We start from the raw sequence: 57671 nt of genomic DNA on the forward strand, positions 1-57671 counted from the left end.
TTCTTCCGCTTACCTGCCACAATCCCGTACAGCCCGGCGTGACGGATAGCCGTCTTTTGTCGCGCTCCGTGTATTCCTCCACTTCCCTGGGTAGAGGGGGCCGGGGGCCGACGAGCGACATTTCGCCTTTGATCACGTTGAACAATTGCGGCAGCTCATCGATGCTCGTCTTGCGAATGAACCTGCCGATCTTTGTCACACGCGGATCTTCCTTCATTTTGAACATCGCGCCGTTGATCTCGTTGCGGTCGAGCAGCTCCTTCAGCTTGTCTTCCGCATCGGTATACATCGAGCGAAGCTTGTACATGCAAAAGGGTTTCCCGTCCTTGCCGATTCTCGTTTGGCGAAAAATAACCGGACCTTGCGGGTCCTCCCACTTGATCAACGCAGCGGCGACGGCCAGCATCGGACTTATCAGCACCAGCCCCGTCAGCGATCCGATCAGGTCGACGGTCCGCTTCATCGCGGAATAGAGGGAGAATGTCCTCCGCGTTTCCCGTTTGCGCACGACAGTCGGGCGGTAATTCGAAGATGCTCCTCCTATCGCTTCGTCCCGGTAATGCGGACCGGTATTCATCAAGTATCGCCCCTTCCCGAAATTAATTGCTTCACCAGTTCGCGGTCCATGATCTCCTCCAGTTCTGTCATCAATACGTGCCTTAATTCGCGATTGCGCAGCGCGAAATTGATCGTCGTCATTATGAAGCCGATCTTCTCGCCCACGTCGTACCGGACGCCTTGGAAATCGTACGCGTAAACGCCCTGATCCTCGTTCAATTTCTGAATCGCGTCGGTTAGTTGGATTTCTCCGCCCGCGCCCAGCTCGTGCCGGCCCAAATATTCGAAAATTTCGGGCGTCAGCACGTACCGGCCCATAATGGCCAGATTGGAGGGAGCTTGTCCTTGAGGCGGCTTCTCCACGAAGCGGTTGACCCGGTACAGCTGCCCCGTCCTTTCGCCCGGATCGACGATGCCATAGCGGTGCGTTTGATCTACGCCTACCGTCTGCACGCCGATGATCGAACGACCCGTATGCTCGAACTGTTCGATCAACTGCCGGGTGCAAGGCACCTCGGCCTCTACGATATCGTCCCCGAGCAATACCGCGAACGGCTCGTCGCCGATGAAGTTGCGCGCGCACCATACGGCGTGTCCCAGCCCTTTGGGCTCCTTTTGCCGGATATAGTGCAGATTGACCTGGGAGGATTTGCGGACCTTCTCCAAAATGTCCAGCTTCCCTTTCTCCTCCAGCGTGTGCTCCAGCTCGAACGCGATGTCGAAATGGTCTTCGATCGCCCGTTTGCCTTTGCCTGTGACGACGATAATGTCCTCGACGCCGGACTCGATCGCTTCCTCGACGATATATTGGATGGTCGGCTTATCAACAATGGGAAGCATCTCTTTGGGCATCGCTTTCGTGGCCGGCAAAAAACGGGTGCCGAGACCTGCGGCGGGAATAATCGCTTTTTTCACTCTCACCATTTTGATCTCACCTATCCTTTTGATTTATGTCTGATTCAATGCCGAATCCGCTTCTCTGAACCTCTTCGTGATTAAAATTGGACTTTTGGACTTCCTTGCAAATCAGGGTTAAAAAGTTCGATTTTCAGCACCGAGAAGGTTGGATGAAGACCGGTGATGAGGAACGGAGTGTAGGCAAACCTACATGAGTACCGGAAGATCCGGCTGAATTCAAGATTCGACGCCGAATCTGCTTCCTCGAACCTCTTCGTGATCAAAATTGGACTTTTTGACTTCCTAACATGGGCATTTAACCCTTCCTCACGTCACACCCTCGACGATATACGTCTAAGGTCGGCTGACCCACAGCATGACCGAGTGCCTCCGGTGATAGAGGTGCAGGAGACATTACCTTACGTGCAAGCGTTCCTCGCCTAAAGCCTTCGCTCAGGCATCGTTTCGATCGCCGTAATAGTAGTAATAGCTATCCGAGTGTTTACGCGGAACGTTGTTGAGCACGACGCCGATCAATCTGGCCTTCACATGGTCCAGTGACGCTTTCGCTCTAAGCGCGACGTCTTTCTTCACTTTGCCTGCTTCGACGACGAGAATGACTCCGTCGCTCTGGGCGGCCGCAATCTGCGCGTCCGTTACGTACATCAGCGGAGGCGTGTCGATGATCACGACGTCGTATCGTTCCCTCGCGGTCTCCAGCAACGCGGCCATCCGCTTGGAAGCTAGCAATTCCGACGGATTCGGCGGCGTCGGTCCGGCAGAGATGATCGCCAGATCGTCGGTATTTGTTTGCTGGATCACGTCCTGCAGTTCCTTTTGCCGGAATAGGGCGGTCGTTAGGCCGAGCCGGTTCGATTTTCCGAACAGATGATGCTGCGACGGCTTACGCATATCCGCATCGATCAGCAGCACCTTCTTGCTTGTCTGGGCGTAAGCGACGGCCAGATTGGCGCACGTCGTACTTTTGCCTTCTCCCGGCTTGGAAGAGGTGACCACGATCACTTGCAGCGTCTGGTCGATCGCCGAATACTCGACGTTGGTCCTCAGCATTCGATACCCTTCGGAAATCGGGGATTTGGGATTCGCGTCCGTAATGACGCTCCACTTATAACGAGACATGGTTTTCCCTCCTGTTCGTTTGCAACTGCACTTTGCCGTTTCCTCGATCGGAAGAGTCCTTCTCTTTGAACCTCGGAATCGCGGTCAGCACCGGAACTTGGAACAGCGTTTCGATGTCCTCCTCCGTTTTGATCGTGTCGTCCAAATATTCCAGCAGGAAAGCGAGACCCACGCCGAGCATGAGCGACAGAAGGAGCGCGGCTGCGATGTTCATGTTCGGATTTGGAGCGACCGGACCGCGAGCTTCTTGGGGATCGGCAAAATCCAGAATGGACACGTTGTCGACCTTCATCAGCTCGGGGACCGATTTCTGGAAAACGACCGCCACCGCGTTGGCCGCCTTGGCCGCCCGCTCGTAGGAATGGTCGCGGACGGAGATCGACATGACCTGCGTTTCATTCACCGAACTTACGCTCACCTTGCTGATCAGTTCGCCATACGACAGGTTCAGCTCTGGATAATCCTTGCTGACGCTTTTCATAATGCGAGGCGTCTTAATAATCTCTTTGTAAGTTTTGATGAGGCCGATCGTGGAGTTGATGGAACCGACGTCGATGCTCGGAAGCAAAGAGCTGCTTTCCTTGTACTGGTTGACGATCAGCTTGGCCGATGCCTGATACTGCGGCGCGATGAAGTAGTAGGAAGAGATGCCGACGCTCAAGCAGACGACGGTTGCGATCAGGGCGATCAGGAGCAGTCTTTTTTTGACGATGAGCCAGTATTGTTTCAGTTCCATCTTTTTTCCTCCGTCGCTTGTAAGTTTTCTTGCTCTTCAGAATTCGAAAATCAGTTCGATTAGAATAATAAAATTTAAAAATTATTCAAAACGAGAACTTTTGGACCAATTAAAAACGACTGCATCGTCCTTTGATCGGAGCATGTCGTTTTTATCGGAGATCGTGCTGAAGGGAATAGAACGCAATTTCCCCGGCCCTGCATGATCGAAATGATCCGGACGAAGCGCCGCTCCATCCGACAAATCCATTCGTTTCACGAACAAACAAAATCGCCTATCCATCGTCGCAAGCTTGGCCGGAGTCGTTCATATCGGCCGCTTCCGGTCTATGCCACGCGACGTTTATAAAGTCTCTGATCGTTCCGCCGTTCAAAATATACTCCACCATCGTCTTTGCGTCGGCCTCTATTCCAAGCTTCCCTAACGTCAGGGAAACAAGCTCGGCCACGTCGACCGTTCCATCCCGGGGATCGTATCCGGTGTAGGCCAGAAGCTCTTCCCACGACCACGCGCTTGCGGAGTCGTGTCGGCGGCTCAGAGAAGCGTCCTGCGAGAGTCTTTCCAAAAAAAGCTTAAGCCTCTCCTGCTTCTGCTTCAGCGCCGGATTCGAAACGTTCATCTCCAATCACCTTCGCTTGCGGTAGAAGTTTTGAACTTTTCTCCTCTAACCGATTCGTCATCAAGTCGTCGTCAACCGGGTTCGCCGCGATTTGAACTAAGTATGACATAGAAAATCGAAATTCAAGAGGGATTAAAGACATGATGCCTATTAGCCATTCCTGCTCATTTTTAGAAGTCGACCGCAACCGGAAAACCGACTATTCAGAGTGCCAAGGCGTCGTTTCGTTCAATGGAAGCGCTCTACTTCCGCGAGGTCCTATTCAGACTATAGACCCGCCGTTCAGAAACGAACCCGCTTTCGCTCGCCCTTACCCGGTCAAGGATTTCGAATATTCGTGCCGATGGTTCGGACTCTAAGCCGAGAAAAAAGGCGATTTCAAACATGGGAAAAGAGGGACTTAGGACAGTCATTCGAAAATCTCTAGGAGGATTCAACCATTTTACGGAGGGATGCAACGTTTTACCCACTAAAAACATCGTCAATTTGGAATCGCTTACAATTGGATTGAAATCTAAAAAAATTCGGCAATTTGCCCGAATCTTCCCCTTCGCTTATTCCTTTTTTCATAATTTTCCTCCTATTCGGTCGTCATCTGTCGCCCGTTCGTCTTTTCGAGTCCCGATTGCTTCACCGGTTACTTGCTTCTCCAGCATTAATTTCGTTCCGATTATCACGATGACCCGGTAAAAAAGGAGAGCAAGCGTCTCAATAAAGTATCCGACGCCGTGGCCGACGGAGGACTATCGAAGGGCATGTCGTCGGCAACGCATCGGGCATTGCGCTTGTAATACGCCTCCCATGGTTCGCCCATGCGCTGGCGAATCGCCTCATAGGCCTCCCGCATTCGAAATCCCCTACGCTCGGGATGGTGGGCGTCCGACGACACAACGTGAATGAGCCCGCTCTCGCACAGCGTCCATGCGGCTTGCCGGACCTGCCTCCCGAAGTCGCCCAACAGCGAATGCGTCGTCATTTGCGCGCAGGCGCCGAGCTCGACCAGTTCGGCAAGCAGACGAGGATGCTTGACGATTTCCGCATTGCGCTCGGGATGCGCGATAATCGGCCGCAGGCGCAGCACGCCAAGCTCATGGATCAGCTCTTTCATATCCTTGGGGACGTGCGAGAAAGGCATTTCGATCAACACGTAAGCGGAATCGGCCAGCGTCAGCAGTTCCCCCCTATGCCATGCCTCCAGAAGGTCTCCATGCACGCGAATTTCCTGCCCCGGCGCGACCGTAACGGGAACGCCTGCATCCGCCAAACGCTCATTCGTTCGGTTAACGTGTGCCCGAACTTCCACAGCCGGGTTATCGTAACGACCGTTCGCATGATGAGGCGTAGAGATCAGCTTAGTTATGCCTTCGGCCGCGGCCGCTTTGGCCATGTTCAATGTATCGTTCCAATCCGCTGCCCCGTCGTCAAGGCCCGGCAAAATATGCGTATGAATATCGATCATGCGAATCGTCGCCCCCTTAATCGAATGAATAGGGTCGGCTTGCCCCAGACAAACTCGACCCTATTCTAGCATATTGGCTCGCCCGAAGGAATGCGCGCGAAGTCGGAACCTCCGGACGCCCTGACCATAAAAAAGGAGCGCCCGGGAGCGCCCCTATACGAACTATTCAGAGATTACAGACGAGCTTCCAAAGCCTTCTTCTGCTCTTCAAAGCCCGGCTTGCCGAGAAGCGCGAACATGTTCTTCTTGTACGCTTCGACGCCCGGCTGGTCGAACGGATTGACGCCAAGCAGGTAGCCGCTCACGCCGCACGCGATCTCGAAGAAGTACACCATGTAGCCGAATGTGTGCGGACTCATGTCCGGCAAGTTGACGATCAGGTTAGGCACGTTGCCGTCCGTATGGGCGAGCAGCGTTCCCAGGAACGCCTTCTTATTGACGAAATCAAGCGTTTGACCGGCCAGGAAGTTCAAGCCGTCCAGGTCGTCCGCGCTTTTCTCGATCGTGATCTGATCGGACACTTCGCCCACCTGAAGCACCGTCTCGAAAATGATCCGGTTGCCTTCCTGAATAAATTGCCCCATCGAGTGCAGGTCGGTAGAGAAGTCGACGGATGCCGGGTAAATGCCCTTGTAGTCCTTTCCTTCGCTCTCGCCGTACAGCTGTTTCCACCATTCGGAGACGAAGTGCAGACCCGGCTCGTAGTTGACGAGAATTTCGATCGCTTTGCCTTTGCGATAGAGCGCGTTGCGGACAGCCGCGTATTGGTACGCTTGGTTTTCGCTCAGGTTAGGGTTGTTGTATGTTGTAGCCGCGTCTTGCGCGCCCTTCATCATCGCTTCAATGTCGATGCCCGCCGTCGCGATCGGCAGCAAGCCGACTGCCGTCAGTACGGAGTAGCGGCCGCCAACGTCGTCCGGAATGACGAACGACTCGTAGCCTTCCTCGGTCGCCAGCACCTTCAATGCGCCGCGCGCCTTGTCCGTCGTTGCATAGATGCGCTTGCGCGCTTCTTCCTTGCCGTATTTGCTCTCCAGCGCTTCGCGGAAAATACGAAAGGCGATGGCCGGCTCGGTTGTCGTTCCGGATTTGGAGATGACGTTGATCGACCAGTCCTTGCCCTCCAACGCTTGCAGCAGGTGAGTAACATAAGTCGAGCTGATATTGTTGCCGGCGTAGAAAATTTGCGGAGTTTTGCGCTGCTCCTTGGACAGCGTATTGTAAAAGGAATGCTGCAGCATTTCGATTGCCGCGCGCGCGCCCAAGTAGGAGCCGCCGATGCCGATAACGATCAGCGCGTCCGAATCGGACTGGATTTTCTTCGCGGAGCTCTGAATGCGGGCGAATTCCTCTTTGTCGTAGTCGAACGGCAGGTTGATCCAGCCCAGATAGTCGGAACCCGCTCCGGTTCCGTTATGTAATTGCTCGTGAGCGAGCTTGACGGCCGGCGCCAGATTGTCGATCTCATGTTGACCGACGAATTGCAGCGCTTTGGAATAATCGAATTGAATCGTTTTGCTCATTGCTCTCTCCCTTTCTCTCTCGACCTCGAAGGGTCTGGGTCATGCATATTAGCTATAGGATACTGAATTATTGAACTTCATACAAGCAGGCTACGATGAAGGTTTGATGAAGATATGCCGATCTCGCCCCACATAAGAAAAAATGACTCTCCATAAGTCGCTTATGGAAAGTCATTTTACTTCAGCGCAATTTGTCGCAGCTTGCCGTCCAGCTCCCTCATCCGGTCATCGGGATGGGGAACGGGGAGCGCTTCGTTAACGATACTAAGAGAATAAGACGAAGCTCTGGCCGCCAGCTTCTTATCGCTCAACTGTGGAAAAAGCTCCAGAATCGCCTCGCGGCACTCATGTCGCGCCAGCATTCCGCCGATGGCCACATCAATGCCGTAGCGGCCCGCGTCTCGCGCCTGCGGCACGGAATTGTCTTCATCGGACGAAAAATCTCCCAGCACCTCGCGCAGCCAGGAGACGCTGAGCGCAAACCATTCGGCGAACCGCGGGTTGACGTTCGAACGGTAGCCTCCCGACGTATGCGTCTTCGCCAACGACAGACCGTGGCCGCCGCTTTGGAAAATATGCGCCTCGAACGGAATGCCCTTCTCGTCCAGCGCCCGCATGAAGCTTATCGTATTTTCGACCGGAGCCGCAGTATCGTCGCAAGCCGCAAACAGAAATGCAGGCGGCGTTCGTTCGTCGATCTCACGATCCACGGACGGAATAGGAACGGCCAGCACCTCGCTCATCGAGGACAGAATGCACGGATAGCCCAGTAGAAGCGCATTCGGCCGAACGCGCCCCATCGTGCCGAGCGCGGCGGCCAGATGGCCGCCCGCCGAAAAGCCTATGGCCGCGATTCGTTCCGGATCCACGCCCCACCCGGCGCTCCTCATGCGGATGACGTCAAGCGCCTCTTCCGCGTCCAACAGCGGTTCGGGGAACTCGGTTCGCACGGAATAACGCAGCACGAACGCTTGAAAGCCTTCCGCCAAATACGCCATTGCGACCGGCTCGGCTTCGCGGTCCGAGAGGCCGCGATAGCCGCCGCCCGGAAATACGAGCACCGCCGGCCGAAGGGCCGCATTGCTCAGTTCGGGCGAAGCGTCGAGCAAGTAAGCCGTCAGCTTCACTTCCGCGCGTCCGCGCAACGCAATCGTTTCCGTCCTCATTTGCGCGGCGGCATCAACCAGGCATGGGCGGGATCGTTGTGGAATTTCCACGTGCGAACCGGCCCGGCCATGACGTTCAAATAATAAACCTCGTAGCCTGGGGGCGCCGACACCGGATGATAGCCCTTGGGCACCAGAACCGTTTCGCCGTCGCGTACGGCCAGCGTCTCGTTCAACGTCAAGTCGTCGGTGTAGACGCGCTGCACGGCAAAGCCTTGCTCGGGCTGAACGTGGTAGTAGTACGTTTCCTCCAGCAGCGATTCGTCCGGCAACGCGTCCCGGTCGTGCTTGTGCGGCGGATAGCTGGACCAGTGACCGTCCGGCGTAAACACCTCCACGACAAGCAGGCTGTCGGCCGCTTCCGACTCAGGCAAAATATTATGAATCAGTCGCTCGGTAGAGCCGCTGCCGCGAAGCTCGACTCCGACGGCGTCCGGCTCGATCAGCCGCGCCGGAAGACGCGTCGTGCCCGGAGCGAGACATACGGCCAATTCCAGCTCTGTCAAAGCCGTAACCTCGTACGTATCGTCTGCAGGAACGAATACGGAATACGGCGGTATTTTCTCAAAAACGTTCATCCGTTGCCCGATGCCTACCCATATCTCGCGGTTGGTCCGAACGTCCGCTCTGCCGCTCAGAAGCACGAGACATGCTTCGTTGTCGCCCGTGCTCCGGCTCAGCGTCTGACCCGGAAGCAGGCGGAACACCTCGAAGCCGACGTATTTCCAGCCCGCCGAAGCCGGAGTTACCGCCAGCACGCGTCCATCCGCGCCAGGCGTAGATTCCGGCGTTACGATCAGCTTGCTCATTCGACATTCCCTCCCCGATCCTGTGCGACGGCTCCCGAGCTTACCATCGAGCAGTCACCATTTTTTTGCGCGTGTAAAATTCCACTCCGTCCGGCCCGTTGGCGTGCAGGTCGCCGTAGAACGACTTTTTCCAGCCCGAGAACGGGAAAAACGCCATAGGAGCGGGTACGCCAACGTTAATGCCGAGCATGCCGGCGTCGATCGTCTCTCGGAATTGCCTTACGGAGCTTCCGTTTACGGTGAACAGACAAGCGCCGTTAGCGAAGTCCGAGCGGTTGGCGATCTCGATAGCCTCATCCAACGATTCCGCCCGCATAATCGACAGCACCGGAGCAAAAATTTCGTCGCGCCAAATGCTCATCTCGCAATTCACATCGTCGAAAATCGTCGGGCCGACAAAATAGCCCTCTCCGCCAACAGCCGCATCCTCGCGTCCGTCCCGCAGCAGCTTCGCTCCTTCTTGCTCGCCCGCAGCGATATAGCCAAGCGTTCTCTCCTTATGGGAGTCCCGAATGACCGGCCCGAGAAACACGCCCTGCTCCAAGCCGTTGCCGATCGTAATCGCGTCCGCCGCCTGCTTCAGCTTGTCGATGAGACGGTCGGCAATGTCGCCGACGGCCACGACGACCGCACAGGCCATGCAGCGCTCTCCCGCAGAGCCGAACGCTGCGCTCACGATCTGCGTCACGGCGGCGTCGAGGTCGGCGTCCGGCATAACGATCGAATGGTTTTTGGCGCCGGCCAGCGCCTGAACCCGTTTGCCGTTCGCGCTTGCCGTCTTGTGGACATACTCCGCCACCGGCTGCGAGCCGACGAACGAGACGGCCGCAATGCCCGGATGCTCAAGAATGCCGTTAACGACGTCGCGTGCGCCGTGAACGAGATTGAATACACCGTCCGGCAAGCCCGCTTCCGCGAACAGCTCGGCCAGCCGCTGGGCCAGCAGCGGAGTCCGCTCCGACGGCTTCAACACGAACGTATTGCCGCAAGCGATCGCGAGCGGGAACATCCAGCACGGCACCATCATCGGAAAATTAAACGGCGTAATGCCGCCGATCACGCCGATCGGATAACGGTACATGCCGGATTCCATGTTCGAGGCGATGTCGGGAAGCTGCTTGCCCATCATCAGCGTAGGCGCGCCAGCCGCGAACTCGACGCATTCGATGCCGCGCTGCACTTCGCCGTAGGCTTCCGCGTAGCTCTTGCCGTTCTCCTGCGTAATGATGCGCGCCAGTTCCTCCCAACGCTCCACGAGCAGCTGTTGGTACTTGAACAACACCCGCGCGCGCCGCGGAACCGGCGTGCGGCTCCACGTCCGGAACGCCTCTTGCGCTGCGCGAACTGCAGCATCGACCTCTTCCTTGCTGGAGATCGGCACGTTCGCAATGACTTCGCCCGTCGCCGGATTGTACACCGGCTCCGTTACTCCAGATTCGGACGGCTCCCATTTGCCGCCGATATAGTTGCTAAGCGCCGCGGAACCGGCGGATTCGTTGTAGTTGGTCATCGGTTTCATTCCTCTCTTCTTCTATACGTGCATTTAAGTAGCGGTAATCTCTCCACGTTCGCATCTGGCGATATAATCGTGAACCTGCTCGGCCTTAGGCATCGCGTCGGAGCAGCTATGGCTGGAGATGACGATACAAGCGGCCGCGCTTCCGAACGACATGCAGCGCGCGATCTCCCAGCCCTGCATCAATCCGTACAGGAATCCGGCCGCATACGAATCGCCGGCGCCGAACGTTTTGACGACCTTCGCCGGATAGCTGACGGCGCGATGGGACACGCCATCCTTCGTATAGGCGATGGAGCCTTCCTTGCCGTGCTTGATGATGACGATTTTCGCCGCGTAGTTGAACCACTTGGCCGCCGTAATCTCGTCCAGACGCTCCGGATTGCGCTCGAACCGCTCCATCATGTCGAACTCTTCTCTCGTGCCGACGATGATGTCGCATTTTTCCGCAACCAGATTGTAATAGACGGCCGTCTCGGCATCCGACGACCACGTATAAGGACGATAATCGATATCGAAAGCAATCGCGACGCCATGCTTGCGCGCATAGTCGATCGCCAGGAACACCGCTTCCCGCGAAGGGCTTGCGGCCAGCGCCGTGCCGGATACGAGCAGCATTTTTGCGCCGGCAATCAATTCCTCCGGCACTTCCTCCGGTTGAAGCTTCAGGTCGGCGACATTGTCGCGATACATCAGAATGCTGCAATCGCTCGGACTCTTGATCTCCGTGAACGCAAGCCCGGTCACCGCTCCGGTCCGATCCGTCGTCACCCCGGAGGTCGAGATGCCGTTGCGCTCCAGATAATCGGTAATAAAACGTCCCATCTGATCGTTGGCCACCTTGCCGACAAAGCCGGTTTTCATCCCGAGACGGGCCATGCCAATGGCAATGTTGGCCGGCGATCCGCCGACGTATTTGGTGAACGTGGACGTCATTTCCATCGGGCGATTAATCTCATTGGCGTTCAGGTCGATGCACAGTCGGCCAATGGCTACGAAATCCGTCTGCTTGGAACTGTCGAATGTAATATAGCTCATAATGGCTCCTCCCCCGGCTCAGTAAGGTCCCGCTTCCCGGATTTTTGCTTTCATCGCTCCGTGCGCTTCCGCCACTTTATCCGATACCGATACCTCGGGAACGTCGACGCGCCACCACGATTCGTAACCGGACGTATTCGTTCCCGGTACGACGGGAATTTCGATCAGCGTCGAGATCGTCTCGGCTTTCGCCAGCCGCAGCGCCTCACACAGCTCCTCGGCATTTCCGACCTTATAGGCTTTAGCGCCAAGGCTGCGGGCATGTGCGGCAAAATCGATCGGCATATAATCGCCGGTCAGACGTCCTGTCTGCTGCGAGCGATAGCGGAACTCGTTGCCGAAGCCGTCGCTGCCGTGACCGCGCTGCAAATTGTGAATGCACTGGAAGCCGTGATTATCGAACAGCAGAACGGTTATTTTCCGGTTCTCCTGCAAGCTCGTTACCAGCTCCGAATGCAGCATGAGATAGCCGCCGTCGCCGACAAGCGCATAGACCTCCCGCTCCGGTTCGGCAAGCGCCGCGCCGAATGCGCCGCTGACCTCGTACCCCATACAGGAGAAGCCGTATTCCATGTGATAAGTTTTCGGCTCGGACGAGCGCCATACGCGGTGCAAATCTCCGGGCAGGCTGCCCGCCGCGCAGACGACAACCGAAGACGGTTCGATCGTCTCGTTAATGACTCCCAGCGCCCGCGTTTGGGATAGCCCGTCAGGATGCTCTTCCGCATACAGCCTGTCGACTTCGGCGTCCCACTCCCGCTTGCGCGATTCTAATACGCCCGCATCATATGCAGTACGGTATCCTTGCGCCGTCAGCGTCTCACGCAACGCCGTCAACCCTTCGCGTGCGTCGGCGGTCAAGGCCGTTCCGCCAAGTTTGGCGGCATCGGAGCCGTTCGCGTTAATGCTCAACACCTTCGTTTCACCGAAGCGGAAAGCCGACTTCGACGACGTTGTGAAGTCGGAATAGCGCGTCCCGACGCCGATGATCAGATCCGCTTCCTTCGCTAGAAGGTTGGCGGACAGCGAGCCGGTCACGCCGATCGCTCCCAGGTTCAGCGGATGATTCCACGGCAGCGCGCTTTTGCCGGCCTGCGTCTCCGCGACCGGAATGCCCAGCGCCTCCGCGAATTCGCGCAGCTCCTGTGTCGCGCCCGAATAATGCACGCCGCCGCCCGCGATGATCAGCGGACGCTTGGCTTCCGCTACCAGGGAAGCTGCCAATTGCAGCGCCTCTTTCGAAGGAGGACGACGGTCGATGCGATGAACCCGCTTGACGAAAAATTCAGCCGGGTAGTCGTACGCTTCCGCCTGCACGTCTTGCGGCAAAGCCAGCGTCACCGCTCCAGTATCAGCTGGATCGGTCAGCACTCTCATCGCCTGTTGTGCAGCCGTCATCAGCTGCTCCGGACGAACGATCCGGTCCCAGTACCGGCTGACCGGCTTAAATGCATCTGCCGCGGACACCGTGTAATCGGAGGCGACTTCGAGCTGCTGCAGCACCGGATCAGGTTGCCGCGAAGCGAAGTTGTCGCCGGGCAGCAGCAGCACCGGAATTCGGTTCACCGTTGCCGTTGCCGCTGCCGTCACCATGTTAAGCGCGCCGGGGCCGATGGACGACGTGCACGCATAGATCTGCAAGCGATTGCTCTGTTTGGCGAACGCCGTCGCCGCATGAACCATACCCTGCTCGTTCTTGCCCTGAACGTACTGCAGCTCCCCCGGAGCGCGCTCCAGCGCCTCGCCGATCCCCGTCACATTGCCGTGCCCGAAGATGCCCATGACGCCGCGAACGAACTTGCTCTCTCGCCCGTCTACCGACACATACTGATTGTCTAAAAAAGCAAGCAGCGCTTGCGCCATCGTTAATCGTACCGTTTTCATGTCCGTCTCCTTTCTTATTTCCGCTTCATTTATCGTTGATGCGTGCCGGATGCCACCGAGGATGAACTCCACAAGATAACGCCGGACTAGTTACGGTTTCCCCGAGCGTTAGACAGTCCGCCGACCTCTCATCCACGCTTCTTACGGTCTCCCAGACCGTCCGCCAGCCTCTCATCCACGCTTCTTACGGTCTCCCAGACCGTTAGACCGTCCGCAGACCTTTCATCCGCGACTCTTACGGTCTCCCAGACCGTTAGACAGTCCGCCAACCTCTTATCTGCGACTCTTACGGTCTCCCAGACCGTTAGACGGTCCGCCGACCTCTTATCTGCGACTCTTACGGTCTCCCAGACCGTTAGACGGTCCGCCGACCTCTCATCCGCGACTCTTACGGTCTCCCAGACCGTTAGACCGTCCGCAGACCTCTCATCCGCGACTCTTACGGTCTCCCAGACCGTTAGACCGTCCGCAGACCTCTCATCCGCGACTCTTACGGTCTCCCAGACCGTTAGACAGTCCGCCACCAGCTCAGCACGCTGCCTACTTCATCCTCGAGACATATTCGGCCAGCATCCGCGCTCCGAAGCCGGTTGCGCCGACGGCGTGTTGTCCTTTGGCCGACGAAGCTTCCTTCGTGCCGCTCATATCGATATGCGCCCATCTGAGGGAGGGATGAACAAACTTGCGCAAAAACAGCGCCGCCGTAATCGCGCCCGCCTCGCCTACCCGGCTGATGTTGCTCGTATCGGCGTAATCGCTGGCTAGATAAGCCTCGTATTCGTCAATGAGCGGAAGCTGCCAGACTCGCTCTCCGAATGGCTCGCCCGCTGCCCGTACATCCCGCGCAAGCTCATCGTCGCCGAGAATACCGGCCACTTTAGAGCCGAGGGCTCCTACAACGGAATAGGTTAACGTTGCCACGTCGATCGCCTGCTCTGCGCCAATGCGATGAGCGTAGATCAAGGCATCAGCCAGAACGAGTCGCCCTTCCGAGTCGGTGTTGCCGACCTGAACCGACAAGCCGTTCGCATAAGTAATGATCTCTCCGGGCAGCAGCGCGCGACCCGAAGGGCTGTTCTCCGCCGCCGGCACCAGAACCGCCGCATTCACGGATGCACCGCTGCGGACAAGAATGTCGAGCGCGGCCAACGTCGCCCCTGCTCCCGCCATATCCATCCGCATATCGCTGATATCATGATCGCGCTTCAAACTGATGCCTCCGGTATCGAAGGTAATGCCCTTGCCGACCAACGCAACTAAAGGCTTCGACGAGTCGGAGCAGTAGCGAACTTCGATAAAAACCGGTGGATGCTCGCTCCCCTTGCCTACGGCTGTCACTCCTGCGAAGCCCATTTGTTCCAATTGCTCGCCTTCGTACAGAGTCACTTGCGCCTCAGTATCGGTAAAACGCTCCTTCACCCTTGCCGCCAGGTCGAGTGGACGAAGACGGTTCGGCGGCTCGTTGATCAGATCGCGCGCCCAAATCGTGCTCTCCGCCCGTATGCTCCCGATACGAATCGCTTCCCTAAGCGCTGCGTCGTCGCCGACAGCAAGCCGGATCGTCGCAGCCGCGCGGGCCTTGGCGTCCTTCTTATACTTGTCGAACGAATAAACGCCGAGCAGCGTTCCTTCTACCCACGCCTCTACCTCATCCGTTCCTCCATCGCAAGAAGGTCGCCCTGCAGTCAGCCCCGCAAACGTCAAGACGGCCGTTAGCCGATTCTCGCGAACCAGCGCGCGGCCCGCCTCTCCTGCGGCATCCCGCAGCACATGCAGACCGTACTTGACCGCTTCGCCTAAGCCGACGAGCAGAACGTCGGGCCGACCTTCCGCACCATAGAGCCAGGTCGTCGCATGTCTGTCCGCCATACGAGGCAGCAGCTTGGAAGAAGCCAGCCCCTCTGGCATCCGCTGAAGACTTTCCGCAAACACGGGAACGATCAGCGTGTCGACTCCCACAGTATCGCCGTTCCCACCGGTTCCGCTCCCGACACCCGCAGCGCTTGCAGCGATCAGCTCGAAGTTCATCGCACGATCCCTCCGTCCGCTTCGACGATCCAGGTCTCGAAATCGCGGCGCCCTTCCGTCAGTTGAATCACGCGAGCGCCGCGCTGCAGCTTGCCGTAGCAGTTGTAGCCCGTTACGCGACCGTAACAGAGGCGAATTCCGTGAAGCGTGCCGCAATAATCGTTGTCGTGATCGTGGCCGACGAAGGTCCCCATCACATCGCCCATCTGCACCATGGCGCCAAACAAGCCGGTGTTGATTTTCGGACATTCGACCCGCTCTTCCTTCGTGCCCGTTGCCAGTCCGGCCTCCCACACCTCATCGTACTCCGGCACGGGAATGTGGAAAAAAGCGAGCGCCGGCAGCGGTGCCGCTGAGACAGCCTTTGAAACTGCCCCTGAGACAATCCCTGAAACTCCCACTGAAACTGCCCCTACGTCTACAGCTGTCCCCGACCCTGTCGTTGCCTCCGGCCCTTCCACTATCTCCAATCCTGCCACTGCCGCCGATCCTGTCGCAGCCCTCGCCTCGGGCCCGATTCCCGTTCCGGCCCGTTCCGCCAATTGTCGAGCCTGCTGCGTATACCAATTCACCTGGTCGGTGTGAATCCAGGCGTATCCGCCGATCGGCTCAGGAGCGTTAATGCCGGAATCGAAGAAGTAAAGAGCCGCAGCCACAGCCGCTTCGCCTTCGCTTCCTTGCACCGTTAATACATAATTGCCGGTCCCATGGATGTCAGCAGGGCCGGCAACGGAAAGGCATTTGTCATTTTCCTGCTGAATGGCCAGCAACTCTTCGTGAGTCACGCGCGCTTCGGCGTCATGATTGCCGAATACGGCCGCCCAAGGAAGCCCGGAGGCGACAACCGGCGCGAGCGCCCGGCGAAAGCTCGCCTTAGGATCGGGAACGCCGTGGCTCCAGATCATATCGCCGGTCAGCACGATCAAATCCGGCTTCTCCGAAGCGATGATCCGTTGGACGAGATCAGCCGTCTTGCCGTCGCTGATCCGGTCCTCCTCCTTGTCGTCCCCGAAATGCATATCCGTAAATTGGACAATTTTGAATTTGCCGTCCCCATTAAATTTCAAGCTCATTTTTCTCCTCCTCGGCGCTCGTGCTTCCCCTGTCGACGCTCATCCCTCTTGACCGCCTGCACTTCACTTTCGCGTCTGCAAACCGTCCCGTTAACTCACAGCTTCCCAGCTGTCCGTCGTATGCCCGATTTTCTCCGCAATGAACTTTTCCAGCGAAGCCCCGTCCGACGTTCCCGTATTGCCTCCGTACTGGCTGACCGACATCGCCCCGCAGCCGTTGGCGTACAGCAGACTTTGCGCTGCGCTGCGTCCGGACAGAAAGCCGTAAATGTAGCCGGCGTTGAACGAATCCCCCGCTCCCGTCGTATCCCTTACAGTTACCGGAAAGCTGGAGCGGTACGTCGTCGATCCGGCGACTGCCGCAACGGCGCCCTTGGAGCCGAGCTTAAGCACAATATGGCGGCTGTGCCGAGTCAGCACCTGCAGACAATCCTCTATAGTGGAACAGCCCGTGTAGTTCATAGCCTCCACTTCATTCATGAAAAAGACGTCCACCTCGCCCATCAGCTCGAAAATGCCGTTATACCACTCCCCGGTGTCATCCCAGCCTACGTCGATTGAGGTCGTCACGCCCAGCGCCTTGAGTTTCCGGGTCATCTCCATGTAATCCCGATGGTTTTGGCTTCCACGATATCCGGTCAGATGAACGTGGCGACCGGCGGCAACGCTGTCCATATCCAGCTCCATCAGGCTCATCTCCGCGTTGGTGCCGGCATAAGAAATAAAAGAGCGATCCTTCTCTGGATTGATCGCGATGGAGATGCCGGTATTGTTCTTTTTGCTGGTACGAATATATCTGGTATCGATTCCATAACGAGAAAATTGACTCCGGACATATTGCCCGAAACCATCTTCTCCAAGAATCCCGTTAAATGCGATTTTTAATCCGAGCTTGGCCAGCGCCAAGCTGAACAAAGCCGCTCCCCCGCCGACATGCAACGTCATGTTGGGAACGAATACTTCCTGGCCGGGGCCGGGAATTTCCTCGCACCCCGCAACGACCAGATCGATGTTCGCATCGCCGATAACGATTGCGTCATATGATTTCACAGTTGTCACTTCCCCATTGGCTTGCTTATTCCTGTTCCAATCCTGTTATTTCGTCCGCTTGCCGTTCCTGGCTGCGCGAGCTCTCCCGAACGACCAGGCGATGCTCGAGCACAACGTCTCCGTCCGGAGGCGTATCGCCGGCAATCAACTTGAGCAGCACGTCCATCGTCACCCTGCCCATCTGGTGAATCGGTTGCTCCATCGAAGTCAGCGTTGGACGGACAAGCTCGGTCAATTGGCTTCCGTCGAAACCAATGATCGCAATATCTTCCGGCACTCGCAGATTATGATCCCGAATGCAGTTGATGGCGCCGACCGCCATGTCGTCGCTGACCGCGAATACCGCCGAAGGCGGACTGCCCGCGCTCAACATTTCCTTCATCTGGTCGTAGCCGCTCTGAACCTTGTAATCGCCAAAACGGATATGCTCGAACACCAGCTTCTTGCCGAAGTCCGACATCGCATTGCGATAGCCGCTGTACCGATTCTGGCCGGAGGTCACGTCCCGCATGTCTCCGCCGATAAATCCAATCGTCTCGTGCCCCTGCTCGATCAAATAACGCGTTGCATCATAAGAGGCGGCATAGTCGTCGACGATGACCGAAATAAACTTCTGATCCATCGGTTTAACGCTGGAGAAAATGACTGGCGTCTTGATTTTATGAATGAACGCGCGGATTTGCTCGTTTATTTTCTCATGCATAATGATGATGCCTTCGACGCGCATTTCCTGGAACACGTTTAAATACTTGTACTCTTTGTCGATGTCCTCGCTGATGTTGCAGACAAGCAGATGGTATTCATTGGCGCTCGCACGTTCCTCGATGCTGCTCAAAATCGTCGAATAAAAGCTGGATGTCAAGTCGGGCACGATGACTCCGATGAGGTTCGTCTTTTTGCGCACCAAGCTGCGGGCGATTTGACTCGGAGCGTATCCCAATTCTTCGATGACTCGGTTCACTTTCGCTTTGAGATCGTCTTTAACGTATTTCTCTCCGTTCAACACTCTGGACACGGTCGTCACAGATACGCCTGCCATCTTGGCCACATCTTTGATCTTAACCTGCATCTCATTCACCTCGTCGCAAACTAAAAAAGCATCCAACTGACATAATTCGCCGAAGTAGCCGCCAACTCCTTCCAACTTCCTACTAAATCATTCCTTTTCCACGAATAGCGGTTGAGAAAATGCGGAATATCCGCCTTCCAAATACACCGCCACGCGTACGTATCCTTCATCGCCTTGGCATTCGTACTGCGCCTGCGAAATCCGGCCGGTCGACTCCTTGAGCACTTTGCCGTCTTTGCCGAAGAACGTCACATATTTGTACATTTTGTCGAGCAGCTCGTTCGAGCGCAGATCCGCTACGATCGTATTGCCTTCGACCCGGATGCCTTCAAAGCCGTATCCCGTCGAGACGTAAAAGTTGCCGGCATTGATCGCGCGAATGATCGCTTCTGTCGTGTTTTCTTCCGCCATGACGACATTCCAGGCGCGTTTCTCTTGTCCGTATACGTGGGAATCGTCGTTGCCGAAGCCCCATACCCGGTAGCCCGTGGAAAGAATTGCATCCCACTTGTCAAAAGCGATATCGTATTCCGGATTGCCGTCTCCGTTATATACTTCCACGCCGAGATAACGATCCATCGCCAGCATATCTTCCAAATTCCAATAGTTGGAGAAGAAACGATTCGGATGCACAAGCACCGCAAACCCGCCCGCTCGCTTAACGGTCTGCCAGACCGTTAGAGGCGGTCATCCGATCGATTTCGAAATCGATCGGATGACCGCCTCTAACGGTCTGGCAGACCGTTATGCGAGTGAAATCGATCGGATGACCGCCACTAACGGTCTGGCAGACCGTTATGCGAGCGAAATCGAGCAGATGGGCGCCTCTAACGGTCTGGCAGACCGTTAAGCGAGCGAAATCGATCGGATGACCGCCTCTAACGGTCTGGCAGACCGTTATGCGAGTGAAATCGATCGGATGACCGCCTCTAACGGTCTAACAGACCGTTAAGCGAGTAGCAAAATCGTACCTGTCTGAAGCCGGCAAAGCCGTCCCTTTTCGGGGATGTAATGGACTTTTTTTTCAAATCACTTTAATAAAAGAGAGGCGGACAAATTAGATGAACAAGATTCACACGATTCAGCGTATTGTCGATCACGGAGTCGTCGCCGTGCTGCGCGGCAAGGACGCCAACGAAGTGGCCGAAATGGCGGAACAAGCGATTGCAGGCGGAATCAAGGCAATCGAGATTACGATGACGGTGCCCTCGGCGCTCAAAGCGATCGAGAAGCTGGCCGCAAAATATTCCAGCACGGCGAACGATCCGGACAAGTTCGCGATCATCGGCGTCGGCACGGTGCTCGACCCGGAGACGGCGCGAGCCGCCATTCTAAGCGGGTCCGAATTCGTCGTAGGGCCTTCGCTTAATCCGGCGACCGTCGCGCTGTGCAATCGCTATCGGATTCCGGTAATGCCCGGCGTCATGACGATCAAGGAAATTCAGGAGGCGCTGGAGCTTGGAGTCGATATCGTCAAGCTGTTCCCAAGCACGACTCCGTCGGCGATCAAGGCGATCAAAGGACCGCTGCCGCAGGCAAACATTATGCCGACGGGGGGAGTTACGCTCGACAATATCGGCGAATGGATCGCGGCGGGCGCCATTGCCGTCGGCATCGGATCGGACCTGACGAACGAGGCCGCGAAGAAAGGCGACTTAAGCCTGATCGCCGCGCGCGCCGCTCAGTATGTGCAAGCCTTCAAGGCCGCCAGGGGCCAATAGTTCGCGTCTTGACAGACCTGCCAGCCGTTCATTTACGGCTAGGCAGGTTTTTACGTTGTCGTCAATCGTCGGTCGCGAGGCGGAGGTTTATAATCATATAACGATGTGTTTATGGAAAATGGCGTCAATTTCTTTGATTTTTTCGCCCGATTTCGCTATTATAAAAAAGTGACGATAAATACGACTCTAATGAAGCGGAGGTGTCCATAGGATGGATATCGTAGAGCAAATCGACAAAATCAATCGGCAATTGACCGTGAACGGATATAAACTGACGCCGCAGCGCGAAATTACTTTGAAGGTGCTGCTGGAGAACGAGAGAGATCATTTGAGCGCCGAAGATGTGTTTATGCTCGTGCGACAGAAGTTTCCGGAGATCGGGTTGGCAACGGTATACCGGACTTTGGAACTGCTCGCGGAATTGAACATTGTGCAGAAGATGAACTTCGGAGACGGGGTCGCCCGTTTCGACCTTCGTCAGGAGGGGCACGATCATATGCATCACCATCTCGTATGCAGGGTATGCGGGGCGCTGGAGGAAATTCAGGACGATTGGCTGCTCGAGCTGGAGCAACGTGTCGCTAACGAATACGGCTTTAAGGTGACCGATCACCGCCTCGATTTTATGGGTGTATACCAAACTTGCAAAAACGACAGCAAGACCTGCAAGAGAACGGGCAAAGCCGTTTCTTGAGCAGGGAAAGCCAGACCTGCCGACCGCTTTATTGCGGTCGGTAGGTTTTTTTGCGTCTGCCGAGGGGATGAAGGGACTTGTGGCGATACTATTGGCGAGCAAGCGATGGTAGTATGCGGGCAATAGACCGTCGCGCTGCACGCAGCACTATGAGCGGGCAAGCGGGGGGATGCACCATTTTGGCCTCGGTCGCGAGTGCGACTGGGCGTTCCCCAGGCGGGAAAGAGTGCGTTTTTACAAACAAAAGTGCCGGATTGTTACGTTGTGAGCTTCTTGAAAGCGCTTTACAATGAACATGTAAATCAAACAAGGGAGGACATCGGGATGAGAAAAAAATGGGCGGGCGCAATGGCGCTGCTGCTGGCGGGAAGCGTGATCACGGCAGGCTGCGGCTCCGATAGCAAGGGCAAGGAAGGCGGAAAATCCGATTCGCTGACGCTGTACTATTCCCACGCGGCGGACTGGTCCGATCCGATCGTGAAGGAGTTTCAGGAGAAGACCGGGATCACGGTTAACCTCGTGGGTGCCGGCACGGGCGAGCTGATCGCAAGAATCCGCGCCGAGAAAGACAATCCGTTGGGCGACGTGTTATGGGGAGGCTTCGTAGACGGCTATGCGGTCGTCGACGATCTGCTCGAGCCGTACAAGAGCACCGAGCTCGACAAACTGATCCCCGAGGCGAAGAGCCCGAACAACACCTGGTACGGCTTTAACCTAGAGCCGATGGTTATCATCTACAATCCGAAGCTGGTGAAGGAAGAGGAAGCTCCGAAGAGCTGGGAGGATTTGACCGATCCGAAATGGAAAGGCAAAATCGCCCATGCCGATCCGGTCAAGTCGGGCTCGTCGTTTACGGCCGTGGTGAACATGATCCTGTCCAAGCCGGATCGCGAGCAGGGAATGGATCTGATCAAGCGATTCGTCGACAACCTGGACGGCAAGCTGATCAGCAGCTCCTCCGGCACGTTCAAGGGCGTCGCGGACGGCGAATACAGCGTTGGCGTGACGTATGAGCAAGGCGCGCTCAAGTATATGGAATCCGGAGCGGATCTGGAAATTGTCTATCCGTCCGACGGCAATACGCTGCTGACGTCCGGTCTCGGCATCGTTAAGAACGCCAAGAACATGGAGAACGCCCAGAAGTTCGTCGATTTCGTGCTGGGCAAGGAAGTGCAGTCCCATATCGGCGATATTTACCGTCGTACGGTGAGGACGGATTTGCAGGAGCCTAAGGGCATGGTTCCGCTCAGCCAGCTCGTAAAAATCGATTACGACATGGAATGGGCCATCGCCAACAAAGAAATGATTACGAAGAAATGGAAGGAATTCGTGGTCGGCCAATAAGCCCAAGAAACTGGCTGAACGCAGAGGCACCAAGCGGCGGGAACCAGGGAAACTCTCTCGCGGTTCCCGCCTCAACGAGACAGGAGTGATCAGATGAGCCACAGCGTAACCTTCCGCAATCTGACGAAGAAATACGGGGACAACACGGCGGTAGACGGCATCGATTTTTCTATTAAGGAAGGCGAATTTTTCACTATTCTCGGTCCGTCGGGCTGCGGCAAAACGACGCTGCTTCGCATGATTGCGGGCTTCAATTCGATTGAGGACGGACAGATTTTGTTCGACGACCGGGTCATGAACGAGATTCCCGCTTACCAGCGAAATATCGGGATGGTATTCCAGAACTACGCCATCTTTCCACATATGACGATTCAGAAAAACGTCGCATACGGGCTGAAGGCGCGCAAGCTGCCGAAAGCGGAAATCGCGGACAGAGTGGGCGATATGCTGAAGCTGATGCACATCGAGAAGTACCGCGACCGCGATCCCTCTCAGCTCAGCGGCGGACAGCAGCAGCGGGTCGCGCTGGCGCGGGCGCTTGTCATCCATCCGACGATTCTGCTCATGGACGAACCGCTCAGCAATCTGGACGCCAAGCTGAGAATCGATATGCGCATCGCCATCAAAAAAATTCAGAAAGATCTGAACATTACGACGATATATGTGACGCACGATCAAGAGGAAGCGCTGGCGATGTCCGACCGGATCGCGGTCATGAACGCAGGTATTGTCGAGCAGATCGGCACGCCGCAGGAAATTTACTCGAAACCCGCGACGGCGTTCGTGGCCGGCTTTATCGGCACGACTAATTTCCTGGACGGCACCCTGACCGCTGTAGACGGCTTTGCAACAACCGGCACAGCAGAGCCGGGCAAGCCGGTCGCAGTCGACATCAAGGGCGTCGGGACGATCCCCGTCGGCGCCAGGAAGACGACGACCGGCGATGTCCGTCTCGCCGTTCGTCCGGAGGATATTCATCTGACCGAGCCGGGAGAAGGCGAGCCGCAAGGACGCGTTGCGCTTGTCACATTCCTCGGCGACTTCATCAGCTACGAGATCGAGCTGGGCGGCGGACAAACCGTCGAGGTGAACGAATACGCCAAGGACACCGCCGTACTGCGGGCCGTCGGCGACCGGGTCGGCGTTCGCTTCAACCTCGGCAAGCTTCATCTGTATCGCCACGGCGAGGGGGAGGCGATCGTATGAGCATCCCTGCGACGGGACCGGGAATCGGACAGGGCGGGGCGCGTAGAAGATGGCGGAAGCCGTCGTTCTGGATCATCGTCAGCGCGTCGCTGTTGGCGCTGATGATCGTGTTTCTCGTCTATCCGTTCTCCTCGCTGTTCCTGAAGAGCTTCTATCACCCGGAGACGCACCGGCCGAGCTTCGTGAACTTCATCGACTTTTTCACGACGCCCTACTACTTCAACACACTTAAACACAGCTTGACGGTATCGGCGCTGACGACGGTGCTGGCGACGCTGATCGGCGTGCCGCTCGCTTACATCATGACGAGATTTAATGTATGGGGCAAATCGATTATCAATATTATGATCGTGCTGAGCCTGTTGTCCCCGCCGTTCATCGGCGCGTATTCATGGATTTTGCTGCTTGGGCGCAGCGGCTTCGTGACGAAGCTGTTCGAGAAAATCGGCATCGTGCTTCCGACGATCTACGGCTTTCAAGGGATGATTCTCGTGTTCACGCTGAAGCTGTTCCCGTTCGTCTACATGTACGTTTCCGGCGCGCTCTCCAACATGGACAGCTCGCTGGAGGAAGCGGCCGAGAACCTCGGCATGTCCCGCATCCGCAAGCTGCTGACGCTAACGTTCCCGGTCATCGTACCGTCTATAAGCGCGGGCGCTATCGTCGTGTTCATGACCTCGCTCGCCGATTTCGGCACTCCGCTGCTCATTGCCGAAGGCTACAAGGTGCTGCCCGTCGTCGTCTACGAGGAGTTCATGAGCGACATCGGGGGCGATGTCTATCTGGCCAGCACGCTGAGCACCGTTATCGTCCTGTGCGCGCTGCTCGTGCTGTTCGTCCAGAAGTATATCGTCTCGCGCAAAAACTACCGAATGAGCGCCCTGCGCCCGCCCGCCGTTCAGAAGCTGAAGCTGGGCAAGCGCTCGCTGCTCACGGCGATCGCCTTCGCGGTGTCGCTGCTTGCGGTCACGCCGCAGATCGTCGTGTTTATCACGTCCTTCATCAAGACGCGCGGTCCGCTGTTCGTAAGCGGCTTCAGTCTGGACAGCTACAAGGCGATCGGCTTTAAGCTGTCGAAGAATATCGCCAATACGTTCTACTTTGCCAGCATCGCCATCGTCATTATGGTCGTCGTCGGCCTGCTGCTGAGCTACGTCGTCGTCCGCAGAAGGTCGCTGCTGTCGTCGCTGCTCGACTCGCTGGCGATGTTCCCTTACGTCATTCCCGGCTCCGTGCTCGGGATCGGGCTAATCACCGCCTTCAACAAGGCGCCGCTTATTCTGACCGGAACGGCAACGATCATTATCGTGTCTTACGTCATCCGCAAGCTGCCGTTTATTTTGAGATCAAGCACGGCGATTTTGTACCAGATCGATCCAAGCATCGAGGAAGCCTCGATCAGCCTTGGCGTGCCGCCGATGCGCACGTTTTTCAAGACAACCGCGGTGCTGATGCTTCCCGGGCTGTTCTCCGGAGCCATTCTCAGCTGGGTGCAGACAATCAACGAACTCAGCTCCACGCTGATCTTGTTCTCCGGCAAGACGGGCACGATCTCGGTGGCGATCTTCACGGAAATTTTCAAGGACAGCTTCGGCACGGCGGCAGCGCTGGCTTCGATTCTGTCGGTGGCGACGGTCGTCTCGCTGCTCATTTTCAATAAATTTTCCGGCGGCAGAAGCGTTATGATGTAGAAGCAGGATGGGACACCGAAGGGAGACGAAACGATGGAAGAGTTAATGGAGAAGACGATTGCCTGCGTGCGTGAGGTCGGCGAAATCGTTCGCGGCGGAAGCAAGGAGCTTAGCGTCGAGGAAAAAGGGTTCGCCAACTATGTCACGAATATCGACTTGGCCGTTCAGCGGGAGCTTAACGGGGCGTTAAACGAGCTGGATGCGGAAGCCGAGTTCATCTCCGAGGAGAACGAGACGAACGATTATGCGACACGGAAGGCGAAGTGGATTCTCGATCCGATCGACGGCACGACCAATCTGATCCACGGGTACCCGCACGTCGCGATTTCCGTCGCGTACGTGGGGCAGGAGAGACGCTTCGGCATCGTCTACAATCCGTTTAACGGAGAGTTGTTCACCGCGCTGTCCGGCGCGGGAGCTTGGCTGAACGGAGAGCGGTTGTCCGTATCGCGCAACGCCGCGCTCGGGGATTGCATTTTCGGGTTCGGGTTTCCGTACGAGAGGCGGGTGTCCGCCCCCAGAATGTTCCGCGCCGCCGAAAAAGTATTCGCCGAATGCCAGGACCTCAAGCGCAAAGGACCGGCTTCTCTCGATTTGGCCTACGTAGCGGCCGGAAGAATCGACGGCTACTTCGAGGTCGATCTGAACGTGTGGGACGTGGCGGCTGGCCTGATTCTGCTCGAGGAGGCCGGGGGACGGGCAACGGACTGGGAGGGCAAGCCGCTGCCCGAAGCGCTGGACAAGACGGCTCTGATCGCAACGAACGGACATGTTCACGACGAGCTGACAAGGCTGGTTCGAGCAGCCGGGTAATCGCTCCGGCGAATCGCTGCCAGACGTTAACGGTTGCGTCCCTTCTTGCGGATGCGTTATCCTCTTCCTATGGAAGAAGAAGCGGACGACCGTTGCGTTAAGCAGCCTAGAATCGCCTAAGGAGATCATCCGCATGCGCAGAAAGTTAAGCTTTTACAACAAGCTGCTGATTTTTTTCGTCCTGGTCGGCGTCATCCCGCTGCTCATCATCGGATCGATGACGTACGGCTTCTCGAAGCGCTTTTTTCTCGAACAGTACCGCCAGCAGCTGCACGACAAAGTGGCGGGGGCGGCGGAAAGGTTCGACGCGCTAGCGGAGGAATACGACGGCATTATGAATACGATCGGCGAGCTGCCGGAGGTGCGGCAGGCGCTGCTGGGCGGGAACGCCGAGCTGAAGAAAAACGTCGAGCAGCGCATGCACCTGCTGCTGGCGGGCAAGAAAAACAAAGCGGCTATTTACCTGATCAACTCCGACGGCAGCGCCCGCTATTCGACCCGCGAGCTGCCGTCGATCTACAATCCGGTCAAATACCGCGGGTGGGGCATCTTCCGCACCGCCCACGAGGCGGAGGGGGAGATACGGGCATATCCGCATGCTTACGAAAGCCTTCAGGGCGACAAAGTCGTGCTCAGCCTCGTGCAAACGGTTCATTCGGCCTCCGGCGAACTGCTCGGCTACCTGATCGTAGATTTTCCCCGATCTTTGATCGCCGATAGCGTAAGCGCTTACGACGCTCCGTTCGCCATGGATTTCGTCGTGCTGGACGGGCATGCCTACACGGTGATCCATACGAAGCAGCCCGAGCGGGAAGGAACGCTGGAACGGGATCCCGCGGAGATCGGGAGCGGAGACCTGCTTCAGGTCGTAGCCTCGAAGAAGCTCGGATTGTCCGTCTACGGCTATTCTCCCGGCGCCATCGTGGAGCAGAGCATGGGGTTCATTCAGACGCTGTTCGCCGTCGCAGCCGCAGTCAGCTTCGTTATCTGTTTATGGTGTGCCTACAAGCTGTCGAAATACGTATCCAAGCCGATCTTCGAGCTCGCGCATTCGATGAAACGCATCTCGATGGGCGATCTCGCGGTTCGGATCGAGTCGCGGCGCGTCGACGAATTCGGCATCGTGGCCAGCGGCTTTAACGCCATGGCGACGCAGATCAAGGATTTGATCGCCAGCGCCAAGGATGAGCAGAGGCGGCTTCGCATCGCCGAGATCAAGGCGCTGCAGGCGCAGCTGAATCCCCATTTTATCTATAACACGCTCGATCTGATTAAATGGAATGCGAAGATGAACCAGACGAAGGAGATCGGAGGCATCGTCGTGCAGCTTGCCAGACTGCTGCGGGGGATGATTCATGTGGACGACGAGGAGACGACGCTGGGCGCGGAAATGGAGCTGATCGAGCATTATCTGTACATCCAGCGCATCCGGTTCGCAGACCGCCTGAGCATGGAGATCCGCATCGACCAAGAGGCGCTGGACGCCACGATTCCCCGTCTCCTGCTTCATCCGCTCGTCGAGAACGCCATCGTGCACGGCTTCGAGAATAAGGTCGGCAACGTGGATTTGAGTATCGTCTGCCGAAGAAGCGGGGACGAGCTTGAAGTCGAGATCAAGGATAACGGTATCGGCATGAGCGAGGAGACGTTAGCCGCCATTCGCGGAGGAACGCATCAAGGCGGCATCGGAATCAATAACGTGCATAACCGGATTCGGCTCTATTATGGGGAAGCCTACGGGCTTGATATCGACAGCGAATCCGGGATTGGCACTCGCGTATCGCTGCGAATTCCGTATCGCCGGAAGGAGGAGACCGCATGATCAAAATCATGGTCGTCGAGGACGAACAGCTGCTGCGCAAAGGCCTGGTCATGACGACGCCGTGGCACGACTACGGCTGCGAGGTGATCGGAGAGGTGGGCGACGGATTGGAGGGCGCCAGATTGATCGGCAAGCTGCGTCCGGACATCGTCATCACCGACATCCGGATGCCGGGCATGGACGGCATCGAGATGATGCGCAAAGTTCGGGAGACGAGCGACACGGAATTTATTCTAATTACCGGCTTCAGCGACTTCAAATATGCCAAGGCGGCCGTCGATCTCGGGGCGCAGGGCTTTATTCTGAAGCCGATCGACGACGCGGAGCTGGACGCCGTGCTGGCGAAGACGGTGGAAGCGATCGGCCGGAAGCGGAAATACGACCTGGCGCTGCGAGAGCGCTCGGCGGAAAGCGTCGGCTTGCCCGGCAAGCTGGCTCCCGTCGGAGGCGCGAAGCCGAACGATCGATATTTGGCCGAGGCGATCGCGTACATCGAGGCGAACCTGGAGCGCAATTTCTCGCTCCGAAGCATCGCCGACCATCTGCATATCAGCGAAAGCTACTTGAGCAAGCTGTTTAAGAGCAAAACCTCCTATACGTTCCTCGAATTTTGCACGACCTACAGGATCAAGAAGGCGGCGGAGCTGCTCATGGACGAGAGGAACAAGGTGTACGAGATCGCAAACAAGGTCGGTTACCCCGACTCCCGCTACTTCAGCACTCTGTTCAAAAAGCAGATCGGTCTGACGCCCACCGAATTTCGCCAATATCACGTTCCCGAAACGGCGGGAACGGCCCGAGAGCCGTAAGCGGATTCCGCTTGCGGCGCTTTTGTTTGCAGAGGACATTTCCGCAAGAACTATTTTTCAGATGCATCCGTTCGTGTTAGTATACAAGATAAACCGCGAACAGGCAGGGGAGTTAACTACATTGCACAATGCTTATTGGCTGCTTAACGTACGTCTGGAGACGGGGCACGAGGTTGAGAGCGGGGCTGTAACGGGGACGAAAACCGGGTTGTTCCGACTTCGCATCGAGGACGGCAAAATTACGGCTATCGCAAGCATGTCGGATGCGGGAGATGCCGACGGACTGCCGCAGCTCGACGCTCGCGGCTTGCTGGCGCTGCCGCCTTTTATCGAGAAGCATTGCCATCTGGACAAAACGCTGCTGGGCGATCGCTGGCGTCCGGTTCGTCCTGCGGCCAGTTTGTTCGAACGATTCGAGATCGAGGCTCGCACGCTGCCAACGCTGAGGACAACGATGAAGGAGCGGGCGGAGAAGCTGCTCGAATTGCTTCTTCGAGCCGGATCGACGCACGTTCGAACGCATGTCGATTTGTACCCGGAGGCGGGGCTGCGTCATCTGGAGGCGGTGCAGGAGGCGCTGGCCTCGTTCGAAGGCAAGCTGACGAGCGAGATTGTCGCTTTCCCGCAGCACGGACTTCTGCGTACGCAAAGCGCGGGAATAGTCAGAGAGGCGCTGCGCGGCGGCTGCGGGCTCGTCGGCGGGGTCGATCCGCATACAGTGGACGGCGATATGGAAAAGTCGCTGCAGACGATGATGGAGCTTGCCGTCGAAGCGAACGCGGACGTCGACCTGCATCTGCATGACGGGGGACGCATCGGTCTGGACACGATTCGGAGATTGGCCCAGCTTGCGGACGAAACGGGCTGGCAGGGCCGGGTTTCAATCAGCCATGCCTTCGCGCTGGCCGATATGCAAGGCGAGGAAGCGGAAGAAACGGCGCAACTGCTGGCGAACAGCGGCATTGCCATTATTACGAGCGTGCCGCTTGGCCGTGCGATTCCGCCGGTTCCGTTCCTTCACGACCGCGGTGTACATGTAGCGGTCGGCTGCGACAATATTTTCGATTCATGGTCGCCGTTCGGCAACGGAGACGTGCTGGAGCGGGCGGGGCGATTGGCCGAGCGCTTCGGCCGCAAAACGGAACAAGAGCTGGCCGAAGCTTTGGGCTTTATTACGGGGGGAGTCACGCCGCTGGATAAGGACGGCCAACCAGTTTGGCCGAAGCTCGGGGACGAGGCGAGCTTCGTGTTCGCGGAGGCGAGCTGTTCGGCCGAGACGGTGGCCCGCAGGGCCAAGCGGCCTGCCGTCATGCATCGGGGAACGATAGTAGCGGGAGCGCTGGAAAGGACGTCTTTATGAACAAATCCTCCTATTGGCTTGTGAACGTTTTGCTGGAAACCGGTTACCGCTACGAGGACGGCGATATCGTGGGCACGGATGCGCAGCTGCACCATATCCGCATCGAGGACGGGCGAATAGCTTCCGTCGCCTTCGGCGAGCTTCCCGAGGACGGGCTGCCGCGGCGCGATGCGGCGGGACTGCTGCTGCTGCCCGCTTTTAGAGAAATGCACATCCACATCGACAAGACCTATTACGGCGGGCCTTGGAAGGCGGTCAGGCCTGCGAACGGCGTATTCGGAAGAATCGAAGAGGAGCGGGAGCTGCTGCCGAAGCTGCTGCCGACCGCACAGCAGCGGGCGGAGAAAATGCTGGAGATGCTGCTCGGCTTCGGCTCGACGCATGTTCGGACGCACTGCAACATCGATCCGGTCGTCGGGCTGCGGAACATGGAGGCCGCCATGCGGGCGCTGGATACGTATTCCGGCAAGCTGTCGCATGAGGTCGTCGCCTTTCCCCAGCACGGTCTGCTTCGCTCCGATGCGGTAGAGCTTGTTCGCGAAGCGATGCGTCAAGGCGCGACGCATGTCGGCGCAGTAGATCCGGCGACCGTCGACGGCGACATCGATCGCTCGCTGCAGACGGTGATGGACATCGCGATCGAAGCGGACTCGGGCGTGGATATTCATGTCCACGACGGGGGCGACGCCGGACTCGCGACGATGAGACGAGTTGCCGAGCTGACCGAGCAGGCCGGCTGGCAGGGCCGAGTGACGGTCAGCCACGCGTTCGCCTTCGCCGGGGATGCTGCGGCCGCCGCCGAACTGGCGGGACGTTTCGCCGAGCTCGGCATCTCGATTACGTCTACCGTGCCGTTCGGGGGCTTGATTATGCCGCTGCCGATGATGCATGCCAAGGGCGTCGCCATCGGGCTTGGCAACGATAGCATTACCGACCACTGGTCGCCGTTCGGCATCGGGGACTGCTTGGAGAAAGCGGGTCGTCTGGCCGAGCTGTACCGGTTTGTGGACGAGCGTTCGCTGGCGCAATCGCTCGGCTATATTACCGGGGGCGTAACGCCGCTCGACGCCGAAGGACGCCGCGTCTGGCCCGCACCCGGCGATGCGGCCGACGTTGTGCTTGTACAGGCGAGCTGCTCCGCGGAAGCGGTGGCGCGGAGAGCGGAGCGCAAAGCGGTGCTGTTCGGAGGAGAGCTAGTGGCCGGGGCGTTGGAGAAGAGATGACTCCATGATAGGGAGAAATGGAAGGGCTTTGCCGGGGCCGGCGGCAAAGCCCTTCTCCGAACGCTTTGCTTCGCCAGCGAAAATAGCAGATACTCTCCTGCTAGGCGGCCTAAGTAAATCTACGGAAGCAGATCATTTCCCCTTTTCCATTTTCACCCAGCTCCAATGTGCACGACGATGAGTAGTTGGTGTCACACTTAAATTATGCAAGTCGCATAAGGACTGCTTAAATGTACTTGCACATGATGCTGCCAGTGACAGGATCGTCGAAGAAGTCCTGTCGAATCTTCAGCTTCACTCCCTCGATTTTTCATGCTTTGATCCGGTCCAGCGCCAAAATCGCAGAGGCGCGCCACATCATCCAAATCCATCATCACCTTGCGCTTTTCAGCATCCCTTGCAGCAGATCAATCCCAGTCAGCACTGACCAACTGGAGAAATTGTGCAAGGTGCCTAATTGAAACACGTACTTTTTAGTCTGGCTATACGATGATGGCAATATCCCGAAAGCCTACAATGTAATTATGGACCGTAAGTTGAACAACCTATTTGAAGCCGACAAAGCCATCCCTATCGGATTGAAATGAGCTTCCTGTTAAGGAGATCGTTAATGAAATTCAAATCTGCATTTCCGTTATTGCTGCTCAACATGTTTCTCGCGAATTTAAGTATGGGGCTCGTCATTCCGATTTTGCCGGAGCTGCTCGAGCTGTTCGAAGCCGGAGGACAGGCTGCGGGTTATCTCGTATCGTGCTTTGGTCTGACGCAGTTTCTATTCTCGCCGATGGCCGGCAATCTGGCCGACCGCTATGGCCGCAAACCGCTCATTATAGTCGGACTGATTCTGTTCTCGATATCCAACCTGCTGGCCGCTCTAGCTTGGGATATTTCTCTCTTGTTCGTATCGAGGCTGATCGGCGGAGTCGGTTCGGCCGCGTTAATTCCCGCCATTATCGCGTATGCCGCCGATATTACGACAGACGAGCAGCGCGGCAAGGCGATGTCCTGGTCGGGGGCGGCGATGACGTCGGGCTTTATTATCGGACCGGGAGTCGGCGGACTGCTGGCCGAACTGGGCCTGAAGACGCCGTTCTATGCATCTGCGACCGTAGGATTGCTCGCTATGCTCTGCAGTCTGGCGCTGCTGCCGGAATCGCTTAGTCCCGAAATTCGCCGGCTACGACAGCGAATGCAAGAGAAGAAAGCCAATCTGTTTCGCCAGATCGTGCTGTCCGTACGCTCGCGGTATTTCGTTTTGCTGCTGATCGTGTTCGCGATGACCTTCGGTTTGACGCACTTCGAGGCGATCTTCCCGCTTTACGTCGTTCAAGCTTACGGCTTCAGCACGGGCGAGATCGCGATTTTGCTCACGCTGTGCTCGCTGATCGGCACGGTAAACCAGATCTTGCTGACGGACCGGATATGCCGGCGATTCGGCGAGAAAAGAATTATCGGCGCGATGCTGACGCTGTCGGCCGTTACGCTGGCGTGTTTACTGCTATCGGGCAACTATTTTTATGTCATGTTCGTCACGATGCTGTTTTTTACGTTCAACAATATTTTGCGTCCGACGATGAATACGCTGCTGTCCAAGGCGGCCGGAGAGGATCAAGGCTTCGTGGCGGGAATGAACAACGCCTATACGAGCCTCGGTACAATATTCGGTCCGCTGCTGGCCGGAATTCTGTTCGATATTCATCTTGATCTGCCGTATCTGTTCGGCGCATTCGTGCTGCTGGCAAGCAGTCTCATTCTGGTAAGGCGAATCGGCGGAAAACAGGCCGCTTCCGAAGCGATACTTGGGACGAGGTGAGGTTCGTGTCCATCCGCATCAAGCTGCTGCTCTCCTATACGGGCATGCTGATCGTCAGTCTGCTCGTCGTCGCGCTGACCGCCGGTCTATTCGCAATTACGGCCACGGGAGACATTCGCAGCTTTCGCGATTTCTACAAGGTTCACTATCAGCTTAATCCCTTGACGGAACAGGAGGAGTCGATCTTCCTGGAGCTGAAGTATTTGGCCAAAAACGAACCGGACCGTCTGGAGGACGGCAAGCTGCTGGAGGAGTACGACTTCAAGCTCAAAACGGTGCGGGCCGGTCTCTACGTCCGCCGGGAAAGCAATCAGGTATTCGAATCGCGCACGTTTAACCAGCCTGAGCTGGAGCACTATTTGCCCGCCTACGATCTGGACAACAACCAGATTCGCAATACGTTTAACATCGGAGAACGGTTTTACGCCTACGCGAAATTCGATTTTCGGTTTTCCGACGGGGCCAAAGGAGGCGTATTCGTTATTCGCGAGCGCAGCCCGTTCGGCGAGGTCGTTCGCAAGCTGCTTCCCGTGCTCTTCATTCTGCTTGTCGCCGTCATCGTCGCGGCCAATCTGCTGCTGTACCGGTGGATAACTCGTAGCGTCGTCAAGCCGCTCGAGCTGCTGCGCGGTTCGGCCGAACGGATCAAGGAAGGCCAGCTCCGGCATTCGCTCGACCTGCGCTCGAAGGACGAGATCGGCCAGCTCAACGAGACATTCGAAAATATGCGTAAGCGGCTGCTGGAATCGGTAGAGCTCCGGCTGCGGGACGAGGAAAGCCGGAAGGAGCTGATCTCGAACATTTCGCATGATTTGCGTACGCCGATTACGAATATCAAAGGCTATATCGAGGGCATTCGCGACGGGGTGGCGGATACGCCGGAGAAGATGGACAAGTACGTCAACATCATCTATTCAAAAGCGAACGACCTGGACAAGCTCGTCGACGAGCTGTTCCTGTATTCCAAGCTCGACTTGAACCAGGTTCCGTTTCAATTCGAGCATGCGGACATTGTCGGTTTTCTCGACGATTGTATCGACGAACAGCGTTACGTGGCCAAGGAGAAGGGCATCGAGCTGGAATGGGACGAGCGTCCGAAGAGCGCCGTTCCGGTCGTGGCCGATTTCGAGAAGCTGAAACGGGTCGTGCTGAATATGATCGGCAATGCGCAGAAGTTTACGGACAAGCCGTACAAGACGATTCGCGTTTCCGTTCGGGGGGATTCGAACCAAGTCACCGTGGAAATTCGGGACAACGGCATCGGCATCTCGCCGGAGGACATTCCGCATATTTTCGACCGCTTCTACCGCGCCGAGAGATCCCGCAATTCCTCGACGGGGGGCAGCGGGCTCGGCTTGGCCATCGCCAGACAAATCGTCGAAGGACATGGCGGCTCTATATGGGCGAGCAGCGAGCAGGGGGTCGGCACGAGTTTTTATTTTACCTTGAAGCGGCCTACGAATAAGGAGGGAGCGGCAGTCGATGACGACACGCATTCTGATCATTGAAGACGAGACGTCGATCGCCGAGCTGGAGCGGGATTACTTCGAGCTGAACGGCTTTCACGTCGACTTGTGCCACTCGGGAAACGAAGGGCTGCAGCTCGCACTGCAAGGCGATTACGCACTCGTTATTGTCGATTTGCAGCTTCCGGGAATGAACGGCTACGAGCTGTGCAATCGCATCCGGCAGGAGAAGGAGGTTCCGATTCTGGTCGTATCGGCCAAGAAAGAGGAGATCGACAAAATCCGCGCCTTTCATCAGGGAGCCGACGATTACATTACGAAGCCGTTCAGCCCAAGCGAGCTGGTGGCCAGAGCGAAGGCGCATCTAACTCGCTACGAGCGGCTGATGGGCAAGCGGGAGGCGGCGGCAAACACGGAGCTGCGTTTTCGCGGGCTTGTTATCGACAAGGCGTCCCGGCGAGTGCAGGTGCGCAATAACGAGGTCGTGTTTACGACCCGCGAGTTCGGTCTGCTGGAATTTCTGGCGAGCCATCCGAACCGCGTCTTCAGCAAGGAGGAGCTGTTCGAGCGGATCTGGGGCATGGATTCCAACGGCGACATCGCCACCGTAACGGTGCACATTCGCAGGCTGAGGGAGAAAATCGAGGTCGATCCGTCCGACCCGCAGTATATCGAGACGGTCTGGGGGGCGGGTTATCGCTTTTCGGTGTAGGTGGACATGGACATAGCCGTTTAGAATTTGTTAATCTTTATTTTCGAATTTGTTAATCCCGAGTTTCTCGGCAGTTTAGCTCTCTCCTTTAAGCTTATAGACAAGGCCACAACAAACCGATGGCTATAAGTTGAACGGTAGATACGGGGAAGAGATGATCCCATGAAATGGAGAAAGGAAATGGTTTTGCTGCAAGTTTTGGCTTTGAGTTGCTGACCTATAGAGGTCTTATCCATCCAAGCAACTCGAAACAACCTGTCTGAAGCCAGCAAAACCATTCCTTTCGGAATGCAATGGGCATCCCCTAATACTTCGGTACAACTTATATCACTTAGAGGAGGAATTATCGATGAACAAATATTCGAAGCAACTGGCTGTCCTGACGCTGACGGCCGCACTGGGAGCCGGAGCTCTGCCGCTGGCTGCGCAGCCTGCAGCCGCAGCGCCGCTGACCGCACAATCGATTCAGGAGGCGGTCGATCGTCTTGCCGATCTCAAGGTGATGAACGGCTACGAGGATGGCAGCATAAGAGAGAATAACCCGATTACGCGCGCCGAGCTGGCGAAGCTGGTATCTCTGGCGTTCGGCATTCAAGGCGGCTCTGAGCTCGGCTTCGCGGACGTTAAGCCGCAAGCATGGTATGCCGGTTATGCGGCCGGAGTGGTGGAACAGCAAATTATGGATGCGACTGACGGACGTTTTCAGCCGCAAGCGGTCGTAACGGACGACGAGCTGCTCCAGACCGTGACCAAGGCGCTGAAGCGCGACGCCAAGTCGGTCAGCTACTGGGCAAGGGATTTCTATGCGCAGGGCAGCAGTGCAACGCGCGGCGAGACGGCTTATTTGCTGGCGAATGCCCACGAGGCGATTCCTGCGGCCGACGCTCGTATCACAAACGTAAGCGTATTGAACGCCATTACGCTGATCGTGACCTTCGACAAGCCGCTTACGGCGGACAATGAAGCATTCGCCAAAGCGAAAGAGGATTTCGCCTTTAACGACGGTCTTGCGATCAGCAACATGCCGCGGCTGAAGACGGGCTCCGTTGCGACTTACATTGTACCGACGACTGTGCAGAAAGCAGGTACGGAATACAAGTTGACCTATAAAGGTCAAACGGCGGGCACATTCACCGGCAGCGCCGTAAAACCGGATATGACCGAAGCGAGACAAGTGACTAACGATACATTCGAGGTAGAGGCGCTGAAGGCAAACGGAGTAGTCGATTACGGTTACGTTATTGCCGCTTACAGCGGAGGCCGCGGCGCCAACGCTTTCGTGCTGGACGAGAACAACAAGGACGAGAACGGCAAAACCTATCAGATCATTTCCTCCGGCCAAGCGCGCGAAGTCACGATTACGCCGGAAGGCGGACAGCCGATGATCGCCAAATACGTGCCGTTCACGCAATCGACGGACGGCAAGCAAGAGCCTAAATTCCGCCTGCCTGCAGGCGAGACGTTGAAGCCGGGCGTGAAGTACACCGTTGCTTCGGATTGGGCCCAGATCGCTAATCCGACCTTCGTTGCGAAGGATATCGCTTCGCTGCAAATGATCGGCGCAGAGGCAGTTAACGAAACGTCGATTAACGTTGTTCTGGCGACCAATCCGGGAGACGAGCTGTTCTCCGGACGCAGCGTGCAATTGACCGACGAGAGCGGCAACAAGCTGACTGCGACTTACCGTTTCTCCAGCCGCAAAGGCGCAACGGGCGTATTCGATCTTGCCGCCGAGTCGAAGCTGACTACGGGCACGGTTTATACGGTTACTCCGGTCGGAAACTGGGCGGGGCAATCCAAAGCGGAGCTTAAACTGTAAAATTGCAGGTGAAGTCAAATGAAGCGACAAGGAAGGCGGCGGCTTGCGATGCTGAACGGCTTGGGCTTGATCGTTCTGGCTGCGGCGCTCGCGGGCTGCGGAGTTCAGGTGAACTCCTTGCTGACGGACGGGGAACAGAAATCGACGCATGAGGTGAATCAAGAGATGAACAAGCTTAACAACGATTTGCTGCAAGCCGTTCAAGCCGGCGATGGACAGGCGGCCGAACGACTGCTCGATCAGGGCGCCGATATCGACGCCACGGACGGCAGAGGCCGGACCTCGTTAATGATTACGGTACATGAAGAGCGGCTCGATCTGTTTCATATGCTCATAGAGCGAGGGGCTAACATCAATATCAGAGACGGTCGCTCGGACAATCCGCTGCTTTATTCGGGAGCGGAGGGGAAAATGAACTTCCTGAAGGCCGCTCTTGCCGCCGGAGCCGACACGGCGATTACGAACCGCTTCGGAGGAACCGCGCTTATCCCGGCGGCCGACCGCGGGCATGTCGAGATCGTGCGCGAGCTGCTGGAAACGTCCGACGTGAACATCGACCATGTCAATAATTTGGGCTGGACCGCTTTGCTGGAAGCTGTCATTCTTGGCGACGGAGGAGAGCGGCATCAGAAGATCGTAGAGCTTCTGATCGAACACGGGGCCAACGTCAACCTGGCAGACAATGAAGGCGTAACTCCGCTGAAGCATGCTCAGAACCGCGGTTATCGCGAGATGGCCGAGGCGTTGATGAAGGCGGGAGGAAAGGCTTAATCAGGCAGCAAAAAAGGCAGCGCTAGGGAGTAAATCCCTGCGCCGCCTTTTTTATAGATTCAGAATCGTAAGCGTTTTCTTGCCGGCGCCGTCAGTCTGCGCCGCGCACGGCCAGCACCGGAAATAGCGGTCCCTTGAGCACATCGCCTTTTTCCAGATTCAATCCTGTTGTAATGGGATGGGATGCGCCGCTGAACGTAATGTCGTCCGGCATGTAGATGATGGCAAGCGCTCTGCGCGGCCGGTCTGTCTCGTTGGCATGCGCATAATGGAACGTCAGGCCGTTATGGAACGTACAGCTTCCGGCCTTCAGCGGCACGACAACTGGCTTGCGGTCGTCAAGCTGCTCACCCTCGACATAATCGAAAATATTTTGCGGGTCCAGGAAATCGATGCCTTTGAGTTTGCCGAGCTTATGGGATTTCGGAATGAAAGCCATGCAGCCGTTCTTCTCGTTGACGTCGTCCAAGGCAATCCAGATCGACAGCATGCCCTGATTGGACTCGTTGATCGGCCAGTAAGGCGTATCCTGATGCCACGGCGTCGGCTTGGAATCGTTCGGCATTTTCCATAATCCGTGATCGTGGAATAAACGAATTTGATTGGCTCCGGTTAATTGCAGAGCGGATTGGGCGAACCGTTCATGGAAGCTGAATTTGCCCATGCCCGCATGATCTCTCCAAGTATTCACCTTCTGATTCAAGACGCGATAATACAGTCCGCCTTGCTTGTCCGTCTGGACCGAACGATCGCTTGTCGTCTGCATAGCCTCTTCCAGATATTCCCTCAGCAGCTCCAGCTCTTCGGCTGTCAGCATGTTGTCTACTTTTACAAAACCGTTGTTGCGATAGAAGTCGATATGTTCTTGCGTAATTGGCGTAGTTGCACTCATTGTTGTTCCTCCTCGGCGGTGGTATGCTTCTATCCTACAACCGAAAGGCCAAGGTGAGGATGGAGAGAATTCCGAGGTTTTTGTAAAAAAGTCGAATCGCAATTGGGCAATCGGAACGCGGGCTGAAGATGTTATACTGTAGTTAAAAGCGTATTTGGGCGAAAAGGGTGGAAGGGGCGGTTAGCTTTGTCGACGCGCGTAGATTATCGGACGATCTCTCCCTATGTTCGTTTTGTGCATGAAGTGGCGATCGCTGCGGGGGCGGTTAATCCGGAGCGGAACATCTATGATCACGAGTTTATTTATGTTGTGAAGGGAAGCGGAACGCTCCGAATTGAGGACAGGACGTATTCGATGGAGCCAGGAGATTTGCTGTACATTCGCCCGCATCGGACGAACGAAATGTTTGTGTCGGAGACGGAGCCGATGCACTGCTTTGCCGTGCATTTCGACTATGTTTTTCTTGGAGAAGCGGCCGAATTTTCCCCTTATGCAGTTTATTTGGGACGCAAATCCGAAGAAGGCATGCCGGATGCAAGCTGGCTTCACGAGCGGCCCAATGCGGAATTGATCGACATGGATATCCCCGAGCGGATGAAGCCGGCGCGGGTTCATGAGTTTTTTGACGCGTTTAAAGAGCTGTGCCGCGTATTCGAGGAGTCGAGGGCCGACGCGCAAATTTGGCTAAAGGCAGCGATGCTCAGGCTGATCGGACTGATACACGGCGAGTTGATGACCGGAGAGGGCGTTCGGGTAAACCACACACATGCCGATATGATGCTGGACGCCATTGATTATATGAAGAGCCATTTTTCCGCCTCGATCGATCTGAAGAAGCTGGCGGCCAGAGCCGGGCTGTCGCCGAAATATTTCGGAACGCTGTTTAAGCAGGCGGCCGGGAATTCGGTTTCCGAATATTTGACGCGCATTCGCATCGAGGAAGCCAAACGGCTGCTGAGAAACAGCGCCTACACGATTGAAGCGATCGCCGACCAAGTCGGGATTGGAGATATGTACTACTTCAGCAAGCTGTTCAAAAAGACGGAAGGTCTGTCGCCCAAACGATACGCCGTTTCCTTACGCTGGACGGGCTCGAAGGACGATTAAAAAACAAAGCCCGCCGTCAGGTCGCGGCAGGCGCGACCAAACGGCGGGAAAGCTTGTTGTCATCCGTTAGCACCAGCCGGCGCGCAAGATGATTACCAAGAGGACGAAGAGTACAAGAGCGAAAGCCGCGGCTCCCGCAACTCCGCCTTTAGGTCCGCAAACTTCGCCTGCAACAGGATATCCCATATCTTTCACCACCTTGCGGTTTAATTATGACCAATCGTCACGTATGTAGCTTATGTCGGTAGTCGAATACGGACAGTACATTCACCTATATTGGCAAAAACGGGCGTAAGCACATGCCGCAGGTTCGCGGCTGGGCTTAGGGCCGTTTTTGCCGCGCGAGTTTCCTGCTTATGGCTGGCGAGCCGACGATCCTCATCGCATATTTCACTGGGCCGGGGACACCTTATTAGGGCAATCAAATTGCTTAAGGAGGGTTCAATTTTGAAGAAAATTGCGACCAGTCTGGCTCTCGGCACATGCATCGCGTTGGCAAGCGTTACTCCGGCATTCGCCGAGCACACGACAGGTACGACGGGAATGTCCGGCGACAGCAGGACGTTAAACGGCGCAACCGTGCCGAACAAAACGTACTATCCGAACGCGGGAAGAACGGACGGTACGATGCTCGATCGCACGATCAACGGAACTCTGGGGAACGGAACTTACGGCAACGGGATGTACGGCAACGGAAACTACAGCACTTATAATATGAACGGGACTCATGGGGTCAACGGAAATTACGGTACGTACGATTCGACCCGTATGAACGCATATCGTCCTTACAGCTCGACAAATATGACGACGCGGGCAAACAACACGGTTAGAAGAATGGAAACGACGACGGCGAGAACCGGAGGCTTTAGCTGGGGATGGCTAGGCTTGCTTGGCCTGTTCGGCTTGGCGGGCATGCGCAGCCGAAACCGCGAAGACGTGCGGTAATGATATCTGATAATCCCTGCCGGGCTCACCTGGCGGGGATTTCTATGTCCGGAGGCATCGATGGCGTTTTTCACTTAGTTATATTCGTTTCCAAAGTACCCCATACTAAGTCGGTAGTTCACTTGTATAGCAGAAGGAGACAGTTCGGATGAGGATAGGAAAAATAATTCTAGGCAAGCTTGCGCTTGGCCTTGTCCTTCTTGCGGCGGGACGAGATGCCAATGCTTCCGTCTCGTCGCCATCAGCGATTCCCGAGTCCGGTGGCAATGCAGTCGACAAACGTCAAATCGCAGTTGTGATCGACGATTTCGGCAACGGCATGAAAGGCACGGAGCAAATGCTGAATTTGCCGATCAAGCTGACGGCCGCCATCATGCCGTTCCTGCCGACGACCAAGGAAGATGCGGAGAAGGCCCATCGACTTGGCCACGATGTCATCGTTCATCTGCCGATGGAACCGGTTAGAGGACAGAAAAACTGGCTTGGTCCAGGCGCGATCACAACCGATTTGTCGGATGGGGAAATTCGCAAACGGGTGGAGGCGGCGATCGCCGACGTGCCTCACGCAATCGGCATGAACAACCATATGGGCTCGAAAGCGACCGCCGACAAAAGGGTGATGAGAATCGTCCTGCAGGTGTGCAAAGAGAAAGGGCTCATTTTTTTGGATAGCCGTACGTCTTTTCGCACGGTCGTTCCAGCGGTTGCCAAGGAAGTCGGCATAGAAACCGTTCGAAACGACATCTTTCTCGACGACGTCTATACGCGCCAGCATGCACTGAAGCAGCTTCAAGAAGTTAAGAAGCTGCTCCAGAAGAACGAACGCTGCGTCGCCATCGGCCACGTCGGACCGCCGGGCTTATCGACTTCGGACGCGCTGCGCGCCGTCATTCCCGAGCTGAAGGGGAAGGCTGAATTCGTTCCGCTGTCCGCTCTGCTGTCGCTTCCGGGGCCTTTCACCGCTCAGGGGCTGCAAAGCCGGTAGGCCATAATGCCGCCGGCAATCGCTGCGGCGATGCGGTTCTGACCGGGAATGGAGGTCAACATCGCCCGGTCTCCCGGATCGCTCAGAAATGCCGTTTCCACGATGACGCTTGGCGCTTGAACCCGATTAAGCAAGTAAAATTGTTTGGCCTCCTGAGGCAGTCGGAACGTATTCTGTTGCCTGTTCAGGCTATCCTGAATATAACCGGCCAGCATTGCGCTGCGTCCCTCAACCTGATGAATGACCAGCGGCCCTTTTTTCGTTTTTTTGGGCGACCAATTGACATGGATGCTGACGAAAACGGCGGCACCGATTTCTTCGGACAAACCGCGGCGCTGGGACAGATCCCGGCGGTGACGCGAGCGGCTGAGATGCCAGCGGTTGTCGTCGCTCAGCGCGTAATCGCCGGTGCGATTCAAGATCACCTTCAGTCCTCTGGCGCGCAGCAGCAAGTAGAGCTTGCGTGAGATTTCCAGGTTGATATCCTTTTCCAGAATTTCGTTCCAGTGCGTGCCCCCGTCGATTCCGCCGTGGCCTGCATCAATTAGCACGTCGGCGGCAGGAAGAGCGCGCTTCACGTTAGGCGGGGCTATCGTCGGCTGAAGCTGCGCTTGCGCCTGAGCTGCGCCGACTGAACCGGCAACTAGGCTGCAAACAAGCACTACGATTGCGATACGTATACGAGAAACCAATTATTTTCTCCTCCGATCTCAAGCGCGACTATATCCGTTCTATAGCGTGACACAAATTGGGCTTCCCCATGCAGAAGGATTGAGCGTTTTCCGAAACGGGCATACTAGAGAAGAGGAGGCGAGCCAAATGGACGGATCGGAGTATTTGAAATATATGACGGAGCGGGTCGTAAGCTACATGGAGCGTCCCAAAGAGAAGGAGCAGCCTCGCGCTGCGCGGAGCAAGGAACTGTGGCTAACCAAATGGTTCGGCATGGCCCCGATGGGTCTGATGATCTGGTGGGGAGGGCGCGCGGAGAGAAAAAACAAAACGCGCCACGAGGCGCGTTCGGCTGATTCTTCTGTGAATTAACGATAAAAAAGACCTTGTGCGAGCAAATCGTCGAGTGGAATGAAGCGCGTTCCTTCCATGTCTAAAGCAACATCGATACGGCCGTTCGACCAGCTTTGATAGCCGATGACCGGAGCTGCATACAGCATCGCGTCCCCGAACGGCTCCGTTACATAACGCAGCTGCTTCCCTTCATCAAGGCGTTTTTGCAGCTTCCGGGCGTCCTTCACGGAGAAGGGCGCCTCTTTGGTGAGCCATGGAAGTCTCTCATAAGCGTCGAATAGCTCGTTCAGTCTCAAGTCGTCGATGCGAGACGAGACACCTTGTCCAACAACGGAAGATTTTCCGTCGAACAGGGAAGTCCATTGGCGCTTGTCCAAGGGGAGCTGTTCCGCCGTTTTGGCGTCCAGCCAATAAGTGTGCTCTCCCACGGAGACTTCCCAGGCGGCGGCAAATGGATGAATGTAGCGCTTGGCGGCGGTAATCAGGCCCAGTTCTTCTTCGGAGACCAGCCCGCTATAGATTAGCGAGCGCTTAAGCTGCTGCAGGGAGAACAAGGAATGGGGGCCGGTTCCGTATTCACCGAGCTGGAAGGAGCCGTCCATCACCGCATGAACGACCATGTAGCCGACATCGCGTCCTTCCTTCGAAAACAGCACCAGCCAGCTGTGAGTGCCGGGACCGAGCGCTGAAATTTGCGGATCCGCGGCTTGCCAGTCTTGGAACGGTTTTTTCTTCGATAGAGTCGCCACCCAGCTTTCGACTTGGCGCTCAAGCTTGGACTTCGGTTCGGGCGCCGGGCTTTCGGCCGAAGCCGGCAGAGCCGCCGCGCTAGACCAGAGAAGGGCCGTGATCGCCACCGTTGCGGCAAAGCGGAGGCCCGCTCTGCGGCGGCTTCCGTTGCGGCTTTTGAGAAAAATCATTTCATCACCTGCTATTCGTAATCGAAATCGGCTCTTTGAACTTCTTTTGTGAGGTTTTGGCGCCGCTTGTCCATTGTAGCTAACGTACGGCGCCGAAGCTGTTGGAATGTGTCAGCAAGCGCCGGACTTGGCAGTTCTATTTTTGCCGATTTGCGGCGTATCGTCGGTCAATCAAGACCCGGCAGGTGAAAAATGCCGCAGTTCAGGACGGAGACGCTCACGCGCGGCTTGTACTGCCAATCGATTTCCGCTTCCCGCTGCTTGAATCTGGCGGTTACGGCTTCCTTCTGCTCCATCTGGTCGGGATGATTCATATGCTCCAGCATGGGATCATAATATTGCCGAATCCGCTCCAGTTCGTCCTGTCTTCGCGCTTCGGCTTCCACGGCCCAGGAGAAGTCGGCGGTGCGCAGTCTGCGCTCAAGCGCCGCTTCGAGCTGGGCCATCCCTTTTCTCAGGGATAGACCGTTTTTGAGCAGATGGACGTTGGCCGGAAGGCGCGGCGTCAGCCTGCGGTCCTTCAGCTTATCCATGAACCGCTCTTCGATGATTCCCGTGGCAAGGGAGACGCCCCACAAGTACAACTCCTCCCGTTTCATGTCGCATTCGTAACCGACTTTGAAGTTCACGCCTAACCAGGCGGTGTACGGCTGCGAAGCGAACGGGTCAAGCCTGCCGCGAGGAGGCTCCTCGAACAAGGTGACGCAGCGTCCGGATTGCTGAACGACGCCGAACAACTGGTGCAGCCTGCGGGAGCCGAAGTAGACATCCTCCTGGATAATGCGGCCGGATTCCGTCAGGACGTAAGAGACGTTCGAGGCGTTCATCCGATCGGACATCGCCGGATTTTCGAACGACCAGCGGTACGTCATCGTCTCCGGGGGAGAGCCGGTCCGGTCAACAAAGCTCCAGTAATACGGCCGGTTGGACAGCGCCCGGTCCGCGTCCGGAGACAGCTTAACCGTTACGCCGACAGGGCTTTTCTCGATAAAGTGACATTCTTTCGATTCCAGATAGGAAACGACGAAGCGATGAACCTGTTTCGAATTCATGTGGCGTTCTCCAATTGCATCCGTTTTTTCGTTTGCAGCAGCGTGTCTCCGAGGCCGTCGATTTTTTGGCGCAGCTCTTCGCCGTCCGCGGTTTCCAGCACAAGCTGGGCTAATCTGCGCTCCAGCGTATCTTCCTTCTCGAATTGCTGAATGATCTCGTCGAGTTCCCCGATGACCAGTTCGAACATGTTGATCTTCTCATGCAGCAGATGAACGATGTGCTCTTCGATCGTACCGAGCGTGCACAAATTGAAAATTTGGACGTCCTCCGTCTGGCCGAGGCGATGGACCCGGCCGATCCGCTGTTCGACGCGCATCGGGTTCCAAGGCAGATCGAAGTTGATGACGTGGTGGCAAAATTGCAGGTTGATGCCTTCGCCGCCGGCTTCGGTGGCCACCATCACCTGCGCGCGCTTGCGGAACAGCTCCATCATCCAGTCTTTCTTGCCCCGGTTCATTCCGCCCCGGTAAGGGACGGCGGCAAGATTGTGCTCCTGGAAAAACTTCAGTAAATATTCCTGCGTCGCCCGGTATTCCGTGAAAATGATCGCTTTGTCGTCTAGGCTGCGAACAAGCTCCATCGTCTTCTCGGCTTTCGTATTCGCTTTGATGCGCTTGATCAGCTCGACGAGCTCCCAGATGCGGGCGCGCAGCGGAGAATCCTCCGTCGTCTTCTTGAACAGGTTGATCAGCGTCAGGAAGACGGCGTCGCGGCTGGAGCATACTTCGCGCTGCAGAGTGACGAGAGACAGCATGCTGGCCATATCGCCATTCTCGGAGGCGGCATGCTTGCGAACATAGTCGGTTACGCCCTCATAGAGCGCCATCTCCTCTGCGGATAGTTGGAGCGGGACGTTGGTGACGAGTCGCTTCGTGAATTCCACCCCGCCGCTGCTGCGGCGATTGCGGATCATCACTTGCCCGAGAGTCTCCTGCAGCTTGGACTCGTTCTTCGGCACGCGGCGTTCCGCGACGAAGTTCGCGGCGAAGTCTCCCTCGCCCCCGAGCTGGCCGGGCTTGAGCAGGGTGATCAGGTTGTATAGCTCGTTCAGATCGTTCTGTACCGGCGTGGCGGTGAGCAGCAGGCAGTATTTTTTGCGAAGCTCGTTGATGAATTGGTAGTTGCCTGTTCGTTTGTTTTTCAGTTTGTGGGCTTCGTCCACGATGATCAGATCGTATTCGCCGTCGAGCAGCGTCTGGCGGTGCGGATCCCGCTTGGCCGTATCCATCGAAGCGACGACGATGTCGTTGTCCCACGAATACGATTTGCGCTGGGCGACGGCCGGGATATCGAACTTCCCGTTGAGCTCGCGGACCCACTGGAGCACGAGGGAGGCGGGGACGAGCACGAGTACTTTGGTCACGAGGCCGCGGATCATATATTCTTTAAGAATCAAGCCGGCTTCGATCGTTTTGCCCAGGCCGACTTCGTCGGCGAGGATGGCCCGGCCTCTCATCTCGTGGAGCACGCGGCGGGCGGTATCGATCTGGTGGGGCATCGGCTCGAAGTGAGGCAGCAGCGACAGACAGCGCAGCGCATGGAAGTCGGTGACGAGATTCGCTTCCTCCGCTTCCAAGGCGAGCTGGTACAGCGCCCAATCGTCCCAAGGGCCGTTGCGTTCCGTCCGCCGCTCCAAATCTTCGAAAGCGCTGCGGTCCACATGCATGTCCACGAGCGGGTGAAGCTTGCGCGGGGCGTTGTCGGATGGAATAGAGGTGTTCAATCGGCAGTCCTCCTTGGCGATCTCGCAATTATCCATCTTCTAGTATGAGCAACTAGGAGGGATTCGAAACGGGGCGGGCATGGATTGATTAGAGGGAGGGACTAATGTTGCCGCCGAATGGCCTAAGGGTAGGCTTGAGACGGGAGGGGGCTGTATCCCAAAAAAAGTGTAAAACGAGGCTTGAAACTTGTCGGCTCGTGGCTTAGGCGATTAGTTTGTGTTTTAGCGGACCGAAGCCTTGGGGGGGAAGATTGCGAAAAGCGCCTCGGGCGCGCTCCGGGCTGAGAAGTGGAGGCCGAAAAGGTGCCTCGGCGCGTTCCAAGCTGAAGAATGGAGGCCAAAAAAGTGCCTCGACGGGTCTGGCCTTCGGGATGGGCCTTAGAAGCATTAAGATTTGAGGTAAGGTCCAGCACTTTCTTTAAGACCAGGCTAGAGAGAAACGGACTAAATAGCTCGGGAATATCGTTTATAGTTACAGTTTTTGTTTATGGGTGGAACTGGTTGCAATAAATTCGTTGCCGAGACGGTAAGGCTTACAGGCTTTTGGTCTATGGAAATACAACATATAGGAGAGTATAATGATTAAGTGCACAATATATTGTACAATTTACATAGGATCAAAAAAGCCTATTCAACTTGGATTGCACATGGATTGTGCCCATATACTAAGCTTTCCGGGAGGGTGGTCACTGTGGCAACGATGCAGGAAAGACGTCTTGAGGGGCTGAGCGAGAAAATATTTCTCGATCGTTACGCTTGGAAAAACGCGGACTCCGATGAGACGAAGGTGGGCGACGTCGTGCTCGTTCTGACGAAGGACGATCCGAAGTTTCCTTCCAAGGATGTCGGAGAGGTCGTGGCGCGCGAGGGTAAAAATGTCACCGTCAAGCTTCGCAACGGAGAGTTGGTTGAATCGACGACCGAGAAGCTCACGCTAACTATCGAGAAGACGCCGGAGGAGATGTGGGATCGGCTCTCGAACGCGATGGCATCCGTCGAGGAGACGGCGGAGAAACAGAGGGTGTGGGCGGAGAAGTTTCGCTGGCTGCTCGACGATTGGAAGCTCGTTCCCGGGGGACGGATCGCAGCTGGAGCAGGGGCAAGCGAAGAGCTGACGCTATTCAATTGCTACGTTATCCCGTCCCCTCATGACAGTCGGGGCGGAATTATGCAGACGCTGACGGAAATGACTGAAATTATGGCCAGAGGGGGCGGCGTCGGCATCAACTTGAGTTCGCTTCGTCCTCGCCGTTCGATCGTCAAGGGAGTAAACGGTTCATCCAGTGGCGCGGTGTCCTGGGGAGGATTGTTCAGTTACACCACAGGATTAATTGAGCAAGGGGGGAGTCGGCGAGGCGCCTTGATGCTGATGATCAACGATTGGCACCCGGATGTCGAAGACTTCATTACCGTAAAGCAAACGATGGGCCAAGTGACCAACGCTAACCTGTCTGTCTGCGTGAGCAACGCATTCATGAAGGCAGTTAAAGAGGACGCAGATTGGGATCTCGTGTTCCCAGATTCGGCCGATCCCGAATACGATTTCCTTTGGGACGGCGATCTGGATAAGTGGAAGCAGCGCGGCAAAAGAATCGTGCATTATCGCACGGTGCGGGCCCGCGACGTCTGGAACACAATCATCGAGAGCGCATGGAAGTCCGCAGAACCCGGAGTAGTATTCATGGAATACTACAATCAGATGTCGAACAGCTGGTATTTTAATCCGATTATTTGTACGAATCCGTGTGGCGAGCAAGGCTTGCCTGCATGGGGTGTCTGTAACTTGTCCGCGGTCAATCTGTCCAAGTTCTACGATGCCGAGAAGCACGATGTTGCTTGGGATGAACTGTCCCGCGTCGTTCGTTACTCGACTCGCTTCCTGGACAATGTCATCGACAAGACGCCGTATCACTTCCCGGAAAATGAGAAAAACCAGCAGAACGAGCGCCGCATAGGACTTGGCACGATGGGGCTCGCCGAACTGATGATCCAGTTGGAAATCCGTTATGGCAGTCCGGAAAGCTTGGGGTTTCTCGATAAGCTGTACGGATTTATGGCTCGCGAAGCGTATCTGGCCTCTACGGAGATTGCTGCGGAGAAAGGCTCGTTTCCGGCGTTTGAAGCCGATCCATTCCTGCAAAGCGGATTTATGAAAAATATGGTCGCGACTTACCCGGAAGTGGGCGAGGCAGTGACGAAGCGCGGCATGCGTAATGTCACTGTTATCACACAGGCTCCGACTGGCTCCACTGGAACAATGGTGGGGACTTCAACAGGCATTGAGCCGTACTTTGCTTTTGAATTTTACCGCCAGAGCCGACTCGGCTTCGATAAACAGCTTGTCCCGATCGCTCAGAAGTGGAAGGATACGCATCCGGGCGAGGAGCTTCCTGAGTGGTTCGTTACGGCAATGGATTTATCCGCGAAAGATCATATCCGTGTACAAGCGGCCATTCAGCGTTGGGTGGACAGCTCGATCTCCAAGACTGCGAACTGTCCTTCGGACTTTACAGTGGAAGAGACCGCCGAACTGTATGAGCTTGCGTTTGAGCTGGGCTGCAAGGGCGTCACGATTTATCGTGACGGAAGCCGCGACGTACAGGTTCTGAGCACGGCAAAGGATGAGAAGAAGGAAGAAACGAAGACAGAGTCGGCTCCGTCAGCGACCGTTTTGAGTCAGACTGAGGTTTTGGATACCGCCCTGAACGCGAGCGTCACTCCGCAGCAAAGGCAAGTGTTCGACAAGGAGTACAAGAGCCGTCCGAAAATTCTTCGCGGCGCGACCTACAAATACAATACGCCGTTCGGCATGGCCTACATCACCGTCAACGATATGGACGGCACGCCGGGAGAAATTTTCTTGAACGTCGGCAAAGCCGGCTCGGATGTATTCGCAATGGCGGAAGCGCTCGGTCGAGTTTGTTCGTTGTTTCTGAGGTACGGAGATCACGGAAATAAAGTGCAATTACTCGTGAAGCATTTGAAAGGTATCGGTGGCTCCGGCGCCGTCGGCTTCGGCCCGAATCGCGTCGAATCGATCGCAGATGCGGTCGCTCAAGCGCTGGAGGCTCATGCAGGGCTCTCTTCAGAGCACGAGCAGGCCGCGGCATCCGAAGCGGTGACTGTTCAGACTGGTTCTACCGCGGAGAAGCCGAAAGTCGCCTACACCTCGAAAGACCTGTGCCCCTCCTGCGGCTCGGCTTCTCTGCTGAACGTCGAGGGCTGCAAAACTTGCGGGAATTGCGGGTATAGTAAGTGTTCGTAAAAGAATGGAACAATGAGGCGTTGACTCGACCAAAGTGTGCGCTGTAATTAAATTTGTCACCACATTTGAACATAGCTGTCATAAGCCCGAACCCTTGATGGTTCGGGCTTTTTGTGTTCTACAAAGTGAAACAAATCGTTCGGCAACAAGGCACCAAATCGATATTCCGATTTCCAAGAAGTTATACAACTATTTAAGTTGTTAACCAGTTCCATTGTTACGATCGCGCCATTCGCTAGGACTCATGCCGTTTTTCAACTTGAATGCTTGACTGAAATAGTGGAGGCTATTGTACCCGGAAGCTTGCGCGATGTCCTGAATGGATAGGCTACTGTTCTGCAAATAACTGGTGGCCGCATTCATCCGTAACTCGCTTAAATAATGAAAAGGCGTTTTCCCCTGAAGCTTCTTGAACAGCCGAATGAGGTAGGAGCCATTAAGATGGACAAGGTCGGATAGGTGCTGAAGCGATAGCTCCTCCCTGTAATGGGATTCCATATAGCGCATGATAGCTTCGATTGTTCGGTATTGGGATTGCTGAACGGACTCTATGTAGCCTTCTATTCGCTTGGCATTGTCGAGCAAGTAGCGAACGAGAACAATCGCTTTGCGCATATCGTTCATAAGGGCCTCCTCCAGCAGGGGGCTTTTCTCATGCGCGTATTGCTTGACCAGTTGCTCAAGGACTTGCATGGATTGGCGAAAAAGCTCGACCTCCGATTGCATTGTTTCCATGCGGCCTTGTAAGCTGTTCCATTGCAATAATTGCGGCAGTGTCGGGAATATCGTAGCATCGATAATCTCGAACTCAACGTAAAGGTATCGCAAGGAGGTGGATGAGCTCAATAATTTATGAGGACTGTTCGGTGATAACAAGAATGCCGCCGGCTCTTCTACCGTATAGAGTTGGCCTAGCCATTCCAATTTTGCGTGACCTTGCTGGATGACGAGAAGCTCGTAACAACCATGGATTCCGCCGCTTTCGGGAACTTGGTCATCGGGATTCGGATAGTAGCCCACTTTACGGATTTTCACCGGGAAAGCCTCCTTGTTAATGAGAAGGTCAATATATCGCAAATGAATTTTGGGATCATGTGCCTTAATTATAAGAGGGGATAAGTGTATTCATCAATCATGTAGATTGAACATAAATACTTGACCTTCAATTGGTTATAAGATGAGAGTAGTTAAATCAGCAACTAATCTGGAGGAGATGAATAGGATGAGCCATCGTTATTCCGTTATTTTGTCCAATGTAGGTTCGTCGGCTGACCGCTTTTTGACTACGGGGTATAGCGCGCCGTTTACCATTCCAGAATTGTTTGCCCGAGTGAAACAGATTCCGCAGGTGACCGGCGTAGAGCTCATCGGCAACTGGCATGTTACCGAACGCAATGTGAAGGAAATCAAACAGCATTTGGAGGAAAACGAGCTGAAGCTCGTATCGATTATTCCCGATCACTTCGGTCAGATGAAGTGGAAGAATGGCAGTTTTGCCGCCAAAGATCCATCGATCCGTATGGAAGCTGTCGTGCATACGAAGGAAATGATCGACGCTGCCATTGAGCTTGGGGGAGATTTGATCAGCATATGGCCAGGACAGGATGGTTACGATTATTTGTTCCAAGCCGATTATATTCAGGAACGGGATTGGTTCGCGGAAGGGGTTAAGGAAGCCTGCTTGTATCGTGATGATGTTAAGATCAGTCTGGAATACAAGGTCAAAGAACCGAGAACCCATAGTTATTTAAGTACGGCCGCAACTTCGTTGTTGATTGCGCAAGAAATCGGGACGGATAACGTTGGAGTTACGATCGATTTCGGCCATGCACTTAATGCTTACGAAACCCCTGCGGAGTCTGTCGCTCTGTTGAAAAAGTACGGGAATAAGCTGTTCCACGTTCATATGAACGATAATTTCCGCCACTGGGACGATGATATGATCGTAGGCAGCATTCACACGATCGAGACGCTTGAATTTTTCTACTGGCTGAAGCGCACGGAATACAAAGGTTGGTTATCCATCGATCAGTATCCTTATCGGGAGGATGGGCTTGAGGCCGTTCGCGAAGGCGTGAACGCGATGGAGGCGTTTGCCGAACTGGTTGACTGCATTCCGAGCGGAGAACTTGATGGATTGATCCGGAACGGGAACGCCCCGGAAATTACGGCTTATTTAAGAAATCTCCTGTTGCCTATTCGTTAAGCGCCGCCGTACACTGAAGAGGAATCCACTAAAAAGAAGTCTCCATGTTCGCTTGAAGGAGGATATGGAGGCTTCTTTTATTTATTTTGTTTGACGACAACATTCATCCGGGCCCTACACCAATGAATATATCGGTAAAATGCTAGCGGAAATTATTGCACTGATTACGTAAGAAGATTATCTCCATTTGCCTCATTCATATTAAGTGACAAATGTTATTACGGCGGGTGTCATTTTGATCATACAATAAGTCTTCAATTGATCACGTTTAATGACAAAACTAAATACAACGGACACAAAGCCTTCGGAAAGAAAAATGAGGAGAAGTCCACACGGTAACATAAACAAAACCGACAAAATCCTGAGGGGATTTTGTCGGTTTTGTTTAATATCGGTTTTTCAACATTTCGACTTCTGTCTTTATCATTAACTGTTCGCGATTGAGAATTTCGATGCTTGCAGCGTGCGTGTTGAATTGAAACGTAAACTTCCGTTCCAAGGTATCTTGCCGTTCCGCGATGTCCGTTACCGTTTCTTTGACAGATTTGACCATGCCAATTAATTGGGCATACATTTTCTCGTGGCTATTTAGCCGGGTTAAGATAATTTGCTGGTCCTTCTTAATACTCTGGAGCTCCGCCTTAAACTCCGACCTCACTGCCCCAAGCCCTTGATTAAACTCCGATCGAACTGCCTTAAGCTCTTGATTAAACTCCGATCGAACTGCCTTAAGCTCTTGATTAAACTCCGATCGAACTGCCCCAAGCCCTTGATTAAACTCCGATCGAACTGCCTTAAACTCTTGATTGACTTCCGACCTAAAACTCCTCAGTTCATCAAAGATCATTTCCAGCGTTGCTTGGCTCATTGAATGCTTCTCCTCCTCCGGGATTGGGATAATCGAACAATGATTCTTTTCCGTTCAACGTATCAATGCCGACCTGCGAAATCGGATCCGGAGGCACGAGGGACGTATATTAAATCAATTATATCAGATTGGGCTAGGAAGAAAGAGGTTTTATTACAATTTCTCGATGAAGTCCGGAAGCCGATTTTCATGAGGACCACCACAAGTAGGAGATTGTACTAAGCGTTTTAACCGCTGTACGTTAACGAACTTATCATCGTGTATAAGACGTGGTAATATTAGGTTTCCAACATATGCAACTAGACACATAAGGAGAATTCACCCGATGAAGAAACACATCAATACTTTATTGCTATTTGCTGTCTTGATCTCATTAGCATCCCCTCCGGCGTCTGCGGCAACTGGTTTTACTGATTTTGGCCCGAACGAGTATGCTTGGGCGCAGGAAGCTGTTGCTTATATGGCTGACAATGGTTACATGAAAGGAGACGGCAAGGGGAATTTCCAACCTGCCAAGCCTATAACGAAAGCGGAGTTAGGCGTATTGCTGTATCGGATGTTTCCTGAGCTTCGTTCGAAGTTTCCGCCCAACCGTGCGATTATACCGTCCGATCTTCCCGCCAAGCACTGGGCTCGGGAAGAGCTTCTCTCTGTTTTCGTTTACACGGATCATCGGGAATATAATATTGGGAATTATGGGAGTGGGGATAAATATACGCTTCAACCCGATGCTAAAGTGAATCGTTGGAAGACGATGATGATACTCAATGAGATGTTTCCGCTTAATGAAGATGAAGTGTTGCCTATGGCTGTCTTAAACCCTGTGCTTAAGCGGATTAAGGATATTAAACGTGTAGCCATAAAAGAAGGCGGCGGGTATTCCCAAAATAATTGCGCTCGTATGGCCAATCAACCGATTATCTGTCTTTTTTCCAGTCGTACTGAGCTTGACGGGGGCGGCGATGACGATGCGGATCTGGCTCTTGCTCTTTATAATATGGTGTCGCACGGGATTCTCACGCCAGAACCTATTCCTCGATCCGAATGAGATTAACCTCTTTTTTCTGCTTTGTTTTTTCAGTTGTAGCGCGAGCCGAAATATCTAAAATAGCTTCCATCTTCTCTACATATTGCTCAGGAATTTCATCCAGCAGGGAAAATATTTTTTTGAAGGATTTTTCATAAGCGAATTGTACATATTGGCGATATACTTCTTTGCCTGATGTAGAAACCTTTATGATAATGTTTTTCTTATTATCGGAAGTATGGTACTTTTCGAGCAGCCCTTTTTCCACCATTTTTTTGACGTGTTTTGAGAAGGCGCTCTTGGATATTCCCAACCGTTTTGCGATTTCCAGCATATTTTGGTTTTTATCTTCATTTTCCAATAAATATTCCAGCACTTGAATTTGGGCGGCAGAAAATAAAAAAGCAGTATTGTAGGCGTATTCTTTTTTGTAGGAATCCGCATAGGAATTGCCGAACTTCACAAGCTTCTCCACGAATACTCTATATTTCCCCATCCATTCCAGTGACATAAAACCACTCTTCCTCTTCAAATTATCTTCTAAAATTATATCAAAAAAAATAATTTTAACATAGCAAGAGACAACCATTGCTATCGTCCATAAAGTGTAGTATAAAAACTATATAGTTTCCAATGGAAACTATATACGTTAAAAGGGGTGTGTATATTGAAAAAGAGGATAAGAAGATTGCTTGTCGTTTCCGTGTTGATGGTTTTTGTAAGCGTTTGTTTTTCCGGTTTATTGCAAACTTCTTTTGGAAAGGTTGCAATCATTAATTTTAAGCTGCCTACCGAGAATGGACAGTGGTTGTCCGGGCAAGTTTTTAAACCTAAACAATCGAGTACTGAGCATAAAGTTCCTTTAGTGATTACCGAGCATGGCTATCTCAACAATAAACACATGCAAGATCTAAACGCAATTGAATTATCGCGCAGAGGAATTGCGGTTATGACATTTGACGCCTACTATCATGGCAAATCAAGCTCTGCGAGCGAGCCGGTCATGCAGGCGGTAGCGGCAAATGGCGTGGGAATGATCCCTTTAGTGGAATTCGCCTATGAAAGTCTCGATTACATTGATAACCAAAGGATCGGGGTTATGGGGCATTCAATGGGGGGAATGTCCGCATGGTTGACGTTAATGCACTATGGTTCGCAATATAATGCGGCGATTGAAAAAGCGAAGGCGTCGGATTCGGAAGGCGGCGAGACGATAACGGACGGCGAACAGGCATATGCGAATTCGTTAAACAAGGTCGCAGCAGGATTGCCGGTGGGAAATATCCGTTTATCGAGTGAAAAGGCATTTAGTCAAATTCGCGCAAATATGGGGATTATTTATGGTCAATATGACGAGGGAAATTACGACTTGTCTCAAGGCAACGGCGACCTCTCCAACAACGCTGCTGAGGGCTTATTCGCAGTAAACTCGATTTTTTCAGAAGCCGAGCGGCAGATGGACTTTCATGTAGGTCAATATTATGGAGACGCAGGCAATCAAACGCTTAGAGTCGTTTATAATCCGAAACAAACACATGAATGGGCACATTTTTCAAAGGAAACCGCTGCTTACACAGTCGACTTTTTCAGCCATGCCTTTGAGCTTTCACCACAGATCGCAAATACGAATCAAATATGGATCTGGAAAGAGCTTGTAAGCTTTATTGGATAGTTAGGCATTTTTCTATTGATTGTTCAAGCAGCCTATTACTTGTCGGAAATTCCGTTTTTTAAGCAAATAAAATTCGCCAAAGAACAATGCGGTTCTATAGCCGATACGTCGCAAACGGAAAAGAGCACAAAGAGAATAAGAGTTTTTTGGATCGGCTGGACGCTTAATTGGATCTTTTCTGCGGTTGGCGTAATTGTTGCTTTAAATCTAGATAAAGTCATTTTTAAGAGTACGTCCAATTTTATGTCTGTTAAATGGTTTGCGCAGCCCATTACAAACTATATTTTGATATGGGCCATGTTTAGCAGCTTTATTGGAGCGGCGCTATTCATCTGGAAATACCAATTGGAGAAAAGAAATAACGCAGAGCTTTCTATGGAGCAACTAGGGATAAAAATCGGTCTAAGCAATATAGTAAAGACTTTTATGCTTGCTGCATGCATTTTTGGAATCTTTTTCGGCATTGTATATGCGGCGGAGTATCTCTTGAACGTTAATTTTAAATTTTGGATACTCGGAGTATTTACCTTTAATGCGGATAAGTTAGGGGTTTGGTTGAACTATTTGCCGTTCTTCTTCCTGTTCTATCTCATCCATGCGCTCTTCATAAACAAGTTGAGTTATAGCCCTATCAAGTCCGAAAAAGCAAATAGCATTGTCGCGGGACTGGGAAGCGTACTTGGCATTGTGCTGATTAACGGAATCCAGTATGCGGTATTATTTACGACGGGCAATGCCTTTTGGCAGGAAACGAGACTTTATCCGATGGTGCTGCTTCCGTTTATTTTCCTGCTATTTGCAGCCGCACTCATTAGTCGCAGCTTGTACAAATTAACGGGGAACGTCTGGCTTGGCGCAATGGTGAATACTTTGATCATCACAATGATTGGAGTTGCCAATACGGCTACTTTGGCGCTTTAGAAACGAAGGAATATTCTAGCGTCGCGGCGAACGTAAGAGGGAGAAAGGGGCGCGATCCTATGAAATCGATAAGCAAGCCCTGGATCTTTCTGAAGTAGAAAGGAAATCCGGTCTTCGCCAAGCCAACGAATTCCTGTATTTTGACGGCGACCGGCATGGTGCATCCGGATTATCGGCGACAGGGCGTCTTCGGGAAGCTGTATCAGCTCGTCCAGGCGGAGTGGGAGAGACGAAGCTCTACGAGCATGCTTCTTCTAAGCGACCGGAATTCGGTATCCGGACAGGCGTTCGTTCGTGGAACCGGTGCGCGGTACGAGCATTCGGAATATGAAATGACGCTGAACCAAGAACGTTTTCTACAGCTGCCAAGCCGGCTGAACGAGGTGACGTTCCAGAAAGCGACGAACGAGGATGCCCGCGAGATCGCGAGACAGAATGCGATTTATTTCGGTGTCGAGGATCCGGAAGAGATCGACGGTCTGCTGCTTCCCGAAGAGGAGGCAGCGAGGGGGATGTCGATCTATTTGGCGGAGAAGGACGAGCGGGTGATTGGCAAAGTCCATCTGCAATCGCTATCCGGCGTCGGCGGGATATACGGGCTGGGCGTCTTGCCTGAAGAGCGCGGGAAAGGGCTCGGAAGAGCGATTCTTCTGCAAGCGGTCGGAAAGCTGCAAGAAACGAACGCAAGCGTCATTATGCTTCAAGTGGCCGCAGATAACGACAAAGCTCTGGACCTGTATAAGTCGTGCGGATTCGAGACAAGCTCGACGATGGATTATTACGAGCTGAGGAAACATGGAAACGCGGATAGCAATGAAAATAAGTAATCATAACAAGGGGAGGAACATTCGATGGCGGCCGAGCCGATGATGTCCTTGTCGCAATATCGAAAGCATTTTCTGACGGAAGAATCGTGCTATCGGTATCTCTACCGGATGAAGTGGCCAGAGGGATACCGTTGCTCCAGATGCTCCCACGATTCCTGCTATACGATCACGACGCGCAACCATCCCCTATATGAATGCAAGCATTGCGGAAACCAGACTTCGCTTACCGTAGGGACTATCTTCGAGAAGTCGCACATCGACATGACGATTTGGTTCGCGGCGATTTACTCGGCTGTGCAAGATCGGCAGGTGTCCACAGCGCTCATCTCGAACGAATTGGACATCAATTATCAAACGGCATGGTATATGATGAAGAAGATTAGGGGGGCGTTGGCAAATCCTTGC

Annotated in this window: 53 protein-coding genes (2 of these 53 only partly in view); 27 read left to right on the top strand and 26 right to left on the bottom strand. The window is 54.8% G+C overall.

Annotated features, from left to right (window positions below):
• The 18 genes from J4772_RS09005 to J4772_RS09090 form a co-directional block, all read right to left on the bottom strand.
• A protein-coding gene (locus J4772_RS09005) for a sugar transferase (protein ID WP_209074964.1) crosses the window boundary here: on the bottom strand, positions 1-577 show its 5' portion. Its footprint begins 128 nt before the window's first position; the window shows 577 of its 705 coding nt (coding positions 1-577); it begins with the start codon at positions 575-577; its stop codon lies beyond the left edge, outside the window.
• Positions 577-1482 (bottom strand): UTP--glucose-1-phosphate uridylyltransferase GalU, encoded by a 906-nt coding sequence (galU, locus tag J4772_RS09010; RefSeq protein ID WP_116061658.1) that lies wholly within the window; start codon positions 1480-1482, stop codon positions 577-579. Before galU ends, J4772_RS09005 begins: the two co-directional genes overlap by 1 nt.
• Positions 1483-1908: 426 nt before the next feature.
• A complete protein-coding gene (locus J4772_RS09015; protein ID WP_116061657.1) occupies positions 1909-2595 on the bottom strand; it encodes a CpsD/CapB family tyrosine-protein kinase in 687 nt (228 codons plus the stop codon).
• Positions 2582-3331, bottom strand: a complete 750-nt coding sequence (locus J4772_RS09020; protein WP_209074965.1) for a YveK family protein — start codon at positions 3329-3331, stop codon at positions 2582-2584. The genes J4772_RS09015 and J4772_RS09020 overlap by 14 nt, the downstream gene beginning before the upstream one ends.
• 274 nt (positions 3332-3605) lie before the next feature.
• Positions 3606-3950, bottom strand: coding sequence for a hypothetical protein (locus J4772_RS09025; protein ID WP_209074966.1), 345 nt, complete (start codon positions 3948-3950; stop codon positions 3606-3608).
• 673 nt (positions 3951-4623) lie between these two features.
• Entirely contained in the window at positions 4624-5409 is a 786-nt protein-coding gene (locus tag J4772_RS09030) for a tyrosine-protein phosphatase (protein WP_209074967.1), read from the bottom strand.
• Between the two features lie 173 nt (positions 5410-5582).
• A complete protein-coding gene (locus tag J4772_RS09035) occupies positions 5583-6932 on the bottom strand; it encodes a glucose-6-phosphate isomerase (RefSeq protein WP_116061652.1) in 1350 nt (449 codons plus the stop codon).
• A 176-nt stretch (positions 6933-7108) separates the two neighbouring features.
• Positions 7109-8098: an alpha/beta hydrolase gene (locus J4772_RS09040; protein WP_209074968.1), complete on the bottom strand. Its 990-nt coding sequence runs from the start codon at positions 8096-8098 to the stop codon at positions 7109-7111.
• Positions 8095-8907: a 5-deoxy-glucuronate isomerase gene (gene iolB, locus J4772_RS09045; protein WP_209074969.1), complete on the bottom strand. Its 813-nt coding sequence runs from the start codon at positions 8905-8907 to the stop codon at positions 8095-8097. The genes J4772_RS09040 and iolB overlap by 4 nt, the downstream gene beginning before the upstream one ends.
• 40 nt (positions 8908-8947) lie before the next feature.
• A complete protein-coding gene (locus J4772_RS09050; protein ID WP_209077057.1) occupies positions 8948-10417 on the bottom strand; it encodes a CoA-acylating methylmalonate-semialdehyde dehydrogenase in 1470 nt (489 codons plus the stop codon).
• Between the two features lie 33 nt (positions 10418-10450).
• Complete coding sequence (gene iolC / locus J4772_RS09055) at positions 10451-11461, bottom strand: 5-dehydro-2-deoxygluconokinase (protein ID WP_209074970.1); 1011 nt, start codon at positions 11459-11461, stop codon at positions 10451-10453.
• A gap of 18 nt (positions 11462-11479) precedes the next feature.
• On the bottom strand, positions 11480-13345 hold the full coding sequence (iolD, locus tag J4772_RS09060) for a 3D-(3,5/4)-trihydroxycyclohexane-1,2-dione acylhydrolase (decyclizing) (protein ID WP_209074971.1): 1866 nt from the start codon (positions 13343-13345) through the stop codon (positions 11480-11482).
• Between the two features lie 128 nt (positions 13346-13473).
• Entirely contained in the window at positions 13474-13869 is a 396-nt protein-coding gene (locus tag J4772_RS09065; protein ID WP_209074972.1) for a hypothetical protein, read from the bottom strand.
• 16 nt (positions 13870-13885) lie between these two features.
• Positions 13886-15373 carry a leucyl aminopeptidase family protein gene (locus J4772_RS09070; protein ID WP_209074973.1) on the bottom strand — a complete coding sequence of 496 codons (1488 nt, stop codon included), beginning with the start codon at positions 15371-15373 and terminating at the stop codon, positions 13886-13888.
• The gene (locus tag J4772_RS09075) at positions 15370-16446 is read right to left on the bottom strand and encodes a metallophosphoesterase family protein (RefSeq protein WP_209074974.1); all 1077 of its coding nucleotides are present in this window, start codon (positions 16444-16446) and stop codon (positions 15370-15372) included. The genes J4772_RS09070 and J4772_RS09075 overlap by 4 nt, the downstream gene beginning before the upstream one ends.
• Before the next feature lie 90 nt (positions 16447-16536).
• Entirely contained in the window at positions 16537-17496 is a 960-nt protein-coding gene (locus J4772_RS09080; protein WP_116061644.1) for a carbohydrate kinase family protein, read from the bottom strand.
• 25 nt (positions 17497-17521) lie between these two features.
• Positions 17522-18565, bottom strand: coding sequence for a LacI family DNA-binding transcriptional regulator (locus J4772_RS09085; RefSeq protein WP_209074975.1), 1044 nt, complete (start codon positions 18563-18565; stop codon positions 17522-17524).
• A gap of 87 nt (positions 18566-18652) precedes the next feature.
• Positions 18653-19204, bottom strand: a complete 552-nt coding sequence (locus J4772_RS09090) for a CehA/McbA family metallohydrolase domain-containing protein (protein ID WP_209074976.1) — start codon at positions 19202-19204, stop codon at positions 18653-18655.
• Positions 19205-19280: 76 nt separating this feature from the next.
• Here J4772_RS09090 and J4772_RS37315 point away from each other — a divergent pair, with 76 nt between their 5' ends.
• From J4772_RS37315 to J4772_RS09165, 16 genes are all read left to right on the top strand, one after another.
• Positions 19281-19415 carry a hypothetical protein gene (locus J4772_RS37315; protein ID WP_256442689.1) on the top strand — a complete coding sequence of 45 codons (135 nt, stop codon included), beginning with the start codon at positions 19281-19283 and terminating at the stop codon, positions 19413-19415.
• A gap of 211 nt (positions 19416-19626) precedes the next feature.
• Positions 19627-20286 carry a bifunctional 2-keto-4-hydroxyglutarate aldolase/2-keto-3-deoxy-6-phosphogluconate aldolase gene (locus tag J4772_RS09095; protein ID WP_209074977.1) on the top strand — a complete coding sequence of 220 codons (660 nt, stop codon included), beginning with the start codon at positions 19627-19629 and terminating at the stop codon, positions 20284-20286.
• 211 nt (positions 20287-20497) lie between these two features.
• A complete protein-coding gene (locus J4772_RS09100; RefSeq protein ID WP_116058597.1) occupies positions 20498-20980 on the top strand; it encodes a ferric iron uptake transcriptional regulator in 483 nt (160 codons plus the stop codon).
• A gap of 324 nt (positions 20981-21304) precedes the next feature.
• A complete protein-coding gene (locus J4772_RS09105; protein ID WP_209074978.1) occupies positions 21305-22324 on the top strand; it encodes an ABC transporter substrate-binding protein in 1020 nt (339 codons plus the stop codon).
• 93 nt (positions 22325-22417) lie between these two features.
• Entirely contained in the window at positions 22418-23530 is a 1113-nt protein-coding gene (locus J4772_RS09110; RefSeq protein WP_209074979.1) for an ABC transporter ATP-binding protein, read from the top strand.
• Positions 23527-25221: an ABC transporter permease gene (locus J4772_RS09115; protein ID WP_209074980.1), complete on the top strand. Its 1695-nt coding sequence runs from the start codon at positions 23527-23529 to the stop codon at positions 25219-25221. Before J4772_RS09110 ends, J4772_RS09115 begins: the two co-directional genes overlap by 4 nt.
• Before the next feature lie 33 nt (positions 25222-25254).
• Positions 25255-26034, top strand: coding sequence for an inositol monophosphatase family protein (locus J4772_RS09120; RefSeq protein WP_209074981.1), 780 nt, complete (start codon positions 25255-25257; stop codon positions 26032-26034).
• Between the two features lie 133 nt (positions 26035-26167).
• Complete coding sequence (locus J4772_RS09125; RefSeq protein WP_209074982.1) at positions 26168-27856, top strand: cache domain-containing sensor histidine kinase; 1689 nt, start codon at positions 26168-26170, stop codon at positions 27854-27856.
• Positions 27853-28665: a response regulator transcription factor gene (locus J4772_RS09130; RefSeq protein WP_209074983.1), complete on the top strand. Its 813-nt coding sequence runs from the start codon at positions 27853-27855 to the stop codon at positions 28663-28665. The genes J4772_RS09125 and J4772_RS09130 overlap by 4 nt, the downstream gene beginning before the upstream one ends.
• Positions 28666-28786: 121 nt before the next feature.
• On the top strand, positions 28787-30025 hold the full coding sequence (locus J4772_RS09135; RefSeq protein ID WP_209074984.1) for an amidohydrolase: 1239 nt from the start codon (positions 28787-28789) through the stop codon (positions 30023-30025).
• The gene (locus J4772_RS09140) at positions 30022-31248 is read left to right on the top strand and encodes an amidohydrolase (RefSeq protein ID WP_209074985.1); all 1227 of its coding nucleotides are present in this window, start codon (positions 30022-30024) and stop codon (positions 31246-31248) included. The genes J4772_RS09135 and J4772_RS09140 overlap by 4 nt, the downstream gene beginning before the upstream one ends.
• Positions 31249-31858: 610 nt before the next feature.
• The gene (locus J4772_RS09145; protein ID WP_209074986.1) at positions 31859-33061 is read left to right on the top strand and encodes an MFS transporter; all 1203 of its coding nucleotides are present in this window, start codon (positions 31859-31861) and stop codon (positions 33059-33061) included.
• Between the two features lie 5 nt (positions 33062-33066).
• Positions 33067-34569 (top strand): sensor histidine kinase, encoded by a 1503-nt coding sequence (locus J4772_RS09150; protein ID WP_209074987.1) that lies wholly within the window; start codon positions 33067-33069, stop codon positions 34567-34569.
• Positions 34544-35239 carry a response regulator transcription factor gene (locus J4772_RS09155; protein WP_209074988.1) on the top strand — a complete coding sequence of 232 codons (696 nt, stop codon included), beginning with the start codon at positions 34544-34546 and terminating at the stop codon, positions 35237-35239. Before J4772_RS09150 ends, J4772_RS09155 begins: the two co-directional genes overlap by 26 nt.
• A 349-nt stretch (positions 35240-35588) precedes the next feature.
• Positions 35589-37058: an S-layer homology domain-containing protein gene (locus J4772_RS09160; protein WP_209074989.1), complete on the top strand. Its 1470-nt coding sequence runs from the start codon at positions 35589-35591 to the stop codon at positions 37056-37058.
• An 18-nt stretch (positions 37059-37076) separates the two neighbouring features.
• Positions 37077-37829 (top strand): ankyrin repeat domain-containing protein, encoded by a 753-nt coding sequence (locus J4772_RS09165; RefSeq protein ID WP_371822838.1) that lies wholly within the window; start codon positions 37077-37079, stop codon positions 37827-37829.
• Positions 37830-37920: 91 nt separating this feature from the next.
• Here the strand turns inward: J4772_RS09165 and J4772_RS09170 are convergent, their stop codons facing one another.
• Positions 37921-38721, bottom strand: coding sequence for a phytanoyl-CoA dioxygenase family protein (locus J4772_RS09170; RefSeq protein ID WP_116058611.1), 801 nt, complete (start codon positions 38719-38721; stop codon positions 37921-37923).
• Between the two features lie 186 nt (positions 38722-38907).
• Between J4772_RS09170 and J4772_RS09175 the strand changes: the two genes are divergently transcribed.
• The 3 genes from J4772_RS09175 to J4772_RS09185 all read left to right on the top strand — a co-directional run bounded on the left by J4772_RS09175 (position 38908) and on the right by J4772_RS09185 (position 41758).
• The gene (locus J4772_RS09175; RefSeq protein ID WP_209074990.1) at positions 38908-39828 is read left to right on the top strand and encodes an AraC family transcriptional regulator; all 921 of its coding nucleotides are present in this window, start codon (positions 38908-38910) and stop codon (positions 39826-39828) included.
• Positions 39829-40275: 447 nt separating this feature from the next.
• A complete protein-coding gene (locus tag J4772_RS09180) occupies positions 40276-40773 on the top strand; it encodes a WGxxGxxG family protein (RefSeq protein ID WP_116058614.1) in 498 nt (165 codons plus the stop codon).
• 148 nt (positions 40774-40921) lie between these two features.
• A complete protein-coding gene (locus tag J4772_RS09185) occupies positions 40922-41758 on the top strand; it encodes a divergent polysaccharide deacetylase family protein (protein WP_209074991.1) in 837 nt (278 codons plus the stop codon).
• On the opposite strand, the gene J4772_RS09190 is transcribed toward J4772_RS09185, so the two are convergent.
• Positions 41737-42450, bottom strand: a complete 714-nt coding sequence (locus J4772_RS09190; RefSeq protein WP_247741057.1) for an N-acetylmuramoyl-L-alanine amidase family protein — start codon at positions 42448-42450, stop codon at positions 41737-41739. The two genes, J4772_RS09185 and J4772_RS09190, sit on opposite strands and share 22 nt — an antisense overlap.
• A gap of 127 nt (positions 42451-42577) precedes the next feature.
• Here J4772_RS09190 and J4772_RS09195 point away from each other — a divergent pair, with 127 nt between their 5' ends.
• A complete protein-coding gene (locus J4772_RS09195) occupies positions 42578-42802 on the top strand; it encodes a YqzE family protein (protein WP_209074992.1) in 225 nt (74 codons plus the stop codon).
• Here J4772_RS09195 and J4772_RS09200 read toward each other — a convergent pair.
• The 3 genes from J4772_RS09200 to J4772_RS09210 form a co-directional block, all read right to left on the bottom strand.
• Positions 42799-43704, bottom strand: a complete 906-nt coding sequence (locus J4772_RS09200) for a hypothetical protein (RefSeq protein ID WP_209074993.1) — start codon at positions 43702-43704, stop codon at positions 42799-42801. The two genes, J4772_RS09195 and J4772_RS09200, sit on opposite strands and share 4 nt — an antisense overlap.
• A 167-nt stretch (positions 43705-43871) precedes the next feature.
• Positions 43872-44756, bottom strand: coding sequence for a YqhG family protein (locus tag J4772_RS09205; RefSeq protein ID WP_116058618.1), 885 nt, complete (start codon positions 44754-44756; stop codon positions 43872-43874).
• Complete coding sequence (locus J4772_RS09210) at positions 44753-46423, bottom strand: DEAD/DEAH box helicase (protein ID WP_246016373.1); 1671 nt, start codon at positions 46421-46423, stop codon at positions 44753-44755. The genes J4772_RS09205 and J4772_RS09210 overlap by 4 nt, the downstream gene beginning before the upstream one ends.
• 757 nt (positions 46424-47180) lie before the next feature.
• Between J4772_RS09210 and J4772_RS09215 the strand changes: the two genes are divergently transcribed.
• Positions 47181-49745: an adenosylcobalamin-dependent ribonucleoside-diphosphate reductase gene (locus tag J4772_RS09215; RefSeq protein WP_247741180.1), complete on the top strand. Its 2565-nt coding sequence runs from the start codon at positions 47181-47183 to the stop codon at positions 49743-49745.
• A 201-nt stretch (positions 49746-49946) separates the two neighbouring features.
• Here J4772_RS09215 and J4772_RS09220 read toward each other — a convergent pair whose 3' ends face one another.
• The gene (locus J4772_RS09220; RefSeq protein ID WP_209074995.1) at positions 49947-50780 is read right to left on the bottom strand and encodes an AraC family transcriptional regulator; all 834 of its coding nucleotides are present in this window, start codon (positions 50778-50780) and stop codon (positions 49947-49949) included.
• Between the two features lie 187 nt (positions 50781-50967).
• On the opposite strand from J4772_RS09220, the gene J4772_RS09225 reads away from it, so the two are divergent.
• Positions 50968-51951 carry a sugar phosphate isomerase/epimerase family protein gene (locus J4772_RS09225; RefSeq protein WP_209074996.1) on the top strand — a complete coding sequence of 328 codons (984 nt, stop codon included), beginning with the start codon at positions 50968-50970 and terminating at the stop codon, positions 51949-51951.
• A 385-nt stretch (positions 51952-52336) separates the two neighbouring features.
• Here the strand turns inward: J4772_RS09225 and J4772_RS09230 are convergent, their stop codons facing one another.
• Positions 52337-52819 (bottom strand): hypothetical protein, encoded by a 483-nt coding sequence (locus J4772_RS09230; protein ID WP_209074997.1) that lies wholly within the window; start codon positions 52817-52819, stop codon positions 52337-52339.
• 325 nt (positions 52820-53144) lie between these two features.
• Here J4772_RS09230 and J4772_RS09235 point away from each other — a divergent pair, with 325 nt between their 5' ends.
• Positions 53145-53867, top strand: coding sequence for an S-layer homology domain-containing protein (locus J4772_RS09235; protein WP_209074998.1), 723 nt, complete (start codon positions 53145-53147; stop codon positions 53865-53867).
• Here J4772_RS09235 and J4772_RS09240 read toward each other — a convergent pair.
• Positions 53848-54357: a MarR family winged helix-turn-helix transcriptional regulator gene (locus J4772_RS09240; protein WP_181917415.1), complete on the bottom strand. Its 510-nt coding sequence runs from the start codon at positions 54355-54357 to the stop codon at positions 53848-53850. The genes J4772_RS09235 and J4772_RS09240 overlap by 20 nt on opposite strands.
• 156 nt (positions 54358-54513) lie before the next feature.
• Here J4772_RS09240 and J4772_RS09245 point away from each other — a divergent pair, with 156 nt between their 5' ends.
• From J4772_RS09245 to J4772_RS09260, 4 genes are all read left to right on the top strand, one after another.
• Entirely contained in the window at positions 54514-55518 is a 1005-nt protein-coding gene (locus tag J4772_RS09245; protein ID WP_209074999.1) for an alpha/beta hydrolase family protein, read from the top strand.
• Between the two features lie 39 nt (positions 55519-55557).
• A complete protein-coding gene (locus J4772_RS09250; RefSeq protein WP_209075000.1) occupies positions 55558-56439 on the top strand; it encodes a hypothetical protein in 882 nt (293 codons plus the stop codon).
• A 140-nt stretch (positions 56440-56579) separates the two neighbouring features.
• A complete protein-coding gene (locus J4772_RS09255) occupies positions 56580-57266 on the top strand; it encodes a GNAT family N-acetyltransferase (protein WP_209075001.1) in 687 nt (228 codons plus the stop codon).
• Between the two features lie 24 nt (positions 57267-57290).
• On the top strand, positions 57291-57671 hold the 5' portion of the coding sequence (locus J4772_RS09260; RefSeq protein WP_209075002.1) for a transposase. It continues 33 nt past the right edge of the window; the window shows 381 of its 414 coding nt (coding positions 1-381); its start codon is at positions 57291-57293; its stop codon lies beyond the right edge, outside the window.

The organism is Cohnella sp. LGH, from assembly GCF_017671885.1.
Taxonomy (GTDB): domain Bacteria; phylum Bacillota; class Bacilli; order Paenibacillales; family Paenibacillaceae; genus Cohnella; species Cohnella phaseoli.

What these genes read in the sequence shown, in the direction of transcription:
- J4772_RS09195 (WP_209074992.1), top strand. Translation starts at nt 42,578, where the DNA reads ATGGACGGATCGGAGTATTTGAAATATATGACGGAGCGGGTCGTAAGC.
- J4772_RS09210 (WP_246016373.1), bottom strand. Translation starts at nt 46,423, where the DNA reads ATGCATGTGGACCGCAGCGCTTTCGAAGATTTGGAGCGGCGGACGGAA.
- J4772_RS09185 (WP_209074991.1), top strand. Translation starts at nt 40,922, where the DNA reads ATGAGGATAGGAAAAATAATTCTAGGCAAGCTTGCGCTTGGCCTTGTC.
- J4772_RS09115 (WP_209074980.1), top strand. Translation starts at nt 23,527, where the DNA reads ATGAGCATCCCTGCGACGGGACCGGGAATCGGACAGGGCGGGGCGCGT.
- J4772_RS09235 (WP_209074998.1), top strand. Translation starts at nt 53,145, where the DNA reads ATGAAGAAACACATCAATACTTTATTGCTATTTGCTGTCTTGATCTCA.
- J4772_RS09165 (WP_371822838.1), top strand. Translation starts at nt 37,077, where the DNA reads ATGAAGCGACAAGGAAGGCGGCGGCTTGCGATGCTGAACGGCTTGGGC.
- J4772_RS09170 (WP_116058611.1), bottom strand. Translation starts at nt 38,721, where the DNA reads ATGAGTGCAACTACGCCAATTACGCAAGAACATATCGACTTCTATCGC.
- J4772_RS09015 (WP_116061657.1), bottom strand. Translation starts at nt 2,595, where the DNA reads ATGTCTCGTTATAAGTGGAGCGTCATTACGGACGCGAATCCCAAATCC.
- J4772_RS09105 (WP_209074978.1), top strand. Translation starts at nt 21,305, where the DNA reads ATGAGAAAAAAATGGGCGGGCGCAATGGCGCTGCTGCTGGCGGGAAGC.
- J4772_RS09130 (WP_209074983.1), top strand. Translation starts at nt 27,853, where the DNA reads ATGATCAAAATCATGGTCGTCGAGGACGAACAGCTGCTGCGCAAAGGC.
- J4772_RS09030 (WP_209074967.1), bottom strand. Translation starts at nt 5,409, where the DNA reads ATGATCGATATTCATACGCATATTTTGCCGGGCCTTGACGACGGGGCA.
- J4772_RS09125 (WP_209074982.1), top strand. Translation starts at nt 26,168, where the DNA reads ATGCGCAGAAAGTTAAGCTTTTACAACAAGCTGCTGATTTTTTTCGTC.
- J4772_RS09145 (WP_209074986.1), top strand. Translation starts at nt 31,859, where the DNA reads ATGAAATTCAAATCTGCATTTCCGTTATTGCTGCTCAACATGTTTCTC.
- J4772_RS09120 (WP_209074981.1), top strand. Translation starts at nt 25,255, where the DNA reads ATGGAAGAGTTAATGGAGAAGACGATTGCCTGCGTGCGTGAGGTCGGC.
- iolC (WP_209074970.1), bottom strand. Translation starts at nt 11,461, where the DNA reads ATGAGCTATATTACATTCGACAGTTCCAAGCAGACGGATTTCGTAGCC.
- J4772_RS09040 (WP_209074968.1), bottom strand. Translation starts at nt 8,098, where the DNA reads ATGAGGACGGAAACGATTGCGTTGCGCGGACGCGCGGAAGTGAAGCTG.
- J4772_RS09050 (WP_209077057.1), bottom strand. Translation starts at nt 10,417, where the DNA reads ATGACCAACTACAACGAATCCGCCGGTTCCGCGGCGCTTAGCAACTAT.
- iolD (WP_209074971.1), bottom strand. Translation starts at nt 13,345, where the DNA reads ATGAAAACGGTACGATTAACGATGGCGCAAGCGCTGCTTGCTTTTTTA.
- J4772_RS09075 (WP_209074974.1), bottom strand. Translation starts at nt 16,446, where the DNA reads ATGAGCTTGAAATTTAATGGGGACGGCAAATTCAAAATTGTCCAATTT.
- J4772_RS09155 (WP_209074988.1), top strand. Translation starts at nt 34,544, where the DNA reads ATGACGACACGCATTCTGATCATTGAAGACGAGACGTCGATCGCCGAG.
- J4772_RS09230 (WP_209074997.1), bottom strand. Translation starts at nt 52,819, where the DNA reads ATGAGCCAAGCAACGCTGGAAATGATCTTTGATGAACTGAGGAGTTTT.
- J4772_RS09035 (WP_116061652.1), bottom strand. Translation starts at nt 6,932, where the DNA reads ATGAGCAAAACGATTCAATTCGATTATTCCAAAGCGCTGCAATTCGTC.
- J4772_RS09070 (WP_209074973.1), bottom strand. Translation starts at nt 15,373, where the DNA reads ATGAACTTCGAGCTGATCGCTGCAAGCGCTGCGGGTGTCGGGAGCGGA.
- J4772_RS09095 (WP_209074977.1), top strand. Translation starts at nt 19,627, where the DNA reads ATGAACAAGATTCACACGATTCAGCGTATTGTCGATCACGGAGTCGTC.
- J4772_RS09200 (WP_209074993.1), bottom strand. Translation starts at nt 43,704, where the DNA reads ATGATTTTTCTCAAAAGCCGCAACGGAAGCCGCCGCAGAGCGGGCCTC.
- J4772_RS37315 (WP_256442689.1), top strand. Translation starts at nt 19,281, where the DNA reads ATGACCGCCTCTAACGGTCTGGCAGACCGTTATGCGAGTGAAATCGAT.
- J4772_RS09100 (WP_116058597.1), top strand. Translation starts at nt 20,498, where the DNA reads ATGGATATCGTAGAGCAAATCGACAAAATCAATCGGCAATTGACCGTG.
- J4772_RS09205 (WP_116058618.1), bottom strand. Translation starts at nt 44,756, where the DNA reads ATGAATTCGAAACAGGTTCATCGCTTCGTCGTTTCCTATCTGGAATCG.
- J4772_RS09240 (WP_181917415.1), bottom strand. Translation starts at nt 54,357, where the DNA reads ATGTCACTGGAATGGATGGGGAAATATAGAGTATTCGTGGAGAAGCTT.
- J4772_RS09020 (WP_209074965.1), bottom strand. Translation starts at nt 3,331, where the DNA reads ATGGAACTGAAACAATACTGGCTCATCGTCAAAAAAAGACTGCTCCTG.
- J4772_RS09160 (WP_209074989.1), top strand. Translation starts at nt 35,589, where the DNA reads ATGAACAAATATTCGAAGCAACTGGCTGTCCTGACGCTGACGGCCGCA.
- J4772_RS09215 (WP_247741180.1), top strand. Translation starts at nt 47,181, where the DNA reads ATGCAGGAAAGACGTCTTGAGGGGCTGAGCGAGAAAATATTTCTCGAT.
- galU (WP_116061658.1), bottom strand. Translation starts at nt 1,482, where the DNA reads ATGGTGAGAGTGAAAAAAGCGATTATTCCCGCCGCAGGTCTCGGCACC.
- iolB (WP_209074969.1), bottom strand. Translation starts at nt 8,907, where the DNA reads ATGAGCAAGCTGATCGTAACGCCGGAATCTACGCCTGGCGCGGATGGA.
- J4772_RS09225 (WP_209074996.1), top strand. Translation starts at nt 50,968, where the DNA reads ATGAGCCATCGTTATTCCGTTATTTTGTCCAATGTAGGTTCGTCGGCT.
- J4772_RS09110 (WP_209074979.1), top strand. Translation starts at nt 22,418, where the DNA reads ATGAGCCACAGCGTAACCTTCCGCAATCTGACGAAGAAATACGGGGAC.
- J4772_RS09140 (WP_209074985.1), top strand. Translation starts at nt 30,022, where the DNA reads ATGAACAAATCCTCCTATTGGCTTGTGAACGTTTTGCTGGAAACCGGT.
- J4772_RS09085 (WP_209074975.1), bottom strand. Translation starts at nt 18,565, where the DNA reads ATGCAGGTTAAGATCAAAGATGTGGCCAAGATGGCAGGCGTATCTGTG.
- J4772_RS09025 (WP_209074966.1), bottom strand. Translation starts at nt 3,950, where the DNA reads ATGAACGTTTCGAATCCGGCGCTGAAGCAGAAGCAGGAGAGGCTTAAG.